This window comes from Enterobacter sp. 118C5 (assembly GCF_034107645.1).
Taxonomy (GTDB): Bacteria; Pseudomonadota; Gammaproteobacteria; order Enterobacterales; family Enterobacteriaceae; genus Enterobacter; species Enterobacter nematophilus.
The window spans coordinates 56,291-108,976 of sequence record NZ_JAWNEU010000013.1 but is presented as its reverse complement, the minus strand read 5'-3'; the positions used below and the strand labels follow the sequence as shown (position 1 = coordinate 108,976).

The following is a 52,686-nucleotide window of genomic DNA, read 5'->3' as shown; positions in this document are numbered from 1 at the left end:
GGAGGCGCATTATAGGGAGTTCTCCGCAGGCCGCAACCGCTAAATGACAGAAAAATGACTGACTGCTGCATTCCACAGCAAAACCCCGCCTTATACCTTTTTACACACAGACTTATCCACAAACTCATCTGGATCCCACTGCGATCCTGCGAACTGAAACGGAAGATCATCTATACTAGCGGCAAATATTCTTCTCCGCAGAGCCCCCTCATGAATACACAACGCCTGCGCCGCGACTGGCATCTCCCTGGAGCCGGGTTAATGTTGCTGGCAATCCTCTTCGCGGGATTTACCCTGCATACGCACTGGAACGCCTTTATCCAGTGGTGTCTTGCTACGCAAATTACCCTGCACCGTTATCTGGTAATGTATCTGCTGCAGCTTAATAACCACCAGTACAGCGGCGGATTATGGCTCTTAACAGGCGCTTTCCTCTATGGCGTCCTTCACGCCATCGGGCCGGGTCATGGGAAATTCATAATGACGACCTATCTGACCACCAATAAGGAGAGCGAGCTGGCCGCCCGGGTGGTCCCCTTCATTGGCAGCCTGATGCAGGGCGTCAGCGCCATTCTGTTCGTCTTTATACTGGCGGTGGGGTTTAACCTCACCTCTGGGGATATCAGTACCAGCCGCTGGTACGTTGAGAAGATAAGCGCCGTGCTGATTGGCGCGTTTGGTGCTTTCATCATTTACCAGGCGCTGAAGAGCCTGCGTTCACAGCGAATGTCGATCTCAGCTATTAAGCCCCTTCATCAGCATGATGAACGCTGTGGCTGTGGTCATCACGGCGTGGGCGCAGATCTGACACAAGGAGACTGGAAAACGCGTCTGGGCGTCATTCTGGCGATTGGCGCACGCCCGTGCAGCGGTGCGATCATGATTCTGATGTTTTCGAACGCGCTGGGCATTGTCACCTGGGGAATGGCGGCCGTTATGACCATGTCTTTAGGAACGGCACTCTCTATTATGGGGCTATCACTGGCGGTTCGTTATGCCCGTGAACGCACGGTGGCATGGTTCGGGGGAAATAGCTCGTTCAGGTGGCTGGTGCCGGCCGTTAAAATTGCCGGAGGGATCGTCCTGATCCTGTTTGCGACCGTCCTGTTCCTGACGGTCATCCCCATCAGCGCCAACGGCGACTACATCGCCGCCGGATGCTAATAAAAGAAAACCCGCCGTTGGCGGGTTTCTTTATTACTCGTTAATCCGTGGATGTTGATCAACAAGACGGGAGCGTTTCTTCTGCAGCTCTTCAATCTCTGCGTCGATATCCTCAATCTTCTGCTCAACGTTATCGTAGTGCTCGCGCAGGATCTCTTTCGCTTCCTGAATATCGGATGCCGCAGGCGTCGCCCCTTTCAGAGGACGGTTCGCCGTCTCCTTCATGGTCAGGCCGGTCGCCAGACCGACTACCGCGATAACCATCAGATAGTAGGCTGGCATCATCAGGTTCTGCGTGCTTTCCACCAGAGAGGCGGCAAGCGTAGGCGTCAGGCCAGCAATCAGAACGGAGATATTGAACGCCGCCGCCAGCGCACTATAACGAATGTGCGTCGGGAACATCGCAGGTAATGTAGACGCCATCACCCCGATAAAGCAGTTCAGGATCACCGCCAGCATCAGCAGACCCGCGAAAATCAGACCCAGCACGTTACTGTTGATCAGGATAAAGGCCGGGATCGCCAGCGCAAACAGCGCCACGCTCCCCAGGATGATAAACGGTCGGCGGCCAAAGCGGTCGCTCAGCAGCCCCATCATTGGCTGCACAAACAGCATACCCACCATGATGGCGATAATAATCAGCACGCCGTGATCTTCCGAGTAGTGCAGGTTATGCGACAGATAGCTCGGCATGTAGGTCAGCAGCATGTAATAAGTGACGTTGGTGGAAATCACCAGACCAATACAGGTCAGCAGGCTGCGCCAGTGCTTCGTCGCGATCTCTTTAAAGGAGACTTTTGGACCATCCTGCAGCCCTTCGCGGTCGCCCTGCTCCAGTTTCTCAACGTGCTGCTGGAACGCAGGCGTCTCTTCCAGCGCGTGACGCAGGTAAAGACCGATGATACCCAGCGGAAGCGCGATAAAGAACGGGATACGCCAGCCCCAGTCGAGGAAGTTCTCCTCACCGACCACGGTTGAAATCAGGACCACGACGCCTGCGCCCATCACAAACCCGGCAATCGAACCGAAGTCCAGCCAGCTGCCCATGAAGCCGCGCTTACGGTCAGGGGAATATTCCGCGACGAAGATCGACGCCCCGGTATACTCACCCCCGACGGAGAAGCCCTGCGCCATCTTACAGAGCAACAGCAGAATAGGTGCCCAGATGCCGATCGTGGCATAGGACGGAATTAGGCCGATACAGAACGTACTGATCGACATAATGACAATGGTGATAGCGAGTATTTTCTGGCGACCGTATTTGTCACCGAGCATACCGAAGAACAGACCACCCAGCGGGCGAATGAGGAAGGGAACGGAGAACGTACCCAGTGCGGCAATCATCTGCAGGCTGGGGTCAGCCCCGGGGAAGAACACTTTACCTAACGCGTAGGCGACAAAGCCATAGACACCAAAATCGAACCATTCCATCGCATTACCAAGCGAGGCTGCGGTAATGGCTTTACGCAGTTTTGCGTCATCAATAATGGTGACGTCGCGCAGCGTGATGGGTTTAACTTTTTTCCTTCTCAGCATAGCTATCCTCGTTGACTCGGCCCTGTCTGTTTCACAGTCCTGTTTACGTGCTGTGAACCATGGGATCCGCTCCATGCGAATCGCCTTATTCAAGCGTAGCAGGTTTACTTACATTGACGTTTTCCGTCGATACAACCGAACCTGTTGACGCCTGTCTGGGCAGTTAATGACCTTTTTACCCTACCAGCGTTTATATTTGTGATCAACTTCACATATATATTTATGCTGCGTAAAGTGAAGACAGTATTTGTCAACTTCCGCAAATAAGACCTTCCTCAAGCCGTCCCCGAATGAAGATTTCAGTCAAAAGCTTTTTCATTTTAATCACTGAATAAAAAGCCATTTTTTTACAAGAGATTTACATAAATCTAAGCCTGCCAGAACGCGTCTTAAAGTTTACATTCAATATGTGATGCAGATAACTAAAACACAGTTTTATTTTCATTGAATCATTATTCCAGTGATCGCATGATAATTCCCGAAACACAGCGCCGAGCGCTTTCTGACAAGAGAAAACGAGAGCGCTTGCTGAAAATGAGTTGCGGGGTTATCAAATACAAACCATCAAAAAACCCTTCATCAAATTGAATTTATTAATTTTTTATTTACACCTGCCGCTCGCCACGAGTGGTAAAAATTGTGAGGGTTGTATATGAAGATTAAAGCCACGATAGAACGCATACCGGGTGGTATGATGCTGGTGCCGCTGGTACTCGGTGCCATTCTGAATACATTAGCGCCTGATACCGGGGCTTATTTTGGTGGTTTCACAAAGGGGATGATTACGGGTACCGTTCCCATCCTGGCGGTCTGGTTCTTTTGTATCGGCGCATCGATAAATTTACGCGCTACGGGTACCGTATTACGCAAATCCGGAACGCTGGTGATAACCAAAATAGCGGTTGCCTGGGTTGTCGCAATGATATGCGCGATGTTCATTCCGGAAAATGGAATTCAGACCGGTTTCTTCGCCGGGCTATCCGTCCTGGCGATTGTCTCGGCGATGGATATGACCAACGGCGGGCTGTATGCCAGCCTGATGAACCAGTACGGAACGAAAGAGGAGTCAGGCGCATTTGTTTTGATGTCTCTGGAGTCCGGCCCGCTCATGACGATGCTGATCCTGGGCTCCGCTGGCCTTGCCTCTTTTGAACCGCATCACTTTGTCGGGGCGATCCTGCCGTTCCTGATCGGTTTTGCCCTGGGGAATCTGGATCACGATCTGCGTGATTTCTTCAGCAAAGCCACGCCGGTGCTGATCCCGTTCTTTGGCTTTGCGCTGGGCAACACCATCAACCTGAACGTGATCCTTGATACGGGACTGCTGGGGATTGTGCTGGGTGTCGCGGTTATCATCATCACCGGTATTCCGCTGATTATTGCCGACCGCGTGATCGGCGGAGGAAACGGCACGGCGGGCGTCGCCGCCTCTTCAGCCGCAGGCGCTGCCGTCGCAAACCCGGTCATTATCGCCCAGATTAACCCGGCCTTCGAACCGGTGGCCGCTTCCGCGACGGCACTGGTTGCCGCCAGCGTGATTGTCACCGCGATTCTGGTGCCCATCATCACGGCGCTGTACGCAAAACGCTACGGAAATGCACCCAAGCAGGAATTAGAGCGGGAAGCGGTAGAACTTCATCATTAACACACCGCACCAGTCTCTCCCCTCTCCCCTATGGGGAGAGGGTCAGGGTGAGGGGAATTCAACCAAAAATCTCTTCCACCATCGCATCCACCAGCCGTTTTGCCGAACACAGCCTCGGCATACCCAGCGCGACGGTCTGCCAGTTTTGCGTCACTGACCAGCTCACCGGGTGTAGATCCGCCTGACACCAGTCGCCCAGCCAGCCCAGCATGTCTTTATGATCGATTAAACCCGCCGAAGCGGGTGTGGTTAGCCATTGATGATAAAAATGGCGCGTCGTGGGGGACGCATTGATACCCTGCGCGAGGTAGTTGGCGGCCATGCTGCGTAAATTATCCTTGAGCATTGCCGACACATCGTTGTTCGCCAGACGACATGCATCGCCAAATGCTCCCCAGCGCAGCTCTTCCAGAACAATGAAGCAGCGCCCGGCCAACGACCAGCCATCATAGTGACCGGCTCGCCAGCGGGTGAAAATTTGTTCACTGTGCTCGCCTGCCTGTACCGTCAGTCCACGCTGGGTCAGCGCCTTTTCTTTATAGGCGGCACGTTGGGTAAAATGAGAAGAGAGCTCCGCATACTGTTCAAGCAGGCCGGGAGATGGCTGAGCGCGCAGGTGAGCCGGCTGGCGCAGTGCAATCAGCTTATCGGCCATCAGCGTCAGCGCGAGATGGCCCGGATCCAGCATGCCTGCAAGCTTTTCCGCCAGCCCCAGGCGCAGGGCCGCGTTCTCATTAAGCATTCCCGCCATCGCCCAGGGCCGCAGCCGGGTATGCGTCATGATCTCCTGAGTCAAACGTTCACGAAACTGCAGCTGCTGCGGCCCCAGACGGGGATGGCGCGCCGCGTCCACGCCCTGCACAAGATCGACCATAAACTTGGGATGAATACACTCCAGCGTCCGCCCGGGACCGTCCAGTAGCTGTGTTGTCATGGTTGCTCTGCTGCGAATAGAGTTTGAATGTCATCGCGTAACAGTCGAGTATCTTCCTGTATCCACGTCGCAGTCGTAATGCTTTGCTTCAACAGCTGGCTGAGCGCTCGGGTTGAATGCTCATTTTGTTGACGCACTGCGAGGCTATCACGCAAGCTTTCCTGTAACCCGGTCAGGCATAACGAAAATTCTGCAAAGAACGTCGCCATTCCGGCCGTAACAGAGACATCGACCTGCGCGGACAAAGCTTTACGTATTTGTTCACAAAACTGATCAATATGTTGCTTAAATTTGTCATGCAGCTGCGCAATGTCGATTACATAGCGCGTGCGCGTGACCACATAATCATCCCAGCCCCAGCCCGGATTATTGAGCCAACGCGAAACGGTTTCACGCATACTGCTCCCGGAGGAAGGCTGACCTGCCGGCCGGTTATCCTGCGCAATGGCATCGTTAAACAGTGCCCGCGTATTGAAGTTAAGCTGGTTAGCCTGAAAAGCCGGGAAGCTGATCCGCGCCCGGAAGCCGGCATGGCTCAGGTGCTCTTTAATACGCGTTTCAATAGGGCGCATAGCTTCATTCAGCGAGCGCGCCAGCGTAGATTCCAGCTGATCGAAGCGTAACGCCAGCTCCCGGGCGATTTTTGCCTGCGCATCCAGCATGATAAGTTCACAGGAGGAGCGAATTTTACTCAGGACGATCTGCGCCTGACCTTCATCATCCAGAACCAGCGGTTCCCGCTCTTGCGGTTCATCACTGCGGCGATTCAGCCGCTCAATGCCTGCCAGATCAAGAATATTTTGAGTGCTGAACACCTGGCCCACTGCCTGATGAAGCGCCGTTTTTTCGGCCTCCATAAAGTCCGCGGTCGCGTTCAGCGCCTGCTCAACTTCATGTTTCACCTCATCGCTCACCGCGCTCTGGCGCGTCTGCAGCAGCGCCATATCTTCTTCAAGACGCGCGATGTTCATTTCCAGCGCCTCAAAGGCCACCGTCAGCCCCTGATAGCGGAAGTCGAGATACTCCCGGGCATTTTGCGCGTAGTTGAGCAGCTTATGCGAGGCCGAGCGCAGCGCGAATAGCGAGGCATTGGCATAGGCGGCGTAAATCAGCTTGCGTATCGGCTGTTCAAACAGCGAATCTTCCCAGAGCAAATCGGCTGCGTGACGGATATGGTCTATATCGTCCAGGTCCTCCGTACGCCAGCGGCGTCCCAGGGCGGCTTCGGCAAAATCCTGCACCCAGGGTTGCTCCTGATGATCCGGCAGGCGTCCGCGGGCATTCATCTCGTAGCGGGCGCGGTTTGCCAGATACGCCCACATAGAGGAAACAGGGTAGATCTGGCCAGGCGAAATATTGCCTTTCATTAAGGTACCGGAGATCATCGCCCTGACCTGCTCTTCATCGTCGCTATTGCGATCCTTCTGGTCGAATTTATTCACCAGCGCATACAGAGGCACTGATTTCCCCGCAACCGAAATAGCCTGGCGGACCTCTTCATCAGAAATAGATTTAAGCTGGGTATAATCCATCACCGCCAGCACCGCCGACGCGCGGGCTAATTGTTCGCTAAGCATTTTTTGCAGATGCGGTTGTCCGGCCTCATTGGGGCCGGGGGTATCAAGCAGCGTCAGCTGACCAAGGTGAGCATCGAGACCCGCAAGATGCACGAACTCCACTTCAATCACCGGAATATGTTCGATAGCCGCGTATTCGGAGAACGGAAACGCCACGCCCAGCGCCTGGGAGAGCCTCACCAGGTCATTGAGACTTTTCAGGCAATGAAATATTGGCTGCGCACCCAGATAATGCTTTTCAAAGGCCTCGCCTTTCTCAATGCGTTCAAGCAGCGTATTCATGTCCTTATCGATTTCCAGATGCAGGGCCAGCTTGCCGCGATCGTAATCGCCAAGCTTTTTCTGCAGCAGGTGAATCAAATCATCAATAGGAGAGACGTGCGAGAAGTGGAGCACCGGCTCTTTCTGGCCTGGCGTATGACGAATCAGCGTAGGAAGCGCCGTCATTGGGCGGTTGCGGTTCGGCAACACTTCGGTACCCACAATGGCATTAATGGTGGTCGATTTCCCCGCTTTCATCGTGCCAACGATAGCCAGAACCATTTCCAGACGTGTTATTTTGCGTAATTCATTATTCAGCGTTGCCTGCTGTGCTTCGACGCCTCGCGCACTAAAATGCAAAGGCAGAACGTTGTTCTTTTCACCCGTAATAGCGGCCGTCCTCTTCTCCAGCATCGCTGTCGGCATTGATTTCAGGGTATCAAGATTTTGCAGGGCGAGCTGTAACAAACGTTCAGCTTCCTGGCTTAATTCAAAAATGGTCTGTGTGTGCATGATAAAAGCCTTTCCTTAACGCAAATTTATTACTTTTATTAAGCCACTTGTATTAATTATGATGTTCAGGCTTATATGATCACGTGTGGAAAACATGTTCACCGAAATATAACTGATTGAAGATAATCAGAAATAAATGGCTATCCCTGCATGGCGTGTTAAGCTCTCCTCAAGGCCTGAAAGCCAAAAGATAAAAAGCCAGGCCCATTTTAAGAAGCTTCAGGATATATCATCATTATTTACCCACCTAAAAAGAGAGGGATAGGCCGCCGCCATAAGAAATGTATGGCAGTAAAGATCGAAGATAAATAACAATGCGTTGCTTCACCTTATCCGAAATGAAGGTGCGTAGCAATTTGCCGCAATAAAATATTCGATATATTTAGCGACTTCTCTTTCCACCGTGTTAATGACGTTAGCATCGCTTAGTTGACTGACAGTAAGTGTCACTCACAACACATTTTCTGCGTTTTTTAAATTCACAATAGCACCGACAAAAGTGTGGATTTGCGTTATACTTGCCGCCTTTTTCGGCACCCTGCCGTCATTTAGCTGGCACTTTCCAGCGCGTTAACACTTTTTGAGGATACCGATATGCAACTCCCACACTGCCCAAAATGCAATTCTGAATACACCTACGAAGATAATGGCATGTTCATCTGCCCGGAATGCGCACACGAATGGAATGATGCCGAGCCGGCGCAGGACGCTGATGCGCTTGTCGTTAAAGATGCGAACGGCAATCTGCTGGCGGATGGCGACAGCGTCACCGTGGTGAAAGATCTGAAGGTGAAAGGCAGCTCTTCTATGCTCAAGATCGGCACCAAAGTGAAGAATATCCGTCTGGTGGAAGGCGATCATAATATCGACTGCAAAATTGACGGCTTCGGTCCGATGAAGCTGAAATCCGAGTTCGTGAAAAAGAACTGATTTACCCGCCCGGTGGCGCTTCGCTTACCGGGCTTTCGGGAACTACACTTAACGGGCTTTTCTTACGTGAGGTAAAGATTATGCCGTTAAGTCCCTACATCTCTTTCGCCGGCAACTGTGCAGAGGCTACCGCCTTCTATCAGCAGGCCGTCGGCGCAGAACTCCTCTATAAAATCACCTTCGGCGAAATGCCAAAAAGCGATAACAGCGAAGAAGGCTGTCCGTCCGGCATGCAGTTTCCGGATTCGGCTATCGCTCACTCCAACGTTCGCATTGCGGGCAGCGATATCATGATGAGCGACGGGCTGCCGCCGGGCAGCAGCGCACAGTACGCGGGCTTCACGCTGGTGCTCGACACGCAGGATGTGTCGGAAGGCAAACGCTGGTTCGACAACCTTGCCGACAGCGGCAATATCGAAATGGCCTGGCAGGAAACCTTCTGGGCGCACGGCTTCGGTAAAGTCACCGACAAATACGGCGTGCCGTGGATGATAAACGTCGTTAAGCAGCAGCACTAATTTTCGGGCGGTGGGCGGTCTGCCTCCGCCTGTCATCAAACTCCCCTCAACTCTTCAAACTCCCGCAACCTGCACTTAACCCAAATGTCATATTGATGCGCCAGCATGAGGCCACATTTATCGTGAGGCCCAGCACATGCAAACCGTCATCCGCGTCGAGAAACTGAGCAAGACCTTCAATCACAACAAGGCGCTGCATGCCGTTGATCTGACCGTCCAGCAGGGCGAAATGGTGGCGCTTCTCGGGCCGTCTGGCTCGGGGAAATCCACCCTTTTACGTCACTTAAGCGGCCTCATTACCTGCGATAAAACGCCGGAAAGCCACGTCGAGCTGCTGGGCAACACCGTGCAGCGCGCGGGGCGTCTGGCGAGCGATATCCGAAAAAGCCGCGCCCGGACGGGCTACATCTTCCAGCAGTTCAACCTGGTGAACCGCCTGACGGTGCTGGAGAACGTGCTGATTGGCGCGCTCGGCAGCACCCCGTTCTGGCGCACCTGCCTGCGCTGGTTCTCCCCATCCCAGAAGCAGGAAGCCTTGCAGGCGCTAACCCGCGTCGGCATGGCGCACTTCGCCCACCAGCGCGTCTCCACCCTGTCCGGTGGACAACAGCAGCGCGTCGCCATCGCCCGCGCGCTGATGCAGAAAGCGCAAATCATTCTGGCCGACGAGCCCATCGCCTCGCTGGACCCGGAATCGGCGCGCATCGTGATGGAAACCCTGCGCGACATCAACCAGAACGACGGCATTACCGTGGTGGTCACGCTGCATCAGGTGGATTACGCCCTGCGCTACTGCGAGCGCATCGTCGCCCTGCGTCAGGGCCATGTGTTCTTCGATGGCGCAAGCCACCAGTTTGATAACGAACGTTTTGATCATCTCTACCGCAGCGTAAACCGCGTCGAAGAACGCGCGCAGGCTGCATAACGTCCCCATAACGAGGAATGGAAATGAACTACAAAGCCGTTGCCGCGCTGGCCTTTACCAGCATGTTCAGCATCAGCACCCTGCTAAGCCCGGCGTATGCGGAAGAGCAGGAAAAAGCGCTGAATTTCGGCATTATTTCGACGGAATCACAGCAGAACCTGAAGCCGCAGTGGGAACCGTTCCTGAAAGATATGGAAACCAAACTGGGGATCAAAGTGAACGCCTTCTTCGCCCCGGACTACGCGGGCATCATTCAGGGGATGCGCTTCAACAAAGTGGACATCGCCTGGTACGGTAACCTTTCCGCTATGGAAGCGGTGGACCGCGCCAACGGCCAGGTCTTTGCCCAGACCGTTGCGGCAGATGGCTCCCCGGGCTACTGGAGCGTGCTGATCGTCAACAAAGACAGCCCGATCAACACCCTCAACGACATGATTGCCAAACGCAAAGAGCTGACCTTTGGTAACGGCGATCCAAACTCCACCTCCGGCTTCCTCGTCCCCGGCTACTACGTCTTCGCGAAAAACAACATCTCCGCCAGCGACTTCAAGCGCACGGTGAACGCCGGGCACGAAACCAACGCGCTGGCCGTGGCGAACAAGCAGGTGGACGTTGCCACCAACAACACCGAAAACCTCGACAAGCTGAAGACATCCGCGCCGGACAAGCTGAAAGAACTGAAGGTTATCTGGAAATCGCCGCTGATCCCCGGCGACCCAATCGTCTGGCGCAAAAACCTCTCCGAAAGCACCAAAGACAAGGTCTATGACTTCTTTATGAACTACGGCAAAACGCCGGAAGAGAAAGCGGTTCTGGAACGTCTGGGCTGGGCACCGTTCCGCGCGTCCAGCGATTTGCAGCTGGTCCCGATTCGCCAGCTGGCGCTGTTCAAGCAGATGCAGGCCGTGAAGGACAACAAAGGGCTCAAGGATGAGGAGAAGACCAGCAAAGTGTCTGAAATCCAGGCGCAGCTGGAAGACCTCGACCGCCTGACCGCCGCGCTCGGCGCGATGACCAGCGTGAATAAAGCGGTGCAGTAACACTTTTCTCCCTCTCCCTGTGGGAGAGGGGACTAAACCCAAAGGAGTCAACATGCAAACCATCACCCTCCCGCCGCCAAAGCGCAGCTGGTTCTCGCTCATAAGCTGGGCCATCCTGCTCGCGGTGCTGGTTATCTCCTGGAAAGGCGCAGAGATGGATCCGCTGCTGCTCTTCAAAGATTCCGGCAACATGGCCACCTTCGCCGCCGACTTCTTCCCGCCGGATTTCAGCCAGTGGCCGGATTACCTCAGCGAAATGGCCATTACCCTGCAAATCGCCGTCTGGGGCACCGCCCTTGCCGTCGTTATCTCCATTCCGTTTGGCCTGATGAGCGCCGAAAACATCGTGCCGTGGTGGGTTTACCAGCCGATGCGTCGCCTGATGGACGCCTGCCGCGCCATCAACGAAATGGTGTTCGCCATGCTGTTCGTGGTGGCCGTCGGCCTGGGTCCGTTCGCGGGTGTGATGGCGCTGTTCATCCATACCACCGGCGTGCTCTCCAAGCTGCTCTCGGAAGCGGTCGAAGCCATCGAGCCCGGCCCGGTGGAAGGCATCCGCGCAACGGGCGCCAACAAAATCGAAGAGATCCTCTACGGCGTACTGCCGCAGGTGATGCCGCTGCTCATCTCCTACTCCCTGTACCGCTTTGAGTCCAACGTCCGCTCCGCCACCGTGGTCGGCATGGTGGGCGCAGGCGGGATTGGCGTCACCCTGTGGGAAGCGATTCGCGGTTTCCAGTTCCAGCAAACCTGCGCCCTGATGGTGCTCATCATCGTCACCGTCAGCCTGCTGGATTTCCTCTCTCAACGTTTGCGTAAGCACTTCATCTGAGAAGCGAGGCTTTGATTTGTATGCACTTATCCAGACATCCGACCAGTTACCCCACCCGCTGGCAAGAGATTGCGGCAAAGCTCGAAGTGGAGCTGCGCACGCACTACCGCTGCGGTGACTACCTGCCCGCCGAGCAGCAGCTTGCCGACCGCTACGAGGTGAACCGCCATACGCTACGCCGCGCCATTGACCAGCTGGTCGAGCGCGGCTGGGTCCAGCGCCGTCAGGGCGTCGGCGTGCTGGTGCTGATGCGCCCGTTCGACTACCCGCTTAACGCCCAGGCGCGCTTTAGCCAGAACCTGCTGGATCAGGGCAGCCACCCGACCAGCGAAAAGCTGCTCTCGGTATTGCGCCCGGCCTCCAGCCACGTGGCGGACGCGCTGGGGATTCAGGAGGGCGATAACGTCGTTCACCTGCGCACCCTGCGCCGGGTTAACGGCGTGGCGGTGTGCCAGATCGACCACTACTTCGCGGACCTGGCCCTCTGGCCAGTGCTGCAAAACTTTGCCAGCGGTTCCCTGCACGACTTTCTTCAGGACGCCACGGGCATCGCCCTCAAGCGCACCCAGACGCGCATCAGCGCCCGCCGCGCGCAGGCGAAAGAGAGCAAGGTGCTCGAAATTCCCAACATGGCCCCGCTGCTCTGCGTGCGTACCCTTAACCACCGTGACGGTGAGATCAACGCGACGGAATACTCCGTCAGCCTGACCCGCGCCGACATGATTGAATTCACCATGGAGCACTGAATGCACGTCGACACCTCCACCCGACAGCGCTGGATGCGCGTGCTGGCCCACAGCCAGCCTGCCGCCCTGCGTGAGCGCATGAACGCACTGGGCCTGACGCCTGACTACGACACTATCCGCGCACCGGAAATCGGTCTGGTACAAATTCAGGCCCGGATGGGCGGCACCGGCGAGCGCTTTTTCGCGGGCGATGCCACCCTCACCCGCGCGGCTATCCGCCTGAACAGCGGCACGCTGGGCTACAGCTACGTGCTGGGTCGCGATAAAGCGCACGCCGAGCGCTGCGCGGTAATCGACGCCCTTTTGCAGGAACCCCCGCATTTCCAGACGTTAATGGAAACCCTTATTGCCCCGCTGGAAGCCGACCGCGCCGCACGCATTGCCGCACGTCAGGCCGAAGTGAACACCAGCCGGGTCGACTTCTTTACGCTCGTTCGCGGAGATAACGCATGACGCTTCAACCTGCTTTTACCCTGGCCGTCCAGGATGCCCAACAAAGTTTTCGTCGCCTGCTGAAGGCCATGAGCGAGCCGGGCGTGATTGTCTCCCTGCACCAGCTCTCTCAGGGCTGGCTGCCGCTGAACCTCGCCTCCACCAGCGTGCTGCTGACGCTGGCCGACAACGACACCCCGGTATGGCTGTCAGGCGCCCTGTCGAACGATATTGCCAGCCAGAACCTGCGTTTCCACACCAGCGCTCCGCTGGTCGAACAGCCGCAGCAGGCGGTGTTTGCCGTGGCCGACGAACAGATTAGCCACGAGCAGCTTAACGCCCTGAGCGAAGGCACTGCCGTCGCCCCGGAGACCAGCGCCACGCTAATTTTGCAGGTCTCCAGCCTGAGCGGCGGCCGCATGCTGCGCCTGACGGGCGCAGGCATCGCCGACGAGCGCATGGTCGCGCCGCAGCTGCCGGAGTGCATCATTCACGAGCTGACCGAACGCCCGCACCCGTTCCCGCTGGGCATTGACCTGATCCTGACCTGCGGCGAGCGCCTGCTGGCGATCCCGCGAACCACCCACGTGGAGGTGTGCTGATGTACGTAGCCGTCAAAGGAGGCGAAAAGGCCATCGCCGCCGCCCATGCCTTACAGGAGCACAGACGCCGGGGCGATGAACAGCTTCCCGAGCTGAGCGTCGCCCAGATTGAGCAGCAGCTTAACCTCGCGGTTGACCGCGTGATGACCGAGGGCGGCGTTGCCGACCGCGAGCTTGCAGCGCTGGCGCTGAAGCAGGCCAGCGGCGACAACGTGGAAGCCATCTTTCTGCTGCGCGCCTGGCGCACTACCGTTCCCCGTCTGGCGGTCAGCGAGCCGGTGAACACGGCGGAGATGCGCCTGGAGCGCCGCATTTCTGCCGTTTATAAAGATATTCCCGGCGGCCAGCTGCTTGGCCCTACCTACGATTACACCCATCGCCTGCTGGACTTCACCCTGCTGGCGAACGGCGAAGCCCCAGCGCTCGGCACTTCAGACGCCGAACAAGAACCGTCTCCGCACGTCTTTAGCCTGCTGGCAAACCAGGGTCTGGCGAAGGCGGAAGAGGACACGGGAGCCACGCCGGACGACGTCACCCGCACGCCGCCGGTTTACCCGTGCTCGCGCTCGTCCCGCCTGCAGCAGCTGATGCGCGGCGACGAAGGCTATCTGCTGGCGCTGGCCTACTCCACCCAGCGCGGCTACGGGCGCAACCACCCGTTCGCGGCAGAGATCCGCAGCGGCTATATCGACGTTGAAATCGTGCCGGAAGAGCTGGGTTTTGCGGTGAACGTCGGCGAACTGCTGATGACCGAGTGCGAAATGGTCAACGGCTTCGTCGCGCCGGAGAATGAAGATCCGCATTTTACCCGCGGCTACGGGCTGGTGTTTGGCCTCGGCGAGCGCAAGGCGATGGCGATGGCGCTGGTTGACCGTGCACTGCAGGCGCCGGAGTACGGCGAGCACATTGCCGGCCCGGCGCAGGACGAAGAGTTCGTGCTGGCCCACGCGGATAACGTCGAGGCCGCAGGCTTTGTCTCGCACCTCAAGCTGCCGCACTACGTCGATTTCCAGGCCGAACTGGAACTGCTGAAACGCCTGCAACGGGAGCGCGCCAATGGCTAACTTAAGCGGCTACAACTTTGCCTATCTGGACGAGCAAACCAAACGCATGATCCGCCGCGCTATCTTAAAAGCGGTGGCTATTCCGGGCTATCAGGTGCCGTTCGGCGGGCGCGAAATGCCGATGCCCTACGGCTGGGGCACGGGCGGCATCCAGCTGACCGCCAGCGTGATCGGCGAAGCGGACGTGTTGAAGGTCATCGACCAGGGCGCGGACGACACCACCAACGCCGTGTCGATCCGCAACTTCTTTAAGCGCGTAACGGGCGTCAATACCACCGAAAAAACGGAAGACGCGACGCTGATCCAGACCCGCCACCGCATCCCGGAAACCCCGCTGACGGAAGATCAGATTCTGATTTTCCAGGTGCCGATCCCGGAGCCGCTGCGCTTTATCGAGCCGCGCGAAACCGAGACCCGCACCATGCACGCGCTGGAAGAGTACGGGATCATGCAGGTCAAACTGTATGAAGATATCGCCCGCTTCGGCCATATCGCCACCACCTACGCCTATCCGGTGAAGGTCAACGGGCGCTACGTGATGGACCCGTCGCCAATCCCTAAATTCGACAACCCGAAGATGGACATGATGCCAGCCCTGCAGCTCTTTGGTGCCGGACGTGAAAAACGCATCTACGCCGTGCCGCCCTACACCCGCGTCGAAAGCCTGGATTTCGACGATCACCCGTTTACGGTGCAGGAGTGGGACGAGCCGTGCGCCATCTGCGGCTCCAGACACAGCTATCTGGATGAAGTGGTGCTGGACGACACGGGCAAACGGATGTTTGTCTGCTCCGACACCGATTACTGCCGCCAACAGAGCGAGGCGAACGACCAATGAAACCGCTGCTTTCGGTTAATAACCTGACCCATCTTTATGCGCCGGGAAAAGGCTTCAGCGACGTGTCGTTCGAGCTGTGGCCGGGCGAAGTGCTGGGAATTGTCGGCGAGTCCGGCTCCGGCAAAACCACCCTGCTGAAGTCCATCTCCGCGCGCCTGACGCCGCAACACGGGGAGACCCTGTATCAGGGACGCTCCCTCTACGGCATAAGCGAGGCCGAGCGCCGCCGCCTGCTGCGCACCGAGTGGGGCGTGGTGCATCAGCATCCGATGGACGGCCTGCGCCGCCAGGTGTCGGCGGGAGGCAATATCGGCGAACGGCTGATGTCCACCGGCGCGCGGCACTACGGCAACATCCGCGCCACGGCGCAGCAATGGCTGGAGGAGGTGGAAATCCCCGCCTCGCGCATCGACGACCTGCCGACCACCTTTTCCGGCGGCATGCAGCAGCGTTTACAAATTGCCCGTAACCTGGTCACCCATCCGAAGCTGGTCTTTATGGATGAACCCACCGGCGGGCTGGACGTCTCCGTGCAGGCCCGCCTGCTCGACCTGCTGCGCGGCCTGGTGGTGGAGCTGAACCTCGCCGTGGTAATTGTCACCCACGATTTAGGCGTTGCGCGCCTGCTGGCGGACCGCCTGCTGGTGATGAAGCAGGGTCAGGTGGTGGAAAGTGGGTTAACCGACCGCGTGCTCGACGACCCGCATCATCCGTACACCCAGCTGCTGGTGTCCTCGGTATTACAGAATTAAGAGGCCAACATGATCCGCGTAGAAAACGTCAGTAAGACCTTTGTGCTCCATCAGCAAAACGGCGTGCGCCTGCCGGTGCTGCAAAACGCCTCGTTAGAGGTGAATCAGGGCGAATGCGTGGTGCTACACGGCCACTCCGGCAGCGGTAAATCGACCCTGCTGCGCTCCCTGTACGCCAACTATTTACCGGACGAAGGGCACATCCGCATCCGCCACAATGATGAATGGGTCGATCTGGTTCAGGCCCCGGCGCGCAAGGTGCTGGAAGTGCGCCGCTCGACGATCGGCTGGGTGAGCCAGTTCCTGCGGGTGATCCCGCGGATCTCCGCCCTGGACGTGGTGATGCAGCCCCTGCTGGATCTTGGCGTGCCGCGCGAAACCTGCGCCGCCAGGGCCGCCAGCCTGCTGACGCGCCTCAACGTGCCGGAGCGTCTGTGGCACCTCGCCCCGTCGACCTTTTCCGGCGGCGAGCAGCAGCGCGTGAACATCGCGCGCGGGTTTATCGTCGACTATCCGATTTTACTGCTGGATGAACCCACCGCCTCGCTCGACGCTAAAAACAGCGCAGCGGTGATAGCGCTGATCGAACAGGCCAAAGCGCGTGGCGCGGCGATCGTCGGGATCTTCCACGACGACGCCGTTCGCAGCCGCGTGGCGGACAGGCTGCATCCGATGGGGACAAACGCATGATTATCAATAACGTCAGGCTGGTGCTGGAAAATGAGGTTGTGAAGGGTTCGGTTGAAACCCATGACGGCGTCATCCGCGCCTTTGCCGAAACCCAAAGCCGTTCCCCTGAAGCGATGGATGGCGACGGCGGCTGGCTGCTGCCGGGGCTGATTGAGCTGCATACCGATAATCTGGACAAATTCTTCACCCCGCGACCGAAGGTGGACTGGCCCGCCCATTCGGCGATGAGCAGCCACGACGCGCTGATGGTCGCCAGCGGCATTACTACGGTGCTGGACGCGGTAGCAATCGGCGACGTGCGCGACGGCGGCGATCGCCTGGAGAATCTGGAGAAGATGATCAACGCCGTGGAGGAGACGCAAAAGCGCGGCCTCAACCGCGCCGAACACCGTCTGCACCTGCGCTGCGAGCTGCCGCACCACACCACGCTGCCGCTGTTTGAAAAGCTGGTCGGGCGCGAGCCGGTCTCGCTGGTCTCCCTGATGGACCACTCGCCGGGGCAGCGCCAGTTCGCCAACATTGAAAAGTATCGTGAATACTATCAGGGCAAATACTCGCTCAACGACGCGGAGATGGCGCGCTACGAAGAAGAGCAGCTGGCCCTGGCGGCCCAGTGGTCGCAGCCCAACCGCCTTAAGATTGCCGCAATGTGCCGGGACAGGAATATCGCGCTGGCCAGCCATGACGACGCCACCCACGATCACGTGCGCGAATCCCACCAGCTTGGCAGCGTGATCGCCGAATTTCCCACCACGTTTGAAGCGGCGGAGGCGTCACGCAAACACGGCATGAACGTGCTGATGGGCGCACCGAACATCGTGCGCGGCGGATCGCACTCCGGTAACGTGGCGGCAAGCAGGCTCGCCTCCCTCGGCCTGCTGGATATTCTCTCGTCCGACTACTATCCCGCCAGCCTGCTGGATGCGGCGTTCCGGATAGCGGACGACGAAGGCAACAGCTTTACGCTGCCGCAGGCGATTCGTCTGGTGACGAAAAACCCGGCCACCGCGCTTAATCTTCAGGATCGCGGGGAAATCGCCGAAGGCAAACGGGCAGATCTGGTGCTCGCCCACCGCAAGGGCGAGCACGTTCATATCGACCACGTCTGGCGTCAGGGAAAAAGGGTGTTCTGATGGGAAGACTCATCTGGTTAATGGGGCCCTCCGGCTCCGGTAAGGACAGCCTGCTCTCGGCGTTACGGCAGCGGGAACATTCACAGCTGCTGGTGGCGCACCGCTACATTACCCGCGCGGCGAACGCCGGGAGCGAAAACCATATCGCCCTCAGCGAACAGGAGTTTTTTACCCGCGCCGGGCAAAACCTGCTGGCGCTAAGCTGGCACGCCAACGGCTTTTATTATGGCGTGGGCATTGAGATTGACCTCTGGCTGCACGCGGGCTTCGACGTGCTGGTTAACGGCTCGCGCGCGCATCTGCCGCAGGCAAAAGCCCGGTACGAAGCGGCGCTGCTGCCGGTCTGCCTGCAGGTCTCTCAGGACGTTCTGCGCAGCCGACTACAAAGCCGGGGGCGGGAAAATGCGCGTGAGATAGACCAGCGCCTCGAGCGCGCGGCGCGCTACACGCCGTCGGGCTGCCACGTCCTCAATAACGACGGAAGTTTGCTACAGTCAGTCGAGACCTTTTTATCGCTGATACGCCAGAAGGAGAAACAGCATGCCTGACTGTCCGCTTCGCCCCGCCACCGCCGACGATGCGCCGATCGTTTACGCTCTGATCTGCGAGCTTAAGCAGTGTGAATTTGACCATCAGGCGTTTCACGCCGGCTATCTTGCCAATCTGCAGGATCACAACATGCGCTACCAGCTTGCCGAGCTGGACGGACAGGTCGTCGGCATGATCGGTCTGCACATGCAGTTTCACCTGCATCACGCCCGCTGGATCGGCGAGATCCAGGAGCTGGTGGTGATGCCGCAGGCGCGCGGGCTAAAGGTGGGCAGCCAGCTGCTGGCCTGGGCGGAAGAGGTAGCACGAGAGGCGGGCGCGGAGTTGACCGAGCTCTCCACCAGCGTGAAGCGCACGGACGCGCACCGTTTTTACGTTCGTGAGGGATATACGCAGAGCCATTTTCGATTCACCAAACCGCTGTAGAGGTGCGCTATGAGTCTGACCATCACGTTAACGGGAACCGGAAGCGCACAGCTCGTGCCGGTCTTTGGCTGCGACTGCGCGGCCTGCCGCCGGGCGCGCCTGCAGGATAACTATCGCCGTCGCCCCTGCAGCGCGGTGGTCAAATTCAACGACGCGGTCACCCTTCTGGATGCGGGCATTCCGCACCTGATGGACGACTGGCCGGCGGGCAGCTTCCAGCAGTTTTTGCTCACGCACTACCATATGGATCACGTCCAGGGGCTCTTCCCCCTGCGCTGGGGCGTGGGCGCAACGATTCCGGTGTACGGCCCGCCGGACGACGCAGGGTGTGACGACCTGTTTAAACATCCGGGAATTCTGGATTTCAGCCACACGGTCGAGCCGTTCGTGATGTTTGAGCTGCAGGGGCTGCGGGTCACGCCGCTGCCGCTCAACCATTCAAAACTGACCTTCGGGTATCTGCTGGAATCCGCCCACAGCCGCGTGGCGTGGCTCTCTGATACGGCCGGGCTGCCGGATAAAACGGTGACGTTTCTGCTCAACAATCAGCCACAGGCGATAATCATCGACTGCAGCCATGAACCGCGCGACGAGACCCCGCGCAACCATTGTGATTTAAATACCGTGGTTGCGCTGAACGAGGTGATTGGCTGCCCGCAGGTGATCCTGACCCACATCAGCCATCAGTTTGACGTGTGGATGATGGATAACCCGCTGCCGGACGGCATTGAGGCAGGGTATGACGGGATGGTGCTGGTGCTGGATTAGGTTTTCTCCCTCTCCCGTGGGAGAGGGTTGGGGTGAAGGCAACAGGCCGCACTTAGCCTCGATCGTAATCATCCTCTAACCGACGCTCATCCTCTTCTAACCGACGCCTGTCGTCATCCAGCTGGCGCTGACGCTCGTCTAAGCGGCGGCGTCGGTCTTCAAGCTGCCGACGACGGTCGTCGTACTGTCGGCTGTCGATTTGACGGCTGCGGTCGTAACGATCGTCGTCATCATCATTACGGCTGCTGCTTGGGTTATAGGCATCGTTGATCGCCTGCTGAATGTTGCCAATGGCGTCATCAATCACATCGGCATGCGCCAGTTGGCTGGTTAAAGTCAGCAGACCAAATAACAGGACGGTAGAGTAACGTTTCATAAGGCCAGACTCGCAGGGGAACTGGCCTTACGGTAATGAATGGCTGGGAACCGGGGTAGCGGAGGAATCTCAAATTCTGTTGCGAGCGGACTCTTCCATTAGCTGATTCGCTCGGCGTTTATTTTCTGCAACCAGAACGATGCCATAACATTTTTGATCCGGTGAATGGCTCCAGATACGATCTTCAGGAATACAGCCTCCATCATAAATAACTTTGCTACCGTCATACGGCCAAAATGCCCCCTGCTCGGTATCAAGTACAAATACCGCAATTTGGTCTGATTCGCGGGCTATTTTCTGCCAAAGCATCTTGCCGCCTTCATATTGCTCAAAATCGCTGACAAGCGTAACGCCACATTGTAATACCAGGGCTTCATACAGGCGGGTTGCCAGTCCCTTATCACGCTCGGCAGGATCAACGCATATCCCTTCTACCTGAATAACGTTGGCATCTTCCCAGCAGCGCTCTACGGCAATAATGTCTTCACCCAAATGCGTTTTACGTTGCAAATCCAGGGCAGCAACTACCCGATGTCTGGGCACACCATCAAAAGTTTCGACATCTGCTTCAATAATCGCAGCCCTTGGCGTCAGGCTATCAAAAATGACATGTAACACCCGCCCGGAGAGTTCAAATTCATCAACGAGCTTAAATGACCTTGCAACCGTCCTGGGGCTGTATGTTGTAGGCATCACGATCATATGTGAGTCCCCTCTTGTGAGTACCGGCATAGTTCCCTTTATATCCCAATCTGCTAAATTTTGCGCAGGTTAGCATCACCCGCTTCATGCAGGCTCTTGATGAATTCCTAAATATTACCGCTTATCAACAGACCTTCCGCAGCGCCTGCGCCAGCTGCTGGCGGGTAAACGGCTTACGCAACAACTGAACGTCCGGCAGCTGCGGGTTATGCGCCGGGCGCAAATCCTGCCCGCTGATCAGCAGCACCGGAAGCTGCGGATAATGACTGCGCACATGGTTAATCACCTCAGCCCCGCTCAGGCTTCCGGGCAGCATCAGGTCGCTGATAAACATGCCAATATCCGGCGACGCTGCCAGCATGCTCAGGGCCTGTTCGCCGCTGTCCGCTTCGAGCGTCAGGTAGCCAAGCTGATGCAGCTGTTCGCACAGGGTCTGACGAACGTCCGCCTCATCTTCCAGCACCAGTACGAGCCGCTCGTTATCCACGGACGTTGTGGCAGCCAGCGCTACATCCTCCGATACGGCGGGCAGCGTCGAGCGCGGGAGGTGCAGCCGCACGGTTGTTCCCTGTCCCGGCGCGCTTTCGATCTCTACCCGCCCCCCGGACTGACGCACAAAACCGTACACCATCGACAGGCCCAGCCCGCTGCCGCTTCCGGTCTGCTTGGTGGTGAAAAACGGTTCAAAAACCCGGGACTTCACCTCCTGCGACATCCCGCTGCCGCGGTCGATGACCTCCAGCGCCACCATATCCTGCCTGCGTCCGTCGCTGCGGGTCACGCGCTGGTTCCAGGTGCGAATTTTAATCGCCCCACTCTGGCCTTCCATCGCATCCCGGGCGTTCATCACCAGGTTGATAATGGCATTTTCCAGCTGGCTGACGTCAATCCACGCGGGCCATGCCGGGGTTTGCGCTTCAATCTCCAGGGTAAGCGTGGCGGGCAGCGAGTGGCGCATCAGTTCACGGAGGTTTTCCAGCAGGGGCAGCATCTCTACCGCATGCGGCGTCAGGGACTGTTTGCGGGAAAACGCCAGCAGGCGCTGGGTCAGCAGCGCGCCGCGTTCGGCCGCCTTCAGCGCACGGGTAATGCGCGGCGCGTCGTTTGATTCAGGGTCGGTAAGCTCGAGGCTGCCGATAATCACCGCCAGCAGGTTGTTAAAATCATGCGCCAGCCCGCCGGTCAGCTGTCCAACGGCCTTCATCTTCTGGCTGTGCAGCAGCGCCTCTTCCAGCCCCTGACGCTCGATGCGGTCGATCTCCATCTGCGTGGTTTTCTCTTTCAGCAGACGCGTGGTGTGTTCAAGCGAGGCGGTGTTGCGGGCAAAAACGTTAAACGCGCGCGCCAGCTCGCCCAGCTCGTCGCGCCGCTGAAGGGCGGGCACCGACACATCCTGTTCACCGTGGGCAAGTCGCGACATCGCCCGGGAGATGGCCGTCAGGTTGGAGCCCAGATTGCGGTAGATATACCAGCAGGCGCAGCCGGTGATAACCAGCGCCAGCACGGCGAAGATGCTGATAAACACGCTGATGGATTGCAGCTCGTGATGGCTCTGGGCCGTGCGAAGCCGGGAGGCCTGCGCCACCTGCTCAACGTACTGATTAATATCGCTATTAAGGATGGCCACCAGCGCCTTGATGTGGAACATATACCAGCTGATGGACAGATCGCTCTCCTCCAGCTGCTTCGACAGCGGGGCAAGCTTGCGCAGCTCGGCGTTAAAATCGGGCAGAACGCCCTCCACGACCGGCTGTATGGCGCTCCGTGGCAGCGCGGCGGTCACAGCGTCCAGCTGCTGAATGGTCGCGCGCGGCGAAGGCGTATCAATGGCGGCCACGATCAGCCGATCCATCTCCATCAGCTGCCGCGCGTCAGGCACGTTGCTGCCGAAGCGGCGGTTGATGTCCTGCAGATGGCGTAAATAGCTCTGGCTTTGATAGAGCGAGCTCAGCAGCGCGTTACGCTCAAGATGCCGCTTTTGCCCGCGCTCCAGCATCTCCGTTACGCTTTGCTGTAATTCATTGCTTCTGCGAATAATCCGCGCCACCAGCGCCGGCTCCTGCTGCGCCAGCGGGGCATCGGCAAGCTGTTCCAGCGAGCGGCGCAGCGCCGTTTGCATCTGCTTCAGCCGCTCGGCCTCGCCTTTGTACTCCAGTGCCCCCACCACCTGAGAAAGCCGCACCGCCGCCGTTGCGACGTTGGCCGTGTCGCGCGCGAGGTTCATGCTGCCGGTCATGTCGTCCAGCGTTTGCTGCTGCACCTGCTCCTGGATCTGGCTGGCGTGACGAAAGCCGAGCACCGCCACGCCGCTCACCATCAGCGTAACGGCGACCACCAGCAGATTAAAAATCAGCAGGCGACCGCGGGCGCTGGTGAAGAACGGGGGGCGTGAAGACATGTTGACTCCGTAACTGTGATCCACATTCGCTATTCATAACTATGACAAATATGAACAGCTTCTGACATTTTGCATTTACGCACCTGTGATGAAGTGCAGATATCGACATTCACAGGAGATCCGCCATGAGCAGAACCCCGGTTTTAGAGATGCGCCACATTGCCAAAACCTTTGGCAATTTCCACGCGCTCAAGGGCGTAGATTTGACGGTCTTCCCCGGTGAGATCCACGCGTTGATGGGTGAAAACGGCGCGGGAAAAAGCACGCTGATGAAGATCCTCGCGGGGGCCTATACCGCCACCAGCGGCGAGATCCTGATCGACGGTCAACCGTTTCACATTAAAGGTCCGAAGGACGCGCTGGCCGCAGGCATCACACTGATTTACCAGGAGATGCAGCTCGCCCCCAATCTGACCGTGGCCGAAAATATCTTCCTCGGCAGCGAGCTGTCGCGCGGCGGGCTGGTGCAGCGCAAGGAGATGGCCGCCCAGGCGCAGGCGGTGATTGACCGTCTCGGCGCGCAGTTCAGCGCCACCGACCTGGTGATGAAGCTGACCATCGCCGAACAGCAGCAGGTGGAAATCGCCCGCGCGCTGCACCGCAACAGCCGCATCCTGGTGATGGACGAACCCACCGCCGCCCTCTCCTCCCGCGAAACCCACCGCCTGTTCGAACTGATTTTGCGCCTGCGCGATGAGGGCATGGCGATTATCTATATCAGCCACCGCATGGCGGAAGTGTATGAACTCTCAGACCGCGTCAGCGTTCTGCGCGACGGGCAGTACGTCGGCAGCCTGACGCGCGACAAACTCAACGCCTCCGAGCTGGTGAAAATGATGGTGGGCCGCCCGCTCAGCGATCTGTTCAACAAAGAGCGTGATATCCCTCTCGGCAGCCCGCGTCTCAACGTACACCACCTCACGGACGGTAAAAAAGTGCAGCCGTGCAGCCTGCAGGTGCGCTCCGGCGAAATCGTCGGGCTGGCGGGGCTGGTCGGGGCCGGACGTTCCGAGCTGGCGCAGCTGATTTTCGGCGTGCGCAAGGCCACGGGCGGAATGATTGAGGTCGACGGCGAGCCGGTGGTGATCCACTCCCCGCGCGCGGCCATTGAAAACGGCATCGGTTTTCTTACCGAGAACCGCAAGGAGCAGGGGCTGTTTCTGGAGCTGGCGGCGCAGGAGAACATCACCATGGCGACGCTGGAGCGCGACGCCACCTTTGGCATGCTTAACCGCAAAAAAGCCCAGTCCATTTCCGACGACGCTATCGCCCTGCTAAACATCCGCGTGCCGCATTCTCAGGTGCGCGCGGGCGGGCTCTCCGGCGGCAACCAGCAAAAGCTGCTGATCTCCCGCTGGGTGGCGATTGGCCCGCGCATTCTGATCCTCGACGAACCCACGCGCGGGGTGGACGTCGGCGCCAAAAGCGAGATCTACCGCATCATGAACCAGATGGCGCGCAAGGGGGTGGCGATTCTGATGATCTCCAGCGAGCTGCCGGAAGTGGTGGGGATGAGCGACCGGGTGTACGTAATGCGGGAAGGCAGCATCGCGGGTGAACTGCACGGGCGCGACATCTCTCAGGAAAACATTATGACGCTGGCAACCGGCGTAAACGACACACATCATCAGGCGGTGCAATCATGACAACTCCAACCCATCCGCAGCAGGTGGCGAAATCCGCCTCCGCCAAAAAAATGCTGATGAGCGATCTGATGCAAACGGTCGGCATTTTGCCGATTTTAATCCTGATTGTGGCGGTGTTTGGCTTTATCGCCCCGAACTTCTTTACCGAAAGCAACCTGCTGAACATTACCCGTCAGGCGTCGATCAACATCGTGCTGGCGGCGGGGATGACCTTCATCATCCTGACCGGCGGGATTGACCTCTCCGTGGGCTCGATTCTGGGCACCACGGCGGTGGCGGCGATGGTGGTCTCGCTTATCCCTGAATTCGCGATGCTCTCCATTCCGGCGGCGCTGATGCTCGGCATGGTGCTGGGGCTGTTCAACGGCGCGCTGGTGGCCTTCGCCGGGCTGCCGCCGTTTATCGTCACGCTCGGCACCTATACGGCGCTGCGCGGCGCGGCCTACCTGCTGGCGGACGGCACCACGGTCATTAACTCCAACATCAGCTTCGAGTGGATCGGCAATAACTATCTCGGCCCCATTCCGTGGCTGGTGGTCATTGCCCTGGCGGTGATTGCGGTGTGCTGGTTTATCCTGCGCCGCACCACGCTCGGCGTTCATATCTACGCGGTCGGCGGCAACATGCAGGCGGCGCGCTTAACCGGCATCAAGGTCTGGCTGGTGCTGCTGTTTGTCTACGGCATGAGCGGCCTGCTCTCCGGCCTCGGCGGGGTGATGAGCGCCTCGCGCCTCTACAGCGCCAACGGCAACCTCGGCACGGGATACGAGCTGGATGCGATTGCGGCGGTGATCCTCGGCGGCACCAGCTTCGTCGGCGGGATCGGCACGATCACCGGCACGCTGGTGGGGGCGCTGATCATCGCCACCCTCAACAACGGCATGACGCTGATGGGCGTCTCCTACTTCTGGCAGCTGGTGATCAAAGGGGCGGTGATCATCATAGCGGTGCTGATCGACAAATACCGTACCCGACACCATCAAAGTGCATAACAACAATACCCTACAAGCGAGGAAGACAAGATGCGTTTGAAACCCTTAGTGACCGCGCTCTGTGCTGGCGCGCTGCTTGCCGCAACGCCGTTTGCGCAGGCAAAAGATCTGAAGTCCATCGGCGTGACGGTGGGCGACCTGGCTAACCCGTTCTTCGTGCAGATCACCAAAGGTGCCGAGCTGGAAGCGCGCAAGCTGGCGGGCGATAACGTCAAGGTGACGCTGGTCTCCAGCGGTTACGATCTGGGCCAGCAGGTGTCGCAGATCGATAACTTCATCGCCGCGAAGGTGGACATGATCATCCTCAACGCCGCGGACTCCAAAGGGATCGGCCCGGCGGTGAAGCGCGCTAAAGAGGCGGGGATCGTGGTCGTGGCGGTGGACGTGGCGGCGGAAGGGGCCGATGCAACCATCACCTCCGATAACACCCAGGCGGGGGAAATGGCCTGTAAGTACATTACCGACCGCCTGAAAGGCAAAGGCAACGTGGTGATCATCAACGGACCGCCAGTCTCTGCGGTGCAAAACCGCGTGGAAGGCTGCCAGACGGAATTCAAAAAACATCCGGACATCAAGGTGCTCTCGGACAACCAGAACGCCAAAGGCAGTCGTGAAGGCGGGCTGGAAGTGATGACCTCTCTGCTGGCGGCTAATCCGAAGATCGACGGCGTATTCGCAATTAACGATCCGACGGCGATCGGTGCCGATCTGGCGGCGAAACAGGCCCAGCGCAACGAGTTCTTTATCGTCGGCGTGGACGGTTCCCCGGACGGTGAAGAGGCGCTGAAGCGCGAAAACTCCCTGTTCGTCGCGACCCCGGCGCAGGATCCGCAGGTGATGGCGGCGAAGGCGGTGGAGATCGGCTATGACATTTTGCAGGGCAAACCTGCGCCAAAAGAGCCTGTGCTGATCCCGGTGACGATGATCGATAAAAAGAACGTCGGCACGTATAAGGGGTGGACGGTTAAATAACACCCCTCACCCTAACCCTCTCCCCAAAGGGGAGAGGGGACGATTACACCCTCTCCCCTTTGGGGAGAGGGCCAGGGTGAGGGGCAAGGTTTAGCACATAACTCCGGGAGTCCCATGAAACGCTCCGACATCAATGAAATTCTCGGCCATACGCGGCAGTTCTTTTCCATGCACGACGTGCATCTCCCGCCGTTTGCCAGCTTTCCGCCGACCAAATGGCAGCAGCTCGATCGGGCTGCGTGGCAGGAGGTGTTCGACCTCAAGCTCGGCTGGGACGTGACGGCGTTCGGCGGCAACAGCTTTGCCACCCAGGGCCTGACGCTGTTTACCCTGCGCAACGGCTCGCCGAACGGTGCACCGTATGAGAAATGCTACGCCGAAAAAATCATGCACGTTCGCGACGGCCAGGTGACGCCGATGCATTTTCACTGGCGCAAGCGGGAAGACATCATCAACCGGGGCGGCGGGAATCTGATTATTGAGTTATGGAATGCCGGGATGCATGAGGAGACTGAAAACACGGACGTGACCGTCACGATTGACGGCTGTCGGCAAACCCACGCGCCCGGCAGCCAGCTGCGCCTCACACCAGGGGAAAGCATCTGTCTGACGCCCGGCCTGTACCACAGCTTCTGGGGCGAACGCGGCTTCGGCGACGTGCTGGTGGGCGAAGTGTCGTCGGTGAATGACGACGAGCACGACAACCACTTTTTACAGCCCATTGCCCGCTATAACAATATCGAAGAAGACGAACCGGCGGTGCTGGTGCTGTGCAACGAGTACAACCTGTTTCAGAGATAAGGAGTGAATGATGCCACTGATTTCTCTTGCCGACGGTCTTGAGCACGCCAGGAAACATCGCTACGCGCTGGGCGCGTTTAACGTGCTCGACTCCCATTTTCTGCGCGCGCTGTTTGCCGCCGCAAAGCAGGAACGCTCGCCGTTTATCATCAACATCGCCGAAGTGCACTTTAAGTATGTGTCCCTGGATTCGCTTGTCGAAGCGGTTAAGTTCGAAGCCGCCCGTCACGATATTCCCGTGGTGCTGAATCTCGACCACGGCCTGCATTTCGAGGCCGTAGTGCGCGCCCTGCGCCTGGGGTTTAGCTCGGTGATGTTCGACGGCTCGACGCTGAGCTACGAGGATAACGTTCGCCAGACCCGGGAAGTAGTAAAGATGTGCCACGCGGTGGGCGTCTCGGTAGAGGCGGAGCTGGGCGCGGTAGGCGGGGATGAAGGCGGCGCGCTGTACGGGCATGCGGACGAAGCGTTCTTTACCGACCCGCAGCTGGCGCGGGAGTTTGTCGATAAGACCGGCATCGACGCGCTGGCCGTCGCCATCGGTAACGCGCACGGGAAATACAAAGGCGAACCGAAGCTCGATTTCCCGCGCCTGGACGCCATTCGTCAGCAGACGGGGCTGCCGCTGGTGCTGCACGGCGGATCCGGGATTAGCGATGCCGATTTCCGCCGCGCCATCGAGCTGGGCATTCATAAAATCAACTTCTACACCGGCATGTCGCAGGCCGCGCTCGCTGCCGTCGAGCTGCGCATGGCGAACCGCCAGCCGCTCTATGACGAGTTTGCCGAACTGCTGCTGGGGATAGAAGAGGCGATAACCGATACGGTCGCCGAACAGATGCGCATCTTCGGCAGCGCGGGGCAGGCATAATGGAACGCAAAGGCATCATCGCCGCAGGCAACATGCTGGTGGATCACGTCCACCAGATCGTGCAGTGGCCGGAGCGCGGCTGGCTGGCGGAAATCACCCACAGCGAACGCTCCACCGGCGGCGCGCCGCTGAACGTGCTGCTGACGCTGGCGAAAATGCACGCTGGCCTGCCGCTACAGGCGGTGGGGCTGATTGGGGAAGACGGCGACGGGGATTACATTCTGGCGATGCTCGACCAGTATCACGTTAACCGCCAGCGGGTGCAGCGCACCACCTTCGCCCCGACCTCCATGTCGCAGGTGATGACCGATCCCAGCGGACAGCGCACCTTTTTCCACTCGCCGGGCGCCAACCGCCTGCTGGATCTTCCCGCCTTCGATCGTCTCGACGGATCGATGAAGATCTTCCATCTCGGCTACCTGCTGCTGCTCGACAGCCTGGATATGCCGGATGAGGAATTTGGCACCCGCAGCGCGCGGCTGCTGGCGCAGATGCGCGAGCAGGGATATGAAACCTCCCTTGACCTGGTGTCCCGCAAGGGCGACCCGCGCTACCAGCCGCTGGTGCTCCCTGCCCTGCGCCATCTTGATTATCTGGTGATTAACGAGCTGGAAGCCGGGGAGTTTAGCGGGCTGGAGATGCGCGACGGCAGTGACGCGCTGAACATCGCCCATATCGCGGAAGCCGCCGCGCAGCTGCTGGCGGCAGGCGTTCGCCAGCGGGTGGTGATCCACTGCCCGGAAGGGGCATGGGGTGAAGCCCCGGGAGAAGCAGGCAAATGGGTTCCGTCGTGGAGGCTGGAGCAGAACGAGATTATCGGCAGCGTCGGCGCGGGCGACGCCTTTTGCGCGGGCTTTTTATACGGCTGCCATGAATCGCTGTCGCTAACGGAGAGCATTTATCTGGCGCACGCCTGCGCGCGGGCCAGCCTGCTGGCGGCCAATGCGATTGACGGCGCGAAAACGCTGGCCGAACTGCAGCTGTTTATTAAAGAGAATACTTAGGCCGCTTTCTCGCTATGGGACACATCGGCGGCAAAAACGTAGCCCAGCCCGCGTATGGTTTTGATAAGCGCAGGCTGATGCGGGTTAGCTTCAATTTTCCGGCGCAGGCGCATGATCAACACGTCAATCGTGCGGTCGAACACCTCGGTACTTTCGCTGTGGGTGAGCTCAAGGAGCTGCTCGCGGCTCAGTACCCGGCGGGCATTCTGCGTGAGCGCCAGCAGCAGGCCATATTCACCCTGAGTCAGTGGCACGACGTTACGCTGCGGATCAATCAGTTCACAGCGGGTGGTATCCAGCGTCCAGTCGTTAAAGGTTATCCCCGCCGCGCGCGGCATAGGCGTTTCTGCCGCCAGCGCCCCGGTACGTCGCAGCACGGCTTTAACCCTAGCCACCACCACGCGAGGATTAAACGGTTTGCCAATATAATCGTCGGCCCCCATCTCCAGCCCCACCACCACGTCTGATTCACTGCCCAGCCCGGTTAACATGATCACCGGCAGCGCCGGGCGCTGCTTTTGCAGCTGCAGCAAAACCTGTAATCCGTTGATATCCGGCAGCATCATATCCAGCAGAACAAGCGCGATAGCCGGCTCCTGCTGGACCTGCCGCAGCGCATCCTGACCGTTATGGCAGACAAGCACGCTGAAGACGTGCTCGCTCAGCACGTCCTGCAGCAGTTCGCAGACTGCCATATCGTCATCGACCACCAGTATCGCCGGTTTCATGATATGCTTCCGTCAGGGGATTATGTTAAGTCTGAACCATTCTGCCGTCGGCTCCAGTGAAATGGTTTTTTCCATGACGGAAATTCAACCCATGTCACATCCGCTGCCCATTCGACACGTCAATTTTGACGATTGCCGGCCTTTCGTCAGGGATTTCGCCAGAAAATCGCCCATCAAGCCCTGCGGTAACCACATTAAAAACATGGCATAGAAGCTGCATTAGTCGGTGCGAAAGATTTGATTAACTGGAGCAGACTGATGAAAAAAGTCGTCACGGTTTGCCCTTATTGTGCCTCAGGTTGCAAGATCCACCTGGTGGTCGATAACGGCAAAATCGTCCGGGCGGAGGCCGCGCAGGGGAAAACCAACCAGGGCACGCTGTGCCTGAAAGGGTACTACGGCTGGGATTTTATTAACGATACCCAAATCCTCACCCCGCGCCTGAAAACCCCTATGATCCGCCGCGAGCGCGGCGGCAAGCTGGAAGCCGTCTCCTGGAACGAGGCGCTGGACTACGTCGCCACGCGCCTCGGCGCCATTAAGGCCAAGTATGGCCCGGATGCCATTCAGACCACCGGCTCCTCACGCGGGACCGGGAATGAAACCAACTATGTGATGCAAAAATTCGCGCGCGCCGTTATTGGAACCAATAACGTCGACTGCTGCGCTCGCGTCTGACACGGCCCATCGGTTGCAGGTCTGCACCAGTCGGTCGGTAACGGCGCAATGAGTAATGCCATCAATGAGATAGATAACACCGATCTGGTGTTCATCTTTGGCTATAACCCGGCGGATTCTCACCCTATCGTCGCGAATCACGTTATTCGCGCTAAACAGAACGGGGCGAAAATCATCGTCTGCGATCCGCGCAAAATCGAAACCGCGCGCATTGCGGATATGCACATCGCGCTGAAAAACGGCTCGAACATCGCGCTGTTGAATGCGATGGGGCACGTCATTATTGAGGAGAACCTGTACGACCAGGCGTTTGTCGCGAGCCGTACGGAAGGCTTTGAAGAGTATCGGAAAATTGTCGAAGGCTATACGCCGGAGTCGGTAGAAGCGATCACCGGCGTCAGCGCGCAGGAGATCCGTCAGGCGGCGCGGATGTATGCCGGGGCGAAAACCGCCGCCATCCTGTGGGGCATGGGCGTGACCCAGTTCTACCAGGGCGTGGAAACCGTGCGCTCCCTGACGAGCCTCGCGATGCTGACCGGGAACCTGGGCAAGGCGCACGTCGGCGTTAACCCGGTTCGCGGCCAGAATAACGTCCAGGGTGCCTGCGATATGGGCGCACTGCCGGATACCTATCCGGGCTACCAGTACGTGAAGTTCCCGGAAAACCGCGAGAAGTTCGCGAAGGCCTGGGGCGTGGAGAGCCTGCCGGCACACACCGGCTATCGCATCAGCGAGCTGCCGCACCGCGCGGCGCACGGCGAAGTGCGTGCGGCCTACATCATGGGTGAAGATCCGCTCCAGACCGACGCCGAGCTGTCTGCGGTGCGCAAAGGCTTTGAGGATCTGGAGCTGGTGATTGTCCAGGATATCTTCATGACCAAAACCGCGGCGGCGGCGGATGTGATTCTCCCGTCGACTTCCTGGGGCGAGCATGAGGGCGTCTACACGGCGGCGGACCGCGGCTTCCAGCGCTTCTTTAAGGCGGTTGAACCGAAGTGGGATCTGAAAACGGACTGGCAGATCATCAGCGAAATCGCCACCCGCATGGGCTACCCGATGCACTACAACAATACCCAGGAGATCTGGGACGAGCTGCGGCACCTGTGTCCGGACTTCTACGGTGCCACCTATGAAAAAATGGGTGAGCTGGGCTACATCCAGTGGCCGTGCCGGGACGAGTCGGAGGCCGATCGGGGCACGTCGTACCTCTTCGCAGAGAAGTTCGACACCCCGAACGGTCTGGCGCAGTTCTTCACCTGCGACTGGGTCGCGCCGATCGACAAGCTCACCGACGAGTATCCGATGGTGCTCTCTACCGTGCGTGAAGTGGGCCACTACTCCTGCCGTTCAATGACCGGCAACTGTGCCGCGCTGGCGGCGCTGGCGGACGAACCGGGCTACGCGCAGATCAACACCGCCGACGCGGAGCGCCTCGGCATCGAGGATGAAGCGCTGGTGTGGGTGAATTCGCGCAAGGGCCGCATCATTACCCGCGCGCAGGTCAGCGACCGTCCAAACAAAGGGGCGGTCTATATGACCTACCAGTGGTGGATTGGTGCCTGTAACGAGCTGGTGACGGAGAACCTAAGCCCGATAACCAAAACGCCGGAGTATAAATACTGCGCCGTCAACGTGGAGCCGATTGCGGATCAGCACGCGGCGGAACAGTATGTGATCGACGAATATAACAAGCTGAAAGCACGGCTGCGTGAAAGCGCAATGGGTTGAAGCCGTTAATTAATCGTTGAATAAAGGGAGTGAGTTATTCACTCCCTTTTTATTTCCGCTTAAAACATTAAAAATATCAATTATTATTCTGGAAAGCGGCTCGCAAAATAATGTAATTCGCGCAGGAAAGAATTACATCTTTGCATTTTAATTCAGAGGGATAAGATGTGCGGCGGGTGCTTAAGACTTTCTGTCTTGAGCATTGTTGAGGGACAGAAAGTGGAAAGCCCCGGGAAATTTTCATTCACCCGAGGCTACCCCTCAACTACCAACAGGTTGAGCGTAACCTCTTATTCTTTTTTTGACAAGGAGTAAAAGGCATGACGCCATTAAAAGCTGCGTTAGGCATCGTCTTTATTATCTGCCTGACGATAGTGATTTTTACCTTTATTACTCGCGGTAGACTCTGCGAGTTTTCAATAAAGAGTGAACATCAGGAGGTGGCGGCGAAATTAGCCTGCTTGGCAGGCTAACCTCTACGGGCGGAATCACGGTTCCGCCCGGCTTGTAGGATGCTGAGGTCTTAATGCACCCATTTTTTTCTTTTGCTACCGCGATTATACTGCGCGGCGTGTACCCAGATGATAAGAATCCATGAAAGCCATTTTTCTGTTGTTATTATTTTTTACGTCGTTCGCCCGCGCGGATGAGATAGGCAGCCAGTACCAGAAGCAGGCGGAAGCCGGCGATGCCCGCGCCCAGTATTATCTCGCCGATACGTACTTCAGCTCCGGTGACAAAAAGCAGGCCGCGCTGTGGGCCGAGAAAGCCGCGAAAGGCGGTGATGTCGACGCCATGGGATTACTCTCGCAGATCCTCTTTACGCAGGGGGATTACGCGCAGGCTAAAGCGCTGGCGCAGCAGGCCACCATCGCCGGCAGCAAGCGCGGCACAATTATGCTGGCGCGCATTCTGGTGAATACGCAGGCGGGTAAAACCGACTATCCTCAGGCCATCAAGCTCCTGCAAACGGCGACCGAAGATATCGACAACGACTCGGCGGTCGATGCGCAGCTGCTGCTGGGGCTGATTTATGCCAACGGCGTAGAAGTGGCGCAGGATGACGTACAGGCGGCATCTTGGTTTAAGCGTAGCTCGTCTCTGTCACGTACTGGCTATGCGGAATACTGGGCAGGAATGCTGTTCCAGCAGGGTGAGAAAGGCTTTATCACGCCCAATAAACAGAAAGCGCTGTACTGGTTGAACCTGAGCTGTACGGAAGGGTTTGATACGGGGTGTGAAGAGTTTGATGCGTTGAGCGGGGAGTAGAATCCCCCTCACCCTAACCCTCTCCCCAAAGGGGAGAGGGAAGAATCGTTACATCACTGGTCAGCCGTTTTATCAAAACGACCCAGCACCTCGCGTTCATACGCCAGCGCTTTTTTACGGTCGAATTTGTGTTCCCACTTGGCGATAACCAGCACCGCCAGCGCGTTACCCACCACGTTCAGCGCCGTACGCGCCATGTCGAGGATACGGTCCACACCGGCAATAAATGCCAGACCTTCCAGCGGAATACCGACGCTGCCAAGCGTCGCCAGCAGCACCACGAAGGAGACGCCCGGCACGCCTGCGATACCTTTAGACGTCACCATCAGGGTCAGCACCAGCACGATCTCTTGCCACAGCGACAGGTCAATGCCGTACAGCTGCGCAATAAAAATAGCGGCGATACTCTGGTACAGCGTTGAACCATCGAGGTTAAAGGAGTAGCCGGTCGGTACCACGAAGCTGGTGATAGACGCTGGGGCACCGTAGGCCTCCATTTTCTCAATAATGCGCGGCAGCACGCTCTCGGAGCTTGCCGTCGAGTACGCCAGAATCAGCTCATCCTTCAGGATACGAATCAGGATCCAGATGCTCAGCCCGCACAGGCGCGCCACAATGCCCAGCACCACCAGCGCGAAGAACAGGATCGCGAAGTGCACCAGAATCACCAGCTTCGCCAGCGGCCACAGGGAGGCAAAACCGAAGTTCGCCACGGTCACTGCGATAAGCGCGAACACCCCGACCGGCGCGTAGCGCATCACCATATGGGTCACTTTGAACATGGTTTCGGAGATAGAGCGGAACACGGTGACCAGCGGCTCGCGGTGCGTCGCCGGCAGGGAGGAAAGCCCCAGACCAAACAGCACCGAGAAGAAGATGATCGGCAGCATCTCGCCTTTCGCCATGGAAGCAATGATGTTGGTCGGCACCAGCGACAGGATAGTCCCCATCAGACCGTGGGAATGGCTCTGCACGTCAGCGGTGGTGCTTTGGTATTTCGAAATATCCACCGTAGCCAGCTGCGACATATCGATCCCGGAGCCCGGCTGGAACACGTTCGCCAGCGTAATGCCGAGGATAATCGCAACCGTGGTGATCACTTCGAAATAGAGAATGGTTTTCGCGCCGATGCGTCCTAACTGCTTTGCATCGCCGACGCCCGCGATACCGACCACCAGCGTCGAGATCACAATCGGCACCACAATCATCTTAATCAGATGAATAAAAATATCGCCTGCCGGAGAGAGCAGGTTCGCAATCAGCCATTCGCGGCTGTCGCTATGATAATGAAGATAACTGCCCAGCAAAATGCCCAGCACAAGGGCCAGCAGGATCTGCCAGGCCAGGCTGACTTTCAAATTTTTCATAGAAACTGACTTCCTCAATGAAATCTCCGTACCAGCAAAACTGCATGAATATGGAGACATACTGAAAGGGTATGAATTGTGTTGCGTTGGTTTATGGGATTTTTTAACGCGGCGTATGAGTATCATCTGCGCTACCTGTTGCGCAAGCCTTAAAGAACGACGCATTTCACTACCAAAAGCGGTTATGACGCGAGTTTGTCATAATTCTGATAAATAACCTTTTGTTATAAAAACGCTTTTTTATAAAGAATTGTGAATAATCGATGGCGTGAATTATTTCCCTTCAAAGTTTCATTCGCTCAATTTTCAGCCTGTTCAAACAATGCGTGATCTGTCGCCCAAATAATAAACAAAGCTTGTAAAGCCCCTACTATTAACGTTTTTGCGACATATTATTAACATCTTACAAGGAGAAAAAAAGCCATGAGCCAAATACACAAACACGACATTCCCGCAAACATTGCGGACCGTTGCCTGATCAGCCCGGAGCAGTACCACGAGAAATATCAGCAATCTGTTACTAACCCGGACGCCTTCTGGGGCGAGCAGGGTCACATCCTTGACTGGATCAAACCTTATCAGAAGGTAAAGAACACCTCTTTCGCGCCGGGCAACGTCTCCATTAAATGGTATGAAGACGGCACGCTGAACCTGGCGGCGAACTGCCTGGACCGCCATCTTGCCGAACGCGGGAATGAAACGGCCATTATCTGGGAAGGTGACGATGCCTCTCAGAGCAAACACATCTCTTATAAAGAGCTGCACCGCGACGTCTGCCGCTTTGCCAACGTTCTGCTGGAAACAGGCATTAAAAAAGGCGATGTGGTCGCTATCTACATGCCGATGGTGCCGGAAGCGGCGGTGGCCATGCTCGCCTGCGCGCGCATCGGCGCGATCCACTCCGTTATCTTCGGCGGCTTCTCGCCGGAAGCGGTTGCCGGACGCATCGTTGACTCTAACTCGAAGCTGGTGATCACTGCCGACGAGGGCGTGCGCGCCGGACGCGGTATCCCACTGAAGAAAAACGTCGACGAAGCGCTGAAAAACCCGAACGTCAAAACGGTCAGCAACGTCATTGTCCTTAAGCGTACCGGCGGCAAGATCGACTGGAACGAGGGGCGAGACCTGTGGTGGAGCGACCTGATTGAAAACGCGAGCGACCAGCATCAGCCTGAAGAGATGAACGCGGAAGATCCGCTGTTTATTCTTTACACCTCTGGCTCAACCGGTAAACCGAAAGGCGTTCTGCACACCACCGGCGGCTATCTGGTCTATGCGGCCACCACCTTCAAATACGTTTTCGACTACCATCCTGGCGACATCTACTGGTGTACCGCCGACGTGGGCTGGGTGACCGGCCACAGCTACCTGCTGTACGGCCCGCTGGCCTGCGGCGCAACGACGCTGATGTTTGAGGGCGTACCGAACTGGCCGACCCCGGCGCGCATGTGTCAGGTGGTCGATAAGCACCAGGTCAACATTCTCTACACCGCGCCAACGGCGATCCGCGCGCTAATGGCGGAAGGTGATAAAGCCATCGAGGGCACCGACCGCTCTTCACTGCGCATCCTCGGCTCCGTGGGCGAACCCATTAACCCGGAAGCCTGGGAATGGTACTGGAAGAAGATCGGCAACGAGAAGTGCCCGGTGATGGACACCTGGTGGCAGACCGAAACCGGCGGCTTCATGATCACCCCGATGCCGGGCGCAACGCAGCTGAAGGCCGGCTCGGCAACCCGTCCGTTCTTCGGCGTGCAGCCTGCGCTGGTGGATAACGAAGGCAATCCGCAGGAAGGCGCCACCGAGGGCAACCTGGTGATCGTCGATTCCTGGCCGGGCCAGGCGCGCACCCTGTTCGGTGACCACGAGCGCTTCGAGCAGACCTACTTCTCGACCTTTAAAAACATGTACTTCAGCGGCGACGGCGCGCGTCGTGACGAAGACGGTTATTACTGGATCACCGGACGCGTGGACGACGTGCTGAACGTTTCCGGTCACCGTCTGGGCACGGCGGAGATTGAGTCCGCGCTGGTATCACATCCGAAGATTGCCGAAGCGGCGGTTGTGGGCATTCCTCACAACATCAAAGGCCAGGCGATTTACGCCTACGTCACCCTGAACCACGGCGAAGAGCCATCGCCGGAGCTGTATACCGAAGTGCGCAACTGGGTCCGTAAAGAGATCGGCCCGCTTGCCACGCCGGACGTGCTGCACTGGACCGACTCGCTGCCGAAAACCCGTTCTGGCAAGATTATGCGCCGTATCCTGCGCAAAATCGCGGCGGGGGACACCAGCAACCTTGGTGATACCTCGACGCTTGCGGATCCTGGCGTGGTGGACAAACTGCTCGAAGAGAAGCAGGCCATCGCAATGCCTTCCTAATATTTTCTCCCTCTCCCCGTGGGAGAGGGCCGGGGTGAGGGCATCAGACCGCACCTTCCTCCCCTCCCCCTAACCCACACCCCAAAGAGGAGAGGGGATAAAACAAACCAACCTTACCTCTGGAGATTTCTGTGATGAATCATGATATTTGTCAGCAGATAGAGAATAGTGCGCACTACAGGGAGCTCGTCGATAAACGGCAACGGTTTGCCTTCTTACTTTCTATCATCATGCTGATTATCTACGTCGGCTTTATTCTGCTGATCGCCTTTGCGCCGCACTGGCTGGGCACCCCGCTGCATGCGGGTACCAGCGTCACGCGCGGCATTCCGATTGGCATTGGCGTGATTGTGATTTCATTCTTGCTGACCGGCGTATACGTCTGGCGCGCCAACGGTGAATTCGATCGTCTCAATAAAGCGGTACTGCAAGAGGTAAAAGCATCATGAAGCGAGTTCTGACGGCGCTTGCCGCCACACTTCCCTTTGCTGCAAGCGCGGCGGATGCCCTTACCGGCGAAGTCCAGCGCCAGCCAACTAACTGGCAGGCGATTGTGATGTTCCTGATTTTCGTGGTGCTGACGCTGTACATCACCTACTGGGCGTCGAAACGCGTGCGCTCCCGTAACGATTACTACACCGCGGGCGGCAATATTACCGGCTTCCAGAACGGGCTGGCGATTGCGGGTGATTTTATGTCTGCCGCCTCGTTCCTCGGGATCTCCGCGCTGGTCTACACCTCCGGCTACGACGGGCTGATCTACTCCCTCGGCTTCCTCGTCGGCTGGCCGATCATTCTGTTCCTGATTGCCGAGCGCCTGCGTAATCTCGGTCGCTATACCTTTGCCGACGTGGCCTCATACCGCCTGAAACAGGGCCCTATCCGCATGCTCTCCGCCTGTGGCTCGCTGGTGGTGGTGGCTCTTTACCTGATTGCCCAGATGGTGGGGGCAGGCAAGCTGATCGAACTGCTGTTCGGCCTGAACTACCACGTCGCGGTGGTGCTGGTGGGCGTGCTGATGGTGATGTACGTCCTGTTCGGCGGCATGCTGGCGACCACCTGGGTGCAGATCATCAAAGCGGTGCTGCTGCTGTTCGGCGCCAGCTTTATGGCCTTTATGGTGATGAAGCACGTCGGCTTTAGCTTCAATAATCTGTTTACCGAAGCGATGGCTGTCCACCCGAAAGGGGAAGCGATCATGAGTCCTGGCGGGCTGGTGAAAGACCCGATTTCCGCGCTCTCTCTCGGTCTCGGCCTGATGTTCGGTACCGCTGGCCTGCCGCATATTCTGATGCGCTTCTTTACCGTGAGCGATGCGCGTGAAGCGCGCAAGAGCGTCTTCTACGCCACCGGCTTTATGGGTTACTTCTACATCCTGACCTTTATCATCGGCTTCGGCGCAATCATGCTGGTGGGGGCGAACCCGGCGTTTAAAGACGCGGCGGGCGCGCTGATCGGCGGTAACAACATGGCGGCGGTGCACCTGGCCGACGCGGTGGGCGGCAACCTGTTCCTCGGCTTTATCTCCGCCGTGGCCTTCGCCACCATCCTTGCGGTGGTGGCAGGGCTGACGCTGGCGGGCGCGTCTGCGGTATCGCACGATCTCTACGCCAACGTCTTCCGTAAAGGCGCGAGCGAGCGCGATGAGCTGAAGGTCTCCAAAATCACCGTGCTGGTGCTGGGCGTGGTCGCCATTCTGCTGGGGATTTTGTTCGAGAAGCAGAACATCGCCTTTATGGTGGGGCTGGCCTTCTCGATTGCGGCAAGCTGTAACTTCCCGATCATTCTGCTCTCTATGTACTGGTCCAAACTGACCACCCGTGGGGCGATGATTGGCGGCTGGCTGGGCCTGCTGACGGCGGTGATCCTGATGATCCTCGGCCCGACCATCTGGGTGCAGATCCTCGGTCACGAAAGCGCTATCTTCCCGTACGAGTACCCGGCGCTGTTCTCTATTGCCGTGGCGTTTATCGGTATCTGGGTCTTCTCGGCCACCGACAACTCGCCGGAGGGTAACCTGGAGCGTGAGAAGTTCCGCGCCCAGTTTATCCGTTCACAAACCGGCCTGGGCGTCGAGCAGGGCCGCGCGCACTAAGCCTTTCTCCCCGGTCATTCTGGCCGGGGAGCTTAAAACATCACCCACGCCACCAGCGGCGCAATCAGTACCATTGTCACGCCCGAGAGCATCATCACCAGGCTTGCAACGACCCCTTCCTGCTGACCCAGCTCATACGAACGCGCCGTCCCCGCGCCGTGCGACGCCGCGCCAAACCCTGCCCCTTTCGCCATCCCTTCCCGAATAGAGAGCCGCAGGAACAGCACATCCCCCACCGCCATGCCAAAGACGCCCGTGACCACCACAAACAGCGCCACCAGATCCGGCTGCCCGCCGAGCGGTTTGGCGGCCGCCAGCGCAAACGGCGTGGTCACCGAGCGTACGGCCAGGCTGCGCTGGATTTCATCAGGCAGCGTAAACAGCCGCGCCAGCCAGACCGAGCTGCACACCGCCACCACCGTGGCGGTGACGACGCCCGCGCTGAGCGACATCCAGTGGCGTTTAATGATTTTCAGGTTGTCATACACCGGCACCGCAAAAGCGATGGTCGCCGGGCCGAGCAGCCACAGGAGCCAGTGGGACTCACCAATGTAGTTCTGCCAGGAGATATGGCCGAAAACCAGCATCAGCACCAGCAGGATGGGCGTGAAGACCAGCGGCATCAGCGGCAGCGCGCGGAAGCGGCGGTACAGGCGCTTGTTGGCAAAGTAGATGACGACCGTCGCAATCAGGCACAGCACGCTAATCTGAAAGTTAGTCATGCTTCTGCCTGCTGATTTCAAACCGATACACTTTATCCACCACCCAGGCGGTGGCGCCCAGCACCATCAGCGTGCTCAGGGCGATAACCGCGAAGATGCGCCAGCCGTCGACCATCAGCAGCTGCGCATAGTTCACCACGGCGACCACGGCCGGAACGAAGAACAGCAGCATCTCCGCCAGCAGCCAGCGCGCGCCGGCCCGCACCCAGCTAAGGGGTAACGCACGTGAGAGGATCAGCGTCAGCATCAGTACCATCCCCACCAGGTTGGCGGGTAAAGGCAGGTGCAGCCAGTCGACAAGGTATTCCGCAAAAACAAACAGTCCCGCGTAGAGCAGTACCTGAACCGGGACCTGGAGTCGTTGCACAACGGCAGGCGTAACACGGCTTAACGCCACGGCCATGGGGGTTTTCCTCAGAAATGAGACGAGGCGCCAGTATAGTGAGCGTACGTCATCGACTGAAATGAATTAAAATCATCGAAGGTATAGTTTCGAGGAATAATCATGGACATAAGAACGCTGCGCTATTTTGTCGAGGTGGTTCGCCAGCAAAGTTTCACCCGCGCAGCGGAGAAGTTGTTCGTTACCCAGCCGACCATCAGCAAGATGCTGAAAAACCTCGAAGATGAGCTGAACTGTACCCTGCTGATCCGCGACGGACGCAAGCTGCTGCTAACGGATACCGGACGCGTGGTGTTCGAGCGCGGGCTGGCGATCCTGGCGGAGTTCCGCCAGCTTGAGGCCGAGCTTGCGGACATCAACCATCTGACTAAAGGGCTGTTACGCCTGGGCATTCCGCCGATGGTCGGCATGATGATGGCCGGGCCGATTAGCCTGTTCCGCCAGCGCTACCCCGGCGTTGAGCTTAAAATTTCTGAATTTGGCGGCCTGACCGTGCAGCAGGCGGTGATCAACGGCGAGCTGGACGTGGCGATGACCGCCCTTCCCGTGGAGGAGGAGAGCGGCCTGGCGACGCTGCCGCTCTTTAGCCACCCGCTGTGCGTGTTGGTGCCCCGCTCCGGCGACTGGCTGAAGATAGACTCGGTGAAGCCCGAGCTTCTCGGCGAACATCCCCTGCTGATCTACAACGAAGACTTCGCCTTAAGCCGCCAGCTGATGACCCTGTTTAACCACCATAACGTGAAGCCGCGCATTGCGGTGCGCAGCGGCCAGTGGGATTTCCTGGCGGCGATGGTGCAGGCGGGCGTGGGGATTGCCATTCTGCCGCAGCCGATTTGCGAGCGGCTGGATAAAAACACGCTGCGCTGGATCCCGCTGGAGAGCGATCTGCACTGGCAGTTGGGGATGATTTGGCGTGAAGGAGTGTATTTATCACAGAGCGCGCAGGCGTGGCTGCAATGCTGTGAGGGGTTTTGGGTGCCCTGACCCCTCACCCCAACCCCTCTCCCCATAGGGGCGAGGGGCTCGATCGGTTCCCTCTCCCCTATGGGGAGAGGGTTAGGGTGAGGGGCAAAGCGCGCTACTGATTCTCTATCAACAACGCTTCCAGCAGGTCCAGATCGTGCAGCAGCTTTTGCAGCGTCTCGTTGCTGATCTGACGCGTCGCGCGCAGGTGGTATAGCTCGGCGCGCTCTGAGCGCAGCGCCGCCAGGCGGAAGCGGCGCTCCAGGTTCTCCTCCTGCAGCGAACTTTCCACGTCGTTACGCCCGTCGGCGCGGCGGCGCAGGTTACCTATCACGCGTGAACTGACTTCCTTCAGCAGCTGGTTATCAATGTTCTCTTCGGCATCGGCGGCCAGGCGCTCCTCCATCTTCTCGATGGCCACAATCGCCACTTCCGCCGTGGCCGCGCGGGCAATCCGCTCCTCTTTGTGCTGTTGGGTCGAGTCACCGGCATCAATGTGCTGGAGTAAAATCGGCAGCATAATCACGCCGACAAACAGCGAGAAGAGGATCACGCCCGCCGCAAGGAACACCAGCTCGTAGCGCGCCGGGAAGACGTCGCCCGTCGGCAGCAGCAGCGGAATAGAGAGCACACCGGCGAGGGTAATTGCCCCGCGCACGCCCGCGAAGGAGGCAATCAGCAGCTCGCGCGTGGTCCAGGAGCCGAACTCCATCGGCTTTTTGGTCAGGAAGCGCATGCTGAATTTTTTCATCGTCCACAGCCAGCCGAAACGCACCAGCATCAATGCCATGTAGATCAGCACGATATCGGTAAACAGCATCCAGACTTCAACGTTTGGATCCGCCTCCGCCGCGATCAGCGAGGACTCCATAATGCCCGGCAGCTGTAGGCCCAGCAGCAGGAATACCATGCCGTTGAACACGAATTCCAGCATCGCCCAGGTGCTGTTGGCGCGCAATCGCATCGCCAGCGGCGCGCGGCGCATTACGCCGGAACGGGTGATGGTCATCCCCGCCGCTACCGCCGCCAGAATGCCCGAAACGCCGATATGTTCAGCGATCAGGTAAGAGGCAAACGGCAGCAGGAACAGCAGGACGATCTGCGTTGCCGGTTCATCGCCGCCCCAGCGGCTGAGGAAGCGCAGCGAGCGGCCGTACAGCCAGCTCACCACGAAGCCCGCGAGGATACCGCCAATCGCCACCTTGAAGAATTCCAGGGTCGCGCCACCCACGGTAAAGATCATCGTTCCCATGGCAACCGCCACGGCAAACTTCAGGGCGACCAGACCGGAGGCGTCGTTCATCAGCGCCTCGCCCTGCAAAATGCCCATGATTTTCTTCGGAATACGCCCTTCACCCACAATGCCGGAAAGCGCCACGGCGTCGGTAGGCGACAGCACGGCGGCCAGCGCAAAGGCGGGGATGAGCGGGATACCCGGTACGGTCCAGTAGATCAGGAAGCCAATCCCGACCACGGTCACGACGACCAGCGCCAGCGCCAGGCCGAGGATCTCTCGACCGTGTTCCAGAAACTCGCGCGTGGGGGTTTTCCAGCCATCGGCAAACAGCAGCGGCGGGATAAACAGCACGAGGAACAGTTCCGGATCGAACTCCACGTGCAGACCGAACGTCGGCCACGCCAGCAGCGCACCGATAGCTATTTGCATTAAAGGCAGGGGGACCTGGAAGGGCAGTACGCGTGTGACCACCCCGGATAACGAGACCACAAGGGTCATGATGAGTATTGTGAAGAAGATTTCCATGCGTTCCCTGTTTGCTGTGTTACTTATGTACTACGGAAGGCGTCGTGCCTTTTATTCTATCTTCTCCAGAGTAACGCAAAAGGCAACGGGATGAGTCCTGAAAATAAAAACGGGCAGCCTGAGCCACCCGTTTTCGCATCAATGGATAACTCAGATTGCCCAGCCGCCCGCGTAGAACGCCACCAGCGCAACGGCGATCACCACGGTACCGATGTTCAGCTTGCGCCACTCACCGGAGACCAGACGACCAATCACCAGCGAGGCGAAGCCGATCATGATGCCGGTCACGATGTTACAGGTCAGGACGATAAACACCGCGGTAATCAGGCCGGACATCGCATCCACGAAGTCCGCAAAGTCGATTTTCGCCACGTTGCTCAGCATCAGCAGGCCGACGTACATCAGCGCTGGCGCGGTCGCGTACGCCGGGACCAGGTAAGAGAGCGGAGAGAGGAACAGGATCAGCAGGAACAGCACGCCGACGGTGATCGCCGTCAGGCCGGTTTTACCGCCTGCCGCCGTACCCGCTGCGGATTCGATATACACCGCCGCAGGCGCTGCACCCACCAGACCAGAGAAGACGCTGCTCAGGGAGTCGGTGGTCAGCGCTTTGCCGCCGTCGATAATCTGACCGTCTTTATCCAGCAGGTTGGCCTGACCGGCCACCGCGCGGATGGTCCCGGTGGCGTCAAACACCGCGGTCATCACCAGCGCCAGCACGCTAGGCAGGATCACCGGGTTCAGCGCGCCGACGATATCCAGGCTGCCGATCAGGGAGTTGCCTTTGTCATCGCTCAGGGACGGCATGGCGAAAATACCGGAGAAGTGGACGGTCGGATCGAAAATCAGGCCGACGATGGACACGCCGATAATGGTCAGCAAAATGCCGCCCGGCACTTTCAGTTTTTCCAGGCCGATAATCACCGCCAGCCCCACCAGCGACATGATCACCGGGAAGCTCGCGAAGTGACCGAGCGCTACCGGCAGGCCGTCCAGCGGGTTCTTAATCACCAGGCCAACGCCGTTGGCGGCAATCAGCAGCAGGAACAGGCCGATACCGATACCGGTGCCGTGCGCCACGCCCTGCGGCAGGTTGCGCAAAATCCAGCTACGGATGCCGGTGGCAGAAATAACGGTAAACAGTACGCCCATCAGGAACACGGCGCCGAGGGCAACCGGTACGCTGATCTGCTGGCCCAGCACCAGGCTGAACGCAGTAAAGGCGGTCAACGAGATGGCGCAACCAATCGCCAGCGGCAGGTTCGCCCACAGGCCCATTACGATGGAGCCCACGCCAGCCACCAGGCAGGTGGCGACGAAGACAGCCGCAGGCGGGAAGCCCGCCTTGCCAAGCATGCCCGGCACCACGATGACGGAGTAAACCATCGCCAGAAACGTGGTCAGACCGGCAACGACTTCCTGGCGCACGGTGCTGCCACGAGCCGAAATTTTAAACATGGCGTCTAATGAACCGCCGGTACGCGCAGATGGCGTAGACATAGAAACATCCCCTGAGAGTTTTTATAGAACGTTCATAAGCGTGGTGGAGACACCGCTGCCAGCTAAACGTCAAATCCGTGTGTTGCGTATGCGACGAAAGGGCGTCACAAAAAAGCAAACGTTTAGCTCCGCGCTTATAAAACGGGTGGTCAAATTAAGGCAAACGATTATCCAGCCTAATACCCGCCCTTTTCAACTGAACTTTGTCGTTTTTCGCTAAAATTCACTTATGACGATGAAGAAATAAACAGAGGATGCGCAAACGTTATCGTCTATGCGCAATTTGTTTACATTTCACTCCTCGCCCGGGATCGTTAACGGGCCACCCTGTTGCAGGGTTCTTTGCCAGCCGGGGCTGCCCTCCACTTTTTGCTTCCATGCCTGAATATGCGGCAGATTAGCAATGCCGCCGCGCGCCAGCAGGGCAAAGAGGGGGAAGCTCATCTGAATGTCGGCCATGCTTAACGCCTCTCCGGCAAACCAGCTGTTTTTAGCGAGATGTGAGTCAATAAAGCGCGCGTGGGTCTCCAGCTGGAGGTTGAGATACGCTTTCTGTACCCCCTGCCCCAGCGCCTTGCCCAGCGTTCGGATGCCAAACGGCACGGGCGGCTTGCCGAGACTGCTGAAGACCAGCTTCATTAGCAGCAGCGGCATCAGCGAGCCTTCGGCGTAATGCAGCCAGAAGCGGTATTGCACCTTATGCGCGGGGTCTAAAGGCTTCAGCCGCGATTCTGCATCATAGGTTTCCTGCAGATACTCCAGAATGGCGCCTGACTCCGCAAGGATCAGCCCGTTATCTTCAATGACGGGCGATTTGCCCAACGGATGCACCTTTTTGAGGGACTCGGGTGCCAGCATGTTCTTTTCGCGCTGGTAATGAACGATCTCATAAGGCAGGCCGAGTTCTTCCAGCGCCCAGATCGCGCGGTGCGAGCGCGACTGGTTAAGGTGATGTACCGTGAGCATGGTTTTCTCCTGTTATTCATACTTTTTAACTATAGAAAATCGAACAACACCGCGAAAAAATTTCGTCTAAAAAACGGCTGGCGCGGCTGGCGAAAAAACGGGTCTTGCATAGAATTAAAGTGTCAGCACAATCCGGAACCTCCCCAACCAGCTCGACACGAGGGGTGCTGATGTCGGGGGAAACCCTCCCGTGAACCAGCGGGATAGAGAGAAAGACAAAGACCGGGAAAAACTAAAGCGCCCTTTGTGGCGCTTTAGTTCTTTATTGTGCTTTTTGCCGGGTTGCGGCTGCGCCTTACCCGGCAAACAGGCCGCACGGGCTCAATCCTCCTCCAGCAGCCGCGCCCCCGTCCCCTGCTCGCCCAGCCTGTCGCCGGGGTTACGCAGCGGGCAGTCGCTGCGGGACAGGCAGCCGCAGCCGATACAGCCGTCCAGCTCGTCACGCAGCGCCACCAGCGTGTGGATACGCCTGTCCAGCTCTTCACGCCACTGGGACGAAAGCTCTTTCCACTCTTTTGGGCTCAGCGTATGCCCTTCCGGCAACACGCCGAATGCCTCACCGATCGTCGCCAGGGGAATGCCGATGCGTTGCGCAATTTTAATAATCGCCACGTAGCGGAGCACGTCGCGGGTATAGCGGCGCTGGTTTCCGCCGTTACGGATGCTTTTAATTAACCCTTTGCTTTCATAGAAGTGGAGCGCCGATACCGCAACGCCGCTTCGCTTTGCCACTTCGCCGGGAGTTAAGAGCGCTTTAATGCGCGGCAATCTCTTTTCCATAAAACCTCTTTACCTCAAGTTAACTTGAGGAATTATACTCCCCCGCAGAGAAAACGACGAATCAACCGAGAAAGTTGTATCTACAGAGGGGCAACCTTATGTCGCATCAGCAGATTATTCAGACACTTATTGAATGGATTGACGATCATATCGACCAACCGCTGAACATTGATGTGGTCGCAAAAAAATCGGGCTATTCGAAATGGTATTTACAGAGAATGTTCCGCACGGTCATGCACCAGACGCTGGGAGAGTACATTCGTCAGCGCAGGCTGCTATTGGCGGCGCAGGCGTTACGCTCAACGCAACGGCCGATTTTTGATATCGCGATGGATCTTGGCTATGTGTCGCAACAAACCTTTTCCCGCGTGTTTCGCCGCGAGTTTGACCGTACGCCAAGCGATTACCGCCACCAGTTGAATTAATGCGTATCAGTGCAAAGGTTGCTGCTGCCAGGTCATAAATTCCTGGGGCGGCATCGCTTTCGCGAAGTGCCATCCCTGACAGAACTGAACGCCGCGCTTCAACAGCCAGCTCACCTGCTCAGCCGTTTCCACCCCTTCCGCAATGGTTTTAAGCCGCAGGCTTTGCGCCATCTCGATAATATGCTCGGCGATCAGGTGGCTGGTACTGTTGGTGGTTAAGGTGTCGATAAACGATTTATCGATTTTCAGAATATCGACGTTCAGCGAGTAGAGGTTGTGCAGGTTGGAGTAACCGGTCCCGAAATCATCGATCGCCACTTCATAGCCCGCCTGACGGAAGGCCTGAATCACCGGCGTGGTTTTTGGCACATCGATAAAGCCGCGTTCCGTCACTTCAATTTTAATTTGCTGGGCGCGTACGGCGTAGTGCCGGGCCTTGTCAGTAATCATGGCGATCAGCCGCGAGGAGTGGAAGTCCGTGGCCGACAGGTTAATCGAAATATAGAGATGCGGATGCGCCGCCAGGAAATGGCCCAGATCGCTGAACACCTCCTCAACGACATAGTCCGTAATCCGCTCGCTCATTCCCTCTTTTTCAGCCAGCGGAATAAACTCAGCCGGGCTCATTACCTGCCCATTGAAACCAGGCCAGCGCAACAGCGCCTCTGCCCCCACGCACTGGTTATTCTTGATATCGATAATCGGCTGATAGTGCAGGCAAAGCTGACGTTTGTTCAACGCCCTGTGCAGTAAGCGCCCCGGCGAATTAAGCTCACGATGGGTGCGGGACCACACCAGCAAAATAATAATGCTGCAGATCATTCCCAGCGGTAGCGTCAACGTCGCCTGGTGATAGAGCGTTTCATAAAAACGTTTATCTGACGTCGACACGATAGCGGCAATAGGTCGTTTAGGCGATTTTACGACGGTATAGAAACGGTTATCTTTTTGAAATACCGATTCCTTATCCCGAATCATCGAATTTAATAAAGTCGCATTGGCTTTCTGACTGACGGAAAAGAAGGCATTAGTCACCGTGTCGTATACCCCCCATGCGAGGGAATGATCGGTAGACATCACTTCACTGTAAGAAAGCGGATTGACCACCACGACATAATTTCCGCGCTGCATATATGTCATTTTATAGCCAGTATAAAATGGCGTATCGCGAAAATAATAGATAGCAACGTCAGGTTTACGCGTGTAATTAGCGACCGGAATGACGTAGGGTTGATCCGGTGTAAAAATGGTCGAACAATGAAAATTCTGACCTTCAGCATAAATTAAATCGGCGACAAACAGGCGGCCGCGAACAACGTTCAACATATATTGACGATGTTCCGGCGTACAACGTTCACCCTGATATTTTTCTGCCTCGCCCCTGGCCAGTTCAACCTGTTGAATTACCAGTTCTGTTTTGTCTAAAGCCAGTTCAGCAAATGTACGTAGCTGAGCGCTCGTTTCCGACTCGGCTCGTAGCTGGGCAAACCATAGAGCAAGCATCACCGGCAGCATAACTACCATGATGATCCCTACCACCCTGAGCATTTTGCGCCGCGCGCTACGATTCATTTCCCGCCCTATATCCCTGCATGTTGTACGCCTGTAGTAATGAAGGCCGGATGCTTTGTTAAACAGGTGATTACGTTGCATGAATCATGCGAAGTTAGCAACTGACTTTTAGTATTAAAAATCTTAAATTTCGTTATGACGATAATATTTTCCCGTAAGCTAAACTGTAAGTATTCGTTCCGTTTCAATTAAGGAAAATAATTATCCATCGCGCACGGGAGGTTTGAAGAGAACACAACAGAGGATCGCTGATTAAGCAAAACTTCTGGCGGCATGAAAAAAATACAACATCAACGTGACGTTTTATCCTATTTCTGCGGGTATATTTTGTTCGTTGTTTTATAAATAATCAGACATCACCACAATATTATCAGAAAATAATGCGCCCCCTAAAAACGGCACGGCTGGCCGTCTCTTTCTCGCGGATGCTCTTCCCCGCTTGCCCGGCGAGCATTATCCCGGCACGTTTTGGACCCGCATCCCCCTGTGTGAAAGCAGTCCCGTACCGCACGCTCTTTTTTCCGGGTAATAAAATCCCCTTTTTTGGCTACGCAGACACTGGCGAATAAATCAACAAATGTGATATAGTTCACACATATTGTGTAACGAGAAACATTGTTTCATTCAGTTCGTCTGTTTTGTAGAGGATGGGTTTTATGGCAACCATTACTACCAGCATGGTTCTCCTGCGCTGGCCCTTGTTGAGTGCGGTTTTGATGTTTTTAGCCAGCACGCTGAACATTCAGTTTCGTAAATCCGACTACGCGGGTCTTGCCGTCATCAGTACCCTGTTAGGGCTTGGCGCGGCCTGCTGGTTCGCAACGGGCCTGCTGGGCATCACCCTGCTGGATATGGCAGCGGTCTGGGAAAATATAAAAGTGGTGATGGTTGAGGCGATGAGCCACACGCCACCAGACTGGCCGATGGTGATTACCTGATCCCTTCAGCAATAAAAAAACCCAGACGATGTCTGGGTTTTTTGTTTTAGCATCCGTTGATCAGAACGGGATATCGTCGTCGAAGTCCATTGGCGGTTCGTTAGACGGGGCAGGAGCAGACTGCTGCTGCGGACGAGACTGCGCGCCGCCGCTGAACTGGTTGCCGCCCTGAGGCTGCTGAGGCTGACCCCAACCACCCTGCTGCTGGTTCTGACCGCCACCTGCCGGTGCGCCACCGCCCTGACGGCCACCCAGCATCTGCATGGTGCCGCCCACGTTCACCACCACTTCCGTGGTGTACTTCTCAGCGCCGGACTGATCGGTCCATTTGCGGGTGCGCAGCTGGCCTTCGATATAGACCTGAGAACCTTTACGCAGATACTCACCGGCCACTTCTGCCAGTTTGCCAAACAGCACAACGCGGTGCCATTCGGTCTGCTCTTTCATTTCACCGGTCGCTTTATCACGCCAGGATTCGGAAGTAGCCAGCGTAATGTTGGCAACTGCGCCACCACTCGGCATGTAGCGTACTTCCGGGTCCTGGCCCAGATTACCGACGAGAATCACCTTGTTTACGCCTCTGCTGGCCATGTTCGTGTCTCCTGAATACGTTTCTTAATAGTGTAAACGCGCGAGTGTACCATTTCCACGCGGCAATTTGCATAGTTGCGTAGTCGGTTCAGAAATCTCTCGCGAACTCGACATTGTTACACAGCGAATCAGAAAATGCATTCCAATACTGTATATTCAAACAGGTTAAATTGTGTCATAATTAGCCGTTTCTGACAGCCGTTTGTCCTTCAAACAAACCAGGCAATCCGTGTTCCAACCGGGAAAGGTGAATGGATAAGATCGAAGTTCGGGGCGCCCGCACCCACAATCTCAAGAATATCAACCTCATAATCCCTCGCGACAAACTCATCGTCGTGACCGGGCTTTCGGGGTCTGGCAAATCCTCACTGGCCTTCGACACTTTATATGCCGAAGGACAGCGTCGTTACGTCGAATCACTCTCTGCGTACGCGCGTCAGTTCCTGTCGCTGATGGAAAAACCGGATGTCGATCATATTGAAGGGTTATCGCCTGCTATCTCCATTGAGCAGAAGTCGACCTCGCATAACCCGCGTTCAACGGTCGGTACCATTACTGAAATTCACGACTACCTGCGCCTGCTGTATGCGCGCGTGGGTGAGCCGCGCTGCCCGGACCACGACGTCCCGCTGGCGGCGCAGACCGTAAGCCAGATGGTCGACAACGTGCTGTCGCAGCCGGAAGGCAAACGTCTGATGCTGCTGGCGCCGATCATCAAAGAGCGTAAAGGCGAGCACACCAAAACGCTGGAGAACCTGGCAAGCCAGGGCTATATCCGCGCCCGTATCGACGGTGAAGTGTGTGACCTGTCGGATCCGCCAAAGCTGGAGCTGCAGAAGAAGCACACTATTGAGGTGGTGATTGACCGCTTTAAGGTGCGTGACGATCTCGCCACGCGCCTCGCGGAATCCTTTGAAACCGCGCTGGAACTCTCTGGCGGCACGGCCGTGGTCTCCGACATGGACGACCCGAAAGCGGAGGAGCTGCTCTTCTCCGCCAACTTCGCTTGCCCAGTTTGCGGCTACAGCATGCGCGAGCTGGAGCCGCGCCTGTTCTCGTTCAACAACCCGGCGGGCGCGTGTCCGACCTGTGACGGTCTGGGCGTGCAGCAGTATTTCGATCCGGACCGCGTGATCCAGAATCCGGAGCTGTCGCTCGCGGGCGGGGCCATTCGCGGCTGGGACAAGCGTAACTTCTACTACTTCCAGATGCTGAAGTCGCTGGCGGAGCACTACAAATTCGACGTTGAAGCCCCGTGGGCGAGCCTGAGCCCGAACGTGCACAAAGTGATCCTGTTCGGTTCCGGCAAAGAGAACATCGAGTTCAAATATATGAACGACCGTGGCGATACCTCTGTGCGTCGCCACCCGTTCGAAGGGGTGCTGCACAATATGGAGCGCCGCTACAAAGAGACCGAATCCAGCGCGGTGCGCGAAGAGCTGGCGAAGTTCATCAGCAACCGCTCCTGCGCCACCTGCGAGGGCACGCGTCTGCGTCGCGAAGCGCGCCACGTGTTTGTGGAAAACACGGCGCTGCCGACTATCTCAGACATGAGCATCGGCCACGCGATGGACTTCTTCAATAACCTGAAGCTCTCCGGCCAGCGTGCAAAAATCGCCGAAAAAGTGCTGAAAGAGATCGGCGATCGCCTCAAGTTCCTGGTGAACGTTGGCCTGAACTACCTGACGCTTTCCCGCTCGGCGGAAACGCTCTCCGGCGGTGAAGCCCAGCGCATCCGTCTGGCGAGCCAGATTGGCGCGGGCTTAGTCGGCGTGATGTACGTGCTGGATGAACCGTCCATCGGTCTGCACCAGCGCGACAACGAACGCCTGCTCGGCACGCTTGTCCACCTGCGCAATCTCGGCAACACGGTGATTGTGGTCGAGCACGACGAAGATGCGATCCGCGCCGCAGACCACGTGATCGACATCGGTCCTGGCGCGGGCGTACACGGCGGTCAGGTGGTCGCGGAAGGGACGCTGAAGGACATCATGGCGGTGCCCGAGTCGCTGACCGGCCAGTACATGAGCGGCAAGCGCAAGATTGAAGTGCCGAAACAGCGCGTGGCGGCGAACCCGGAAAAAGTGCTGAAGCTCACCGGGGCGCGCGGCAACAACCTGAAGGACGTGACGCTGACGCTGCCGGTTGGCCTGTTTACCTGCGTCACCGGCGTGTCCGGT

At 57.7% G+C, this 52,686-nt stretch carries 50 protein-coding genes (1 of these 50 running past the window's edge); 34 read left to right on the top strand and 16 right to left on the bottom strand.

The window, feature by feature from the left end; translation table 11 throughout:
* The first annotated feature begins 210 nt into the window (after positions 1 to 210).
* Positions 211 to 1,164, top strand: a complete 954-nt coding sequence (locus tag UTO39_RS18515) for a nickel/cobalt transporter (protein ID WP_320727771.1) — start codon at positions 211 to 213, stop codon at positions 1,162 to 1,164.
* A gap of 33 nt (positions 1,165 to 1,197) precedes the next feature.
* Here the strand turns inward: UTO39_RS18515 and proP are convergent, their stop codons facing one another.
* The gene (proP, locus tag UTO39_RS18510; protein ID WP_061099509.1) at positions 1,198 to 2,700 is read right to left on the bottom strand and encodes a glycine betaine/L-proline transporter ProP; all 1,503 of its coding nucleotides are present in this window, start codon (positions 2,698 to 2,700) and stop codon (positions 1,198 to 1,200) included.
* Between the two features lie 652 nt (positions 2,701 to 3,352).
* Between proP and kdgT the strand changes: the two genes are divergently transcribed.
* On the top strand, positions 3,353 to 4,345 hold the full coding sequence (gene kdgT, locus UTO39_RS18505; protein ID WP_061099511.1) for a 2-keto-3-deoxygluconate transporter: 993 nt from the start codon (positions 3,353 to 3,355) through the stop codon (positions 4,343 to 4,345).
* Between the two features lie 58 nt (positions 4,346 to 4,403).
* Here the strand turns inward: kdgT and UTO39_RS18500 are convergent, their stop codons facing one another.
* Together UTO39_RS18500 and crfC are read right to left on the bottom strand one after the other, a co-directional pair.
* A complete protein-coding gene (locus UTO39_RS18500; RefSeq protein ID WP_061099512.1) occupies positions 4,404 to 5,279 on the bottom strand; it encodes a diguanylate cyclase regulator RdcB family protein in 876 nt (291 codons plus the stop codon).
* Entirely contained in the window at positions 5,276 to 7,630 is a 2,355-nt protein-coding gene (crfC, locus tag UTO39_RS18495; RefSeq protein WP_320727770.1) for a clamp-binding protein CrfC, read from the bottom strand. The genes UTO39_RS18500 and crfC overlap by 4 nt, the downstream gene beginning before the upstream one ends.
* 594 nt (positions 7,631 to 8,224) lie before the next feature.
* On the opposite strand from crfC, the gene UTO39_RS18490 reads away from it, so the two are divergent.
* The 16 genes from UTO39_RS18490 to phnP all read left to right on the top strand — a co-directional run bounded on the left by UTO39_RS18490 (position 8,225) and on the right by phnP (position 19,875).
* On the top strand, positions 8,225 to 8,560 hold the full coding sequence (locus UTO39_RS18490) for a zinc ribbon domain-containing protein YjdM (RefSeq protein ID WP_028015217.1): 336 nt from the start codon (positions 8,225 to 8,227) through the stop codon (positions 8,558 to 8,560).
* Between the two features lie 80 nt (positions 8,561 to 8,640).
* On the top strand, positions 8,641 to 9,078 hold the full coding sequence (yjdN, locus tag UTO39_RS18485) for a VOC family metalloprotein YjdN (RefSeq protein WP_320727769.1): 438 nt from the start codon (positions 8,641 to 8,643) through the stop codon (positions 9,076 to 9,078).
* Positions 9,079 to 9,214: 136 nt separating this feature from the next.
* A complete protein-coding gene (gene phnC / locus UTO39_RS18480) occupies positions 9,215 to 10,003 on the top strand; it encodes a phosphonate ABC transporter ATP-binding protein (protein ID WP_061099515.1) in 789 nt (262 codons plus the stop codon).
* A 23-nt stretch (positions 10,004 to 10,026) separates the two neighbouring features.
* Positions 10,027 to 11,043: a phosphonate ABC transporter substrate-binding protein gene (gene phnD / locus UTO39_RS18475; protein WP_320727768.1), complete on the top strand. Its 1,017-nt coding sequence runs from the start codon at positions 10,027 to 10,029 to the stop codon at positions 11,041 to 11,043.
* A 52-nt stretch (positions 11,044 to 11,095) separates the two neighbouring features.
* Positions 11,096 to 11,875, top strand: coding sequence for a phosphonate ABC transporter, permease protein PhnE (phnE, locus tag UTO39_RS18470; RefSeq protein WP_320727767.1), 780 nt, complete (start codon positions 11,096 to 11,098; stop codon positions 11,873 to 11,875).
* A 20-nt stretch (positions 11,876 to 11,895) separates the two neighbouring features.
* On the top strand, positions 11,896 to 12,621 hold the full coding sequence (phnF, locus tag UTO39_RS18465; protein ID WP_080330005.1) for a phosphonate metabolism transcriptional regulator PhnF: 726 nt from the start codon (positions 11,896 to 11,898) through the stop codon (positions 12,619 to 12,621).
* Entirely contained in the window at positions 12,622 to 13,074 is a 453-nt protein-coding gene (phnG, locus tag UTO39_RS18460; RefSeq protein WP_061099519.1) for a phosphonate C-P lyase system protein PhnG, read from the top strand.
* Positions 13,071 to 13,655, top strand: coding sequence for a phosphonate C-P lyase system protein PhnH (gene phnH, locus UTO39_RS18455; RefSeq protein ID WP_151412720.1), 585 nt, complete (start codon positions 13,071 to 13,073; stop codon positions 13,653 to 13,655). The genes phnG and phnH overlap by 4 nt, the downstream gene beginning before the upstream one ends.
* Positions 13,655 to 14,719 carry a carbon-phosphorus lyase complex subunit PhnI gene (locus UTO39_RS18450; protein ID WP_061099521.1) on the top strand — a complete coding sequence of 355 codons (1,065 nt, stop codon included), beginning with the start codon at positions 13,655 to 13,657 and terminating at the stop codon, positions 14,717 to 14,719. Before phnH ends, UTO39_RS18450 begins: the two co-directional genes overlap by 1 nt.
* A complete protein-coding gene (gene phnJ, locus UTO39_RS18445; RefSeq protein WP_061099522.1) occupies positions 14,712 to 15,557 on the top strand; it encodes an alpha-D-ribose 1-methylphosphonate 5-phosphate C-P-lyase PhnJ in 846 nt (281 codons plus the stop codon). Before UTO39_RS18450 ends, phnJ begins: the two co-directional genes overlap by 8 nt.
* Positions 15,554 to 16,309, top strand: coding sequence for a phosphonate C-P lyase system protein PhnK (gene phnK, locus UTO39_RS18440; protein ID WP_320727766.1), 756 nt, complete (start codon positions 15,554 to 15,556; stop codon positions 16,307 to 16,309). Before phnJ ends, phnK begins: the two co-directional genes overlap by 4 nt.
* Positions 16,310 to 16,318: 9 nt before the next feature.
* The gene (gene phnL / locus UTO39_RS18435; RefSeq protein WP_320727765.1) at positions 16,319 to 16,999 is read left to right on the top strand and encodes a phosphonate C-P lyase system protein PhnL; all 681 of its coding nucleotides are present in this window, start codon (positions 16,319 to 16,321) and stop codon (positions 16,997 to 16,999) included.
* Complete coding sequence (gene phnM, locus UTO39_RS18430; protein ID WP_320727764.1) at positions 16,996 to 18,132, top strand: alpha-D-ribose 1-methylphosphonate 5-triphosphate diphosphatase; 1,137 nt, start codon at positions 16,996 to 16,998, stop codon at positions 18,130 to 18,132. Before phnL ends, phnM begins: the two co-directional genes overlap by 4 nt.
* On the top strand, positions 18,129 to 18,680 hold the full coding sequence (gene phnN / locus UTO39_RS18425; protein ID WP_151412718.1) for a ribose 1,5-bisphosphokinase: 552 nt from the start codon (positions 18,129 to 18,131) through the stop codon (positions 18,678 to 18,680). The genes phnM and phnN overlap by 4 nt, the downstream gene beginning before the upstream one ends.
* Positions 18,673 to 19,107, top strand: a complete 435-nt coding sequence (gene phnO, locus UTO39_RS18420) for an aminoalkylphosphonate N-acetyltransferase (RefSeq protein ID WP_061099526.1) — start codon at positions 18,673 to 18,675, stop codon at positions 19,105 to 19,107. Before phnN ends, phnO begins: the two co-directional genes overlap by 8 nt.
* Before the next feature lie 9 nt (positions 19,108 to 19,116).
* Positions 19,117 to 19,875, top strand: coding sequence for a phosphonate metabolism protein PhnP (phnP, locus tag UTO39_RS18415; protein WP_116343868.1), 759 nt, complete (start codon positions 19,117 to 19,119; stop codon positions 19,873 to 19,875).
* Between the two features lie 52 nt (positions 19,876 to 19,927).
* On the opposite strand, the gene yjdP is transcribed toward phnP, so the two are convergent.
* From yjdP to UTO39_RS18400, 3 genes are all read right to left on the bottom strand, one after another.
* Positions 19,928 to 20,251 carry a DDRRRQL repeat protein YjdP gene (gene yjdP / locus UTO39_RS18410; RefSeq protein ID WP_028015201.1) on the bottom strand — a complete coding sequence of 108 codons (324 nt, stop codon included), beginning with the start codon at positions 20,249 to 20,251 and terminating at the stop codon, positions 19,928 to 19,930.
* Between the two features lie 69 nt (positions 20,252 to 20,320).
* Positions 20,321 to 20,953, bottom strand: coding sequence for a GNAT family N-acetyltransferase (locus tag UTO39_RS18405; protein WP_151412716.1), 633 nt, complete (start codon positions 20,951 to 20,953; stop codon positions 20,321 to 20,323).
* A gap of 124 nt (positions 20,954 to 21,077) precedes the next feature.
* The gene (locus UTO39_RS18400; protein WP_320727763.1) at positions 21,078 to 23,351 is read right to left on the bottom strand and encodes an ATP-binding protein; all 2,274 of its coding nucleotides are present in this window, start codon (positions 23,349 to 23,351) and stop codon (positions 21,078 to 21,080) included.
* A gap of 125 nt (positions 23,352 to 23,476) precedes the next feature.
* Between UTO39_RS18400 and UTO39_RS18395 the strand changes: the two genes are divergently transcribed.
* From UTO39_RS18395 to UTO39_RS18370, 6 genes are all read left to right on the top strand, one after another.
* Positions 23,477 to 24,997, top strand: coding sequence for a sugar ABC transporter ATP-binding protein (locus UTO39_RS18395; RefSeq protein ID WP_320727762.1), 1,521 nt, complete (start codon positions 23,477 to 23,479; stop codon positions 24,995 to 24,997).
* Positions 24,994 to 25,989, top strand: a complete 996-nt coding sequence (locus UTO39_RS18390; protein WP_023310077.1) for an ABC transporter permease subunit — start codon at positions 24,994 to 24,996, stop codon at positions 25,987 to 25,989. Before UTO39_RS18395 ends, UTO39_RS18390 begins: the two co-directional genes overlap by 4 nt.
* A gap of 30 nt (positions 25,990 to 26,019) precedes the next feature.
* Entirely contained in the window at positions 26,020 to 26,961 is a 942-nt protein-coding gene (locus tag UTO39_RS18385) for an ABC transporter substrate-binding protein (protein WP_028015197.1), read from the top strand.
* 114 nt (positions 26,962 to 27,075) lie between these two features.
* The gene (locus UTO39_RS18380; RefSeq protein ID WP_151412715.1) at positions 27,076 to 27,762 is read left to right on the top strand and encodes a D-lyxose/D-mannose family sugar isomerase; all 687 of its coding nucleotides are present in this window, start codon (positions 27,076 to 27,078) and stop codon (positions 27,760 to 27,762) included.
* Positions 27,763 to 27,772: 10 nt separating this feature from the next.
* Positions 27,773 to 28,633 (top strand): ketose 1,6-bisphosphate aldolase, encoded by an 861-nt coding sequence (locus tag UTO39_RS18375; RefSeq protein WP_266179905.1) that lies wholly within the window; start codon positions 27,773 to 27,775, stop codon positions 28,631 to 28,633.
* Positions 28,633 to 29,637 carry a carbohydrate kinase family protein gene (locus tag UTO39_RS18370; RefSeq protein WP_320727761.1) on the top strand — a complete coding sequence of 335 codons (1,005 nt, stop codon included), beginning with the start codon at positions 28,633 to 28,635 and terminating at the stop codon, positions 29,635 to 29,637. Before UTO39_RS18375 ends, UTO39_RS18370 begins: the two co-directional genes overlap by 1 nt.
* Here the strand turns inward: UTO39_RS18370 and UTO39_RS18365 are convergent.
* The gene (locus UTO39_RS18365; RefSeq protein WP_320727760.1) at positions 29,634 to 30,365 is read right to left on the bottom strand and encodes a response regulator transcription factor; all 732 of its coding nucleotides are present in this window, start codon (positions 30,363 to 30,365) and stop codon (positions 29,634 to 29,636) included. The two genes, UTO39_RS18370 and UTO39_RS18365, sit on opposite strands and share 4 nt — an antisense overlap.
* A gap of 258 nt (positions 30,366 to 30,623) precedes the next feature.
* Here UTO39_RS18365 and fdhF point away from each other — a divergent pair, with 258 nt between their 5' ends.
* The 3 genes from fdhF to UTO39_RS18350 all read left to right on the top strand — a co-directional run bounded on the left by fdhF (position 30,624) and on the right by UTO39_RS18350 (position 34,040).
* The gene (fdhF, locus tag UTO39_RS18360; protein ID WP_080442041.1) at positions 30,624 to 32,771 is read left to right on the top strand and encodes a formate dehydrogenase subunit alpha; all 2,148 of its coding nucleotides are present in this window, start codon (positions 30,624 to 30,626) and stop codon (positions 32,769 to 32,771) included.
* Between the two features lie 320 nt (positions 32,772 to 33,091).
* A complete protein-coding gene (locus UTO39_RS18355; RefSeq protein WP_151412713.1) occupies positions 33,092 to 33,244 on the top strand; it encodes a Hok/Gef family protein in 153 nt (50 codons plus the stop codon).
* A 121-nt stretch (positions 33,245 to 33,365) separates the two neighbouring features.
* Complete coding sequence (locus UTO39_RS18350) at positions 33,366 to 34,040, top strand: tetratricopeptide repeat protein (RefSeq protein WP_320727759.1); 675 nt, start codon at positions 33,366 to 33,368, stop codon at positions 34,038 to 34,040.
* A gap of 53 nt (positions 34,041 to 34,093) precedes the next feature.
* Here the strand turns inward: UTO39_RS18350 and gltP are convergent, their stop codons facing one another.
* On the bottom strand, positions 34,094 to 35,407 hold the full coding sequence (gene gltP / locus UTO39_RS18345) for a glutamate/aspartate:proton symporter GltP (RefSeq protein WP_028015187.1): 1,314 nt from the start codon (positions 35,405 to 35,407) through the stop codon (positions 34,094 to 34,096).
* A 423-nt stretch (positions 35,408 to 35,830) separates the two neighbouring features.
* On the opposite strand from gltP, the gene acs reads away from it, so the two are divergent.
* From acs to actP, 3 genes are all read left to right on the top strand, one after another.
* The gene (gene acs / locus UTO39_RS18340; protein WP_320727758.1) at positions 35,831 to 37,789 is read left to right on the top strand and encodes an acetate--CoA ligase; all 1,959 of its coding nucleotides are present in this window, start codon (positions 35,831 to 35,833) and stop codon (positions 37,787 to 37,789) included.
* 134 nt (positions 37,790 to 37,923) lie between these two features.
* The gene (locus tag UTO39_RS18335; RefSeq protein ID WP_266179906.1) at positions 37,924 to 38,238 is read left to right on the top strand and encodes a DUF485 domain-containing protein; all 315 of its coding nucleotides are present in this window, start codon (positions 37,924 to 37,926) and stop codon (positions 38,236 to 38,238) included.
* Positions 38,235 to 39,884 carry a cation/acetate symporter ActP gene (actP, locus tag UTO39_RS18330; RefSeq protein WP_151412711.1) on the top strand — a complete coding sequence of 550 codons (1,650 nt, stop codon included), beginning with the start codon at positions 38,235 to 38,237 and terminating at the stop codon, positions 39,882 to 39,884. The genes UTO39_RS18335 and actP overlap by 4 nt, the downstream gene beginning before the upstream one ends.
* A gap of 32 nt (positions 39,885 to 39,916) precedes the next feature.
* Here actP and UTO39_RS18325 read toward each other — a convergent pair whose 3' ends face one another.
* Both UTO39_RS18325 and UTO39_RS18320 read right to left on the bottom strand, forming a co-directional pair.
* On the bottom strand, positions 39,917 to 40,606 hold the full coding sequence (locus UTO39_RS18325; protein WP_061099540.1) for an LrgB family protein: 690 nt from the start codon (positions 40,604 to 40,606) through the stop codon (positions 39,917 to 39,919).
* Positions 40,599 to 41,009: a CidA/LrgA family protein gene (locus UTO39_RS18320; protein ID WP_061099541.1), complete on the bottom strand. Its 411-nt coding sequence runs from the start codon at positions 41,007 to 41,009 to the stop codon at positions 40,599 to 40,601. The genes UTO39_RS18325 and UTO39_RS18320 overlap by 8 nt, the downstream gene beginning before the upstream one ends.
* A gap of 102 nt (positions 41,010 to 41,111) precedes the next feature.
* Here UTO39_RS18320 and UTO39_RS18315 point away from each other — a divergent pair, with 102 nt between their 5' ends.
* On the top strand, positions 41,112 to 41,993 hold the full coding sequence (locus UTO39_RS18315; RefSeq protein WP_151412710.1) for a LysR family transcriptional regulator: 882 nt from the start codon (positions 41,112 to 41,114) through the stop codon (positions 41,991 to 41,993).
* A 94-nt stretch (positions 41,994 to 42,087) separates the two neighbouring features.
* On the opposite strand, the gene UTO39_RS18310 is transcribed toward UTO39_RS18315, so the two are convergent.
* From UTO39_RS18310 to soxR, 4 genes are all read right to left on the bottom strand, one after another.
* Positions 42,088 to 43,734, bottom strand: coding sequence for a Na+/H+ antiporter (locus UTO39_RS18310; RefSeq protein WP_061099543.1), 1,647 nt, complete (start codon positions 43,732 to 43,734; stop codon positions 42,088 to 42,090).
* 150 nt (positions 43,735 to 43,884) lie between these two features.
* Positions 43,885 to 45,234 carry a guanine/hypoxanthine transporter GhxP gene (gene ghxP / locus UTO39_RS18305; protein WP_061099544.1) on the bottom strand — a complete coding sequence of 450 codons (1,350 nt, stop codon included), beginning with the start codon at positions 45,232 to 45,234 and terminating at the stop codon, positions 43,885 to 43,887.
* A 294-nt stretch (positions 45,235 to 45,528) separates the two neighbouring features.
* Positions 45,529 to 46,200: a glutathione S-transferase gene (locus UTO39_RS18300; RefSeq protein ID WP_320727757.1), complete on the bottom strand. Its 672-nt coding sequence runs from the start codon at positions 46,198 to 46,200 to the stop codon at positions 45,529 to 45,531.
* A gap of 321 nt (positions 46,201 to 46,521) precedes the next feature.
* Positions 46,522 to 46,980 carry a redox-sensitive transcriptional activator SoxR gene (gene soxR, locus UTO39_RS18295; protein WP_023331806.1) on the bottom strand — a complete coding sequence of 153 codons (459 nt, stop codon included), beginning with the start codon at positions 46,978 to 46,980 and terminating at the stop codon, positions 46,522 to 46,524.
* Between the two features lie 98 nt (positions 46,981 to 47,078).
* Between soxR and soxS the strand changes: the two genes are divergently transcribed.
* Positions 47,079 to 47,405 carry a superoxide response transcriptional regulator SoxS gene (gene soxS, locus UTO39_RS18290; RefSeq protein ID WP_008503387.1) on the top strand — a complete coding sequence of 109 codons (327 nt, stop codon included), beginning with the start codon at positions 47,079 to 47,081 and terminating at the stop codon, positions 47,403 to 47,405.
* A gap of 6 nt (positions 47,406 to 47,411) precedes the next feature.
* On the opposite strand, the gene UTO39_RS18285 is transcribed toward soxS, so the two are convergent.
* Positions 47,412 to 48,977 carry an EAL domain-containing protein gene (locus UTO39_RS18285; RefSeq protein WP_320727756.1) on the bottom strand — a complete coding sequence of 522 codons (1,566 nt, stop codon included), beginning with the start codon at positions 48,975 to 48,977 and terminating at the stop codon, positions 47,412 to 47,414.
* A gap of 656 nt (positions 48,978 to 49,633) precedes the next feature.
* Between UTO39_RS18285 and UTO39_RS18280 the strand changes: the two genes are divergently transcribed.
* On the top strand, positions 49,634 to 49,915 hold the full coding sequence (locus UTO39_RS18280; RefSeq protein WP_045261050.1) for a YjcB family protein: 282 nt from the start codon (positions 49,634 to 49,636) through the stop codon (positions 49,913 to 49,915).
* 60 nt (positions 49,916 to 49,975) lie between these two features.
* On the opposite strand, the gene ssb1 is transcribed toward UTO39_RS18280, so the two are convergent.
* Positions 49,976 to 50,506 carry a single-stranded DNA-binding protein SSB1 gene (gene ssb1, locus UTO39_RS18275; RefSeq protein ID WP_006177466.1) on the bottom strand — a complete coding sequence of 177 codons (531 nt, stop codon included), beginning with the start codon at positions 50,504 to 50,506 and terminating at the stop codon, positions 49,976 to 49,978.
* 251 nt (positions 50,507 to 50,757) lie between these two features.
* Here ssb1 and uvrA point away from each other — a divergent pair, with 251 nt between their 5' ends.
* On the top strand, positions 50,758 to 52,686 hold the 5' portion of the coding sequence (uvrA, locus tag UTO39_RS18270) for an excinuclease ABC subunit UvrA (protein ID WP_320727755.1). It continues 894 nt past the right edge of the window; 1,929 of the gene's 2,823 nt are visible here — the first part of the coding sequence; it begins with the start codon at positions 50,758 to 50,760; its stop codon lies off the right edge, out of view.

Coding starts and splice junctions, on each gene's coding strand:
- UTO39_RS18515 (WP_320727771.1), top strand. CDS start 211: ATGAATACACAACGCCTGCGCCGCGACTGGCATCTCCCTGGAGCCGGG.
- proP (WP_061099509.1), bottom strand. CDS start 2,700: ATGCTGAGAAGGAAAAAAGTTAAACCCATCACGCTGCGCGACGTCACC.
- kdgT (WP_061099511.1), top strand. CDS start 3,353: ATGAAGATTAAAGCCACGATAGAACGCATACCGGGTGGTATGATGCTG.
- UTO39_RS18500 (WP_061099512.1), bottom strand. CDS start 5,279: ATGACAACACAGCTACTGGACGGTCCCGGGCGGACGCTGGAGTGTATT.
- crfC (WP_320727770.1), bottom strand. CDS start 7,630: ATGCACACACAGACCATTTTTGAATTAAGCCAGGAAGCTGAACGTTTG.
- UTO39_RS18490 (WP_028015217.1), top strand. CDS start 8,225: ATGCAACTCCCACACTGCCCAAAATGCAATTCTGAATACACCTACGAA.
- yjdN (WP_320727769.1), top strand. CDS start 8,641: ATGCCGTTAAGTCCCTACATCTCTTTCGCCGGCAACTGTGCAGAGGCT.
- phnC (WP_061099515.1), top strand. CDS start 9,215: ATGCAAACCGTCATCCGCGTCGAGAAACTGAGCAAGACCTTCAATCAC.
- phnD (WP_320727768.1), top strand. CDS start 10,027: ATGAACTACAAAGCCGTTGCCGCGCTGGCCTTTACCAGCATGTTCAGC.
- phnE (WP_320727767.1), top strand. CDS start 11,096: ATGCAAACCATCACCCTCCCGCCGCCAAAGCGCAGCTGGTTCTCGCTC.
- phnF (WP_080330005.1), top strand. CDS start 11,896: ATGCACTTATCCAGACATCCGACCAGTTACCCCACCCGCTGGCAAGAG.
- phnG (WP_061099519.1), top strand. CDS start 12,622: ATGCACGTCGACACCTCCACCCGACAGCGCTGGATGCGCGTGCTGGCC.
- phnH (WP_151412720.1), top strand. CDS start 13,071: ATGACGCTTCAACCTGCTTTTACCCTGGCCGTCCAGGATGCCCAACAA.
- UTO39_RS18450 (WP_061099521.1), top strand. CDS start 13,655: ATGTACGTAGCCGTCAAAGGAGGCGAAAAGGCCATCGCCGCCGCCCAT.
- phnJ (WP_061099522.1), top strand. CDS start 14,712: ATGGCTAACTTAAGCGGCTACAACTTTGCCTATCTGGACGAGCAAACC.
- phnK (WP_320727766.1), top strand. CDS start 15,554: ATGAAACCGCTGCTTTCGGTTAATAACCTGACCCATCTTTATGCGCCG.
- phnL (WP_320727765.1), top strand. CDS start 16,319: ATGATCCGCGTAGAAAACGTCAGTAAGACCTTTGTGCTCCATCAGCAA.
- phnM (WP_320727764.1), top strand. CDS start 16,996: ATGATTATCAATAACGTCAGGCTGGTGCTGGAAAATGAGGTTGTGAAG.
- phnO (WP_061099526.1), top strand. CDS start 18,673: ATGCCTGACTGTCCGCTTCGCCCCGCCACCGCCGACGATGCGCCGATC.
- phnP (WP_116343868.1), top strand. CDS start 19,117: ATGAGTCTGACCATCACGTTAACGGGAACCGGAAGCGCACAGCTCGTG.
- yjdP (WP_028015201.1), bottom strand. CDS start 20,251: ATGAAACGTTACTCTACCGTCCTGTTATTTGGTCTGCTGACTTTAACC.
- UTO39_RS18405 (WP_151412716.1), bottom strand. CDS start 20,953: ATGATCGTGATGCCTACAACATACAGCCCCAGGACGGTTGCAAGGTCA.
- UTO39_RS18400 (WP_320727763.1), bottom strand. CDS start 23,351: ATGTCTTCACGCCCCCCGTTCTTCACCAGCGCCCGCGGTCGCCTGCTG.
- UTO39_RS18395 (WP_320727762.1), top strand. CDS start 23,477: ATGAGCAGAACCCCGGTTTTAGAGATGCGCCACATTGCCAAAACCTTT.
- UTO39_RS18390 (WP_023310077.1), top strand. CDS start 24,994: ATGACAACTCCAACCCATCCGCAGCAGGTGGCGAAATCCGCCTCCGCC.
- UTO39_RS18385 (WP_028015197.1), top strand. CDS start 26,020: ATGCGTTTGAAACCCTTAGTGACCGCGCTCTGTGCTGGCGCGCTGCTT.
- UTO39_RS18380 (WP_151412715.1), top strand. CDS start 27,076: ATGAAACGCTCCGACATCAATGAAATTCTCGGCCATACGCGGCAGTTC.
- UTO39_RS18375 (WP_266179905.1), top strand. CDS start 27,773: ATGCCACTGATTTCTCTTGCCGACGGTCTTGAGCACGCCAGGAAACAT.
- UTO39_RS18370 (WP_320727761.1), top strand. CDS start 28,633: ATGGAACGCAAAGGCATCATCGCCGCAGGCAACATGCTGGTGGATCAC.
- UTO39_RS18365 (WP_320727760.1), bottom strand. CDS start 30,365: ATGAAACCGGCGATACTGGTGGTCGATGACGATATGGCAGTCTGCGAA.
- UTO39_RS18355 (WP_151412713.1), top strand. CDS start 33,092: ATGACGCCATTAAAAGCTGCGTTAGGCATCGTCTTTATTATCTGCCTG.
- UTO39_RS18350 (WP_320727759.1), top strand. CDS start 33,366: ATGAAAGCCATTTTTCTGTTGTTATTATTTTTTACGTCGTTCGCCCGC.
- gltP (WP_028015187.1), bottom strand. CDS start 35,407: ATGAAAAATTTGAAAGTCAGCCTGGCCTGGCAGATCCTGCTGGCCCTT.
- acs (WP_320727758.1), top strand. CDS start 35,831: ATGAGCCAAATACACAAACACGACATTCCCGCAAACATTGCGGACCGT.
- UTO39_RS18335 (WP_266179906.1), top strand. CDS start 37,924: ATGAATCATGATATTTGTCAGCAGATAGAGAATAGTGCGCACTACAGG.
- actP (WP_151412711.1), top strand. CDS start 38,235: ATGAAGCGAGTTCTGACGGCGCTTGCCGCCACACTTCCCTTTGCTGCA.
- UTO39_RS18325 (WP_061099540.1), bottom strand. CDS start 40,606: ATGACTAACTTTCAGATTAGCGTGCTGTGCCTGATTGCGACGGTCGTC.
- UTO39_RS18320 (WP_061099541.1), bottom strand. CDS start 41,009: ATGGCCGTGGCGTTAAGCCGTGTTACGCCTGCCGTTGTGCAACGACTC.
- UTO39_RS18315 (WP_151412710.1), top strand. CDS start 41,112: ATGGACATAAGAACGCTGCGCTATTTTGTCGAGGTGGTTCGCCAGCAA.
- UTO39_RS18310 (WP_061099543.1), bottom strand. CDS start 43,734: ATGGAAATCTTCTTCACAATACTCATCATGACCCTTGTGGTCTCGTTA.
- ghxP (WP_061099544.1), bottom strand. CDS start 45,234: ATGTCTACGCCATCTGCGCGTACCGGCGGTTCATTAGACGCCATGTTT.
- UTO39_RS18300 (WP_320727757.1), bottom strand. CDS start 46,200: ATGCTCACGGTACATCACCTTAACCAGTCGCGCTCGCACCGCGCGATC.
- soxR (WP_023331806.1), bottom strand. CDS start 46,980: ATGGAAAAGAGATTGCCGCGCATTAAAGCGCTCTTAACTCCCGGCGAA.
- soxS (WP_008503387.1), top strand. CDS start 47,079: ATGTCGCATCAGCAGATTATTCAGACACTTATTGAATGGATTGACGAT.
- UTO39_RS18285 (WP_320727756.1), bottom strand. CDS start 48,977: ATGAATCGTAGCGCGCGGCGCAAAATGCTCAGGGTGGTAGGGATCATC.
- UTO39_RS18280 (WP_045261050.1), top strand. CDS start 49,634: ATGGCAACCATTACTACCAGCATGGTTCTCCTGCGCTGGCCCTTGTTG.
- ssb1 (WP_006177466.1), bottom strand. CDS start 50,506: ATGGCCAGCAGAGGCGTAAACAAGGTGATTCTCGTCGGTAATCTGGGC.